Source organism: Rhodobacter calidifons (assembly GCF_011174775.1).
Taxonomy (GTDB): Bacteria; Pseudomonadota; Alphaproteobacteria; order Rhodobacterales; family Rhodobacteraceae; genus Tabrizicola; species Tabrizicola calidifons.
On the sequence record NZ_JAANHS010000004.1, the window covers coordinates 222,226 to 277,882 of the forward strand.

The 55,657-nt window shown below is 66.2% G+C and carries 60 protein-coding genes and 2 pseudogenes (2 of these 62 running past the window's edge); 32 read left to right on the plus strand and 30 right to left on the minus strand.

Annotated features, from left to right (window positions below; genetic code table 11):
- The 5 genes from addA to G8O29_RS07715 form a co-directional block, all read left to right on the plus strand.
- Positions 1-712, plus strand: partial view of a double-strand break repair helicase AddA gene (gene addA / locus G8O29_RS07695; protein ID WP_166402655.1) — the final stretch only. It extends 2,594 nt beyond the left edge of the window; only the last 712 of its 3,306 coding nucleotides appear in the window; its start codon lies beyond the left edge, outside the window; it ends in the stop codon at positions 710-712.
- A gap of 57 nt (positions 713-769) precedes the next feature.
- Complete coding sequence (gene trxA / locus G8O29_RS07700; RefSeq protein WP_166402656.1) at positions 770-1,096, plus strand: thioredoxin; 327 nt, start codon at positions 770-772, stop codon at positions 1,094-1,096.
- Positions 1,097-1,163: 67 nt separating this feature from the next.
- Complete coding sequence (locus G8O29_RS07705; RefSeq protein WP_166402657.1) at positions 1,164-2,114, plus strand: NAD(P)H-binding protein; 951 nt, start codon at positions 1,164-1,166, stop codon at positions 2,112-2,114.
- Positions 2,115-2,287: 173 nt separating this feature from the next.
- On the plus strand, positions 2,288-4,429 hold the full coding sequence (gene pnp, locus G8O29_RS07710) for a polyribonucleotide nucleotidyltransferase (protein WP_166402658.1): 2,142 nt from the start codon (positions 2,288-2,290) through the stop codon (positions 4,427-4,429).
- 100 nt (positions 4,430-4,529) lie between these two features.
- Positions 4,530-4,883, plus strand: coding sequence for a hypothetical protein (locus tag G8O29_RS07715; protein WP_166402659.1), 354 nt, complete (start codon positions 4,530-4,532; stop codon positions 4,881-4,883).
- A gap of 213 nt (positions 4,884-5,096) precedes the next feature.
- Here the strand turns inward: G8O29_RS07715 and G8O29_RS07720 are convergent, their stop codons facing one another.
- The 7 genes from G8O29_RS07720 to greA all read right to left on the minus strand — a co-directional run bounded on the left by G8O29_RS07720 (position 5,097) and on the right by greA (position 13,146).
- Entirely contained in the window at positions 5,097-6,659 is a 1,563-nt protein-coding gene (locus tag G8O29_RS07720; RefSeq protein ID WP_166402660.1) for an indolepyruvate oxidoreductase subunit beta family protein, read from the minus strand.
- Positions 6,656-8,803 (minus strand): thiamine pyrophosphate-dependent enzyme, encoded by a 2,148-nt coding sequence (locus G8O29_RS07725; protein WP_166402661.1) that lies wholly within the window; start codon positions 8,801-8,803, stop codon positions 6,656-6,658. The genes G8O29_RS07720 and G8O29_RS07725 overlap by 4 nt, the downstream gene beginning before the upstream one ends.
- 1 nt (position 8,804) lies before the next feature.
- Complete coding sequence (locus G8O29_RS07730; RefSeq protein ID WP_166402662.1) at positions 8,805-9,293, minus strand: MarR family winged helix-turn-helix transcriptional regulator; 489 nt, start codon at positions 9,291-9,293, stop codon at positions 8,805-8,807.
- Positions 9,294-9,596: 303 nt separating this feature from the next.
- Positions 9,597-10,388, minus strand: a complete 792-nt coding sequence (locus G8O29_RS07735) for a cyclase family protein (protein WP_166402663.1) — start codon at positions 10,386-10,388, stop codon at positions 9,597-9,599.
- Positions 10,389-10,825: 437 nt separating this feature from the next.
- Complete coding sequence (locus G8O29_RS07740; RefSeq protein WP_166402664.1) at positions 10,826-11,482, minus strand: peroxiredoxin; 657 nt, start codon at positions 11,480-11,482, stop codon at positions 10,826-10,828.
- A gap of 149 nt (positions 11,483-11,631) precedes the next feature.
- Positions 11,632-12,645 (minus strand): hypothetical protein, encoded by a 1,014-nt coding sequence (locus G8O29_RS07745; RefSeq protein ID WP_437440802.1) that lies wholly within the window; start codon positions 12,643-12,645, stop codon positions 11,632-11,634.
- 30 nt (positions 12,646-12,675) lie between these two features.
- Positions 12,676-13,146, minus strand: coding sequence for a transcription elongation factor GreA (greA, locus tag G8O29_RS07750; protein WP_149077898.1), 471 nt, complete (start codon positions 13,144-13,146; stop codon positions 12,676-12,678).
- A 279-nt stretch (positions 13,147-13,425) separates the two neighbouring features.
- Here greA and G8O29_RS07755 point away from each other — a divergent pair, with 279 nt between their 5' ends.
- The 3 genes from G8O29_RS07755 to G8O29_RS07765 all read left to right on the plus strand — a co-directional run bounded on the left by G8O29_RS07755 (position 13,426) and on the right by G8O29_RS07765 (position 17,769).
- Complete coding sequence (locus G8O29_RS07755) at positions 13,426-15,072, plus strand: electron transfer flavoprotein-ubiquinone oxidoreductase (protein WP_166402666.1); 1,647 nt, start codon at positions 13,426-13,428, stop codon at positions 15,070-15,072.
- Positions 15,073-15,200: 128 nt separating this feature from the next.
- Positions 15,201-16,928, plus strand: a complete 1,728-nt coding sequence (locus G8O29_RS07760; protein ID WP_166402667.1) for a tetratricopeptide repeat protein — start codon at positions 15,201-15,203, stop codon at positions 16,926-16,928.
- Positions 16,918-17,769, plus strand: coding sequence for a 4-(cytidine 5'-diphospho)-2-C-methyl-D-erythritol kinase (locus tag G8O29_RS07765; protein WP_166402668.1), 852 nt, complete (start codon positions 16,918-16,920; stop codon positions 17,767-17,769). The genes G8O29_RS07760 and G8O29_RS07765 overlap by 11 nt, the downstream gene beginning before the upstream one ends.
- A 173-nt stretch (positions 17,770-17,942) precedes the next feature.
- On the opposite strand, the gene fliP is transcribed toward G8O29_RS07765, so the two are convergent.
- From fliP to fliF, 4 genes are read right to left on the minus strand one after another with little or no spacing between them, the layout of a single operon-like run.
- Positions 17,943-18,683 carry a flagellar type III secretion system pore protein FliP gene (gene fliP / locus G8O29_RS07770; protein ID WP_166402669.1) on the minus strand — a complete coding sequence of 247 codons (741 nt, stop codon included), beginning with the start codon at positions 18,681-18,683 and terminating at the stop codon, positions 17,943-17,945.
- A complete protein-coding gene (locus G8O29_RS07775; RefSeq protein WP_166402670.1) occupies positions 18,680-18,949 on the minus strand; it encodes a FliM/FliN family flagellar motor switch protein in 270 nt (89 codons plus the stop codon). The genes fliP and G8O29_RS07775 overlap by 4 nt, the downstream gene beginning before the upstream one ends.
- 8 nt (positions 18,950-18,957) lie before the next feature.
- Positions 18,958-19,539 carry a FliH/SctL family protein gene (locus G8O29_RS07780; RefSeq protein ID WP_166402671.1) on the minus strand — a complete coding sequence of 194 codons (582 nt, stop codon included), beginning with the start codon at positions 19,537-19,539 and terminating at the stop codon, positions 18,958-18,960.
- Positions 19,539-21,149, minus strand: a complete 1,611-nt coding sequence (fliF, locus tag G8O29_RS07785; RefSeq protein WP_166402672.1) for a flagellar basal-body MS-ring/collar protein FliF — start codon at positions 21,147-21,149, stop codon at positions 19,539-19,541. Before fliF ends, G8O29_RS07780 begins: the two co-directional genes overlap by 1 nt.
- 116 nt (positions 21,150-21,265) lie before the next feature.
- Here fliF and G8O29_RS07790 point away from each other — a divergent pair, with 116 nt between their 5' ends.
- From G8O29_RS07790 to G8O29_RS07835, 10 genes are all read left to right on the plus strand, one after another.
- Positions 21,266-21,745, plus strand: a complete 480-nt coding sequence (locus G8O29_RS07790) for a flagellar basal body-associated FliL family protein (RefSeq protein ID WP_166402722.1) — start codon at positions 21,266-21,268, stop codon at positions 21,743-21,745.
- Between the two features lie 11 nt (positions 21,746-21,756).
- Positions 21,757-22,155 carry a hypothetical protein gene (locus tag G8O29_RS07795; RefSeq protein ID WP_166402673.1) on the plus strand — a complete coding sequence of 133 codons (399 nt, stop codon included), beginning with the start codon at positions 21,757-21,759 and terminating at the stop codon, positions 22,153-22,155.
- On the plus strand, positions 22,152-22,715 hold the full coding sequence (locus G8O29_RS07800) for a MotE family protein (protein ID WP_166402674.1): 564 nt from the start codon (positions 22,152-22,154) through the stop codon (positions 22,713-22,715). Before G8O29_RS07795 ends, G8O29_RS07800 begins: the two co-directional genes overlap by 4 nt.
- Before the next feature lie 68 nt (positions 22,716-22,783).
- Positions 22,784-23,653, plus strand: a complete 870-nt coding sequence (motA, locus tag G8O29_RS07805) for a flagellar motor stator protein MotA (protein WP_166402675.1) — start codon at positions 22,784-22,786, stop codon at positions 23,651-23,653.
- Positions 23,650-25,821: a hypothetical protein gene (locus G8O29_RS07810; protein WP_166402676.1), complete on the plus strand. Its 2,172-nt coding sequence runs from the start codon at positions 23,650-23,652 to the stop codon at positions 25,819-25,821. Before motA ends, G8O29_RS07810 begins: the two co-directional genes overlap by 4 nt.
- A 120-nt stretch (positions 25,822-25,941) precedes the next feature.
- A complete protein-coding gene (locus G8O29_RS07815) occupies positions 25,942-26,583 on the plus strand; it encodes a transglycosylase SLT domain-containing protein (protein ID WP_166402677.1) in 642 nt (213 codons plus the stop codon).
- Between the two features lie 7 nt (positions 26,584-26,590).
- A complete protein-coding gene (gene flhA, locus G8O29_RS07820; RefSeq protein ID WP_437440803.1) occupies positions 26,591-28,660 on the plus strand; it encodes a flagellar biosynthesis protein FlhA in 2,070 nt (689 codons plus the stop codon).
- Complete coding sequence (locus G8O29_RS07825) at positions 28,657-29,439, plus strand: flagellar biosynthetic protein FliR (protein WP_367890142.1); 783 nt, start codon at positions 28,657-28,659, stop codon at positions 29,437-29,439. The genes flhA and G8O29_RS07825 overlap by 4 nt, the downstream gene beginning before the upstream one ends.
- On the plus strand, positions 29,436-30,518 hold the full coding sequence (locus tag G8O29_RS07830; RefSeq protein ID WP_166402679.1) for an EscU/YscU/HrcU family type III secretion system export apparatus switch protein: 1,083 nt from the start codon (positions 29,436-29,438) through the stop codon (positions 30,516-30,518). Before G8O29_RS07825 ends, G8O29_RS07830 begins: the two co-directional genes overlap by 4 nt.
- On the plus strand, positions 30,515-30,847 hold the full coding sequence (locus tag G8O29_RS07835) for a hypothetical protein (RefSeq protein ID WP_166402680.1): 333 nt from the start codon (positions 30,515-30,517) through the stop codon (positions 30,845-30,847). Before G8O29_RS07830 ends, G8O29_RS07835 begins: the two co-directional genes overlap by 4 nt.
- A gap of 595 nt (positions 30,848-31,442) precedes the next feature.
- Here the strand turns inward: G8O29_RS07835 and G8O29_RS07840 are convergent.
- From G8O29_RS07840 to G8O29_RS07850, 4 genes and pseudogenes are all read right to left on the minus strand, one after another.
- Positions 31,443-32,222: pseudogene (locus G8O29_RS07840) on the minus strand (YeeE/YedE family protein).
- 15 nt (positions 32,223-32,237) lie between these two features.
- Positions 32,238-32,489, minus strand: coding sequence for a hypothetical protein (locus G8O29_RS18795; RefSeq protein WP_367890143.1), 252 nt, complete (start codon positions 32,487-32,489; stop codon positions 32,238-32,240).
- Between the two features lie 19 nt (positions 32,490-32,508).
- A complete protein-coding gene (locus G8O29_RS07845; RefSeq protein ID WP_242678970.1) occupies positions 32,509-32,865 on the minus strand; it encodes an ArsR/SmtB family transcription factor in 357 nt (118 codons plus the stop codon).
- A gap of 108 nt (positions 32,866-32,973) precedes the next feature.
- Entirely contained in the window at positions 32,974-33,333 is a 360-nt protein-coding gene (locus G8O29_RS07850) for a thioredoxin fold domain-containing protein (protein WP_166402681.1), read from the minus strand.
- 85 nt (positions 33,334-33,418) lie between these two features.
- On the opposite strand from G8O29_RS07850, the gene G8O29_RS07855 reads away from it, so the two are divergent.
- From G8O29_RS07855 to G8O29_RS07910, 12 genes and pseudogenes are all read left to right on the plus strand, one after another.
- Positions 33,419-34,156 (plus strand): cytochrome c biogenesis CcdA family protein, encoded by a 738-nt coding sequence (locus tag G8O29_RS07855; protein WP_166402682.1) that lies wholly within the window; start codon positions 33,419-33,421, stop codon positions 34,154-34,156.
- Positions 34,157-34,167: 11 nt separating this feature from the next.
- Positions 34,168-34,725: a SoxW family protein gene (locus G8O29_RS07860; protein ID WP_207623717.1), complete on the plus strand. Its 558-nt coding sequence runs from the start codon at positions 34,168-34,170 to the stop codon at positions 34,723-34,725.
- Between the two features lie 125 nt (positions 34,726-34,850).
- The gene (gene soxX / locus G8O29_RS07865; RefSeq protein WP_166402683.1) at positions 34,851-35,324 is read left to right on the plus strand and encodes a sulfur oxidation c-type cytochrome SoxX; all 474 of its coding nucleotides are present in this window, start codon (positions 34,851-34,853) and stop codon (positions 35,322-35,324) included.
- A gap of 35 nt (positions 35,325-35,359) precedes the next feature.
- The gene (soxY, locus tag G8O29_RS07870; RefSeq protein WP_367890144.1) at positions 35,360-35,779 is read left to right on the plus strand and encodes a thiosulfate oxidation carrier protein SoxY; all 420 of its coding nucleotides are present in this window, start codon (positions 35,360-35,362) and stop codon (positions 35,777-35,779) included.
- 18 nt (positions 35,780-35,797) lie between these two features.
- Entirely contained in the window at positions 35,798-36,127 is a 330-nt protein-coding gene (gene soxZ / locus G8O29_RS07875) for a thiosulfate oxidation carrier complex protein SoxZ (protein ID WP_166402685.1), read from the plus strand.
- 333 nt (positions 36,128-36,460) lie between these two features.
- Positions 36,461-38,086: pseudogene (soxB, locus tag G8O29_RS07880) on the plus strand (thiosulfohydrolase SoxB).
- A 20-nt stretch (positions 38,087-38,106) separates the two neighbouring features.
- The gene (gene soxC, locus G8O29_RS07885; protein ID WP_166402686.1) at positions 38,107-39,366 is read left to right on the plus strand and encodes a sulfite dehydrogenase; all 1,260 of its coding nucleotides are present in this window, start codon (positions 38,107-38,109) and stop codon (positions 39,364-39,366) included.
- Positions 39,350-40,723 carry a c-type cytochrome gene (locus tag G8O29_RS07890; RefSeq protein ID WP_166402687.1) on the plus strand — a complete coding sequence of 458 codons (1,374 nt, stop codon included), beginning with the start codon at positions 39,350-39,352 and terminating at the stop codon, positions 40,721-40,723. The genes soxC and G8O29_RS07890 overlap by 17 nt, the downstream gene beginning before the upstream one ends.
- Positions 40,720-41,430: a c-type cytochrome gene (locus tag G8O29_RS07895; RefSeq protein ID WP_437440799.1), complete on the plus strand. Its 711-nt coding sequence runs from the start codon at positions 40,720-40,722 to the stop codon at positions 41,428-41,430. The genes G8O29_RS07890 and G8O29_RS07895 overlap by 4 nt, the downstream gene beginning before the upstream one ends.
- Before the next feature lie 55 nt (positions 41,431-41,485).
- On the plus strand, positions 41,486-42,748 hold the full coding sequence (locus G8O29_RS07900; protein ID WP_166402688.1) for an NAD(P)/FAD-dependent oxidoreductase: 1,263 nt from the start codon (positions 41,486-41,488) through the stop codon (positions 42,746-42,748).
- Between the two features lie 62 nt (positions 42,749-42,810).
- Positions 42,811-43,722: an MBL fold metallo-hydrolase gene (locus G8O29_RS07905; protein ID WP_166402689.1), complete on the plus strand. Its 912-nt coding sequence runs from the start codon at positions 42,811-42,813 to the stop codon at positions 43,720-43,722.
- 24 nt (positions 43,723-43,746) lie between these two features.
- The gene (locus G8O29_RS07910; RefSeq protein ID WP_166402690.1) at positions 43,747-44,181 is read left to right on the plus strand and encodes a DUF302 domain-containing protein; all 435 of its coding nucleotides are present in this window, start codon (positions 43,747-43,749) and stop codon (positions 44,179-44,181) included.
- A gap of 106 nt (positions 44,182-44,287) precedes the next feature.
- On the opposite strand, the gene G8O29_RS07915 is transcribed toward G8O29_RS07910, so the two are convergent.
- The 6 genes from G8O29_RS07915 to G8O29_RS18800 form a co-directional block, all read right to left on the minus strand.
- Positions 44,288-45,355, minus strand: coding sequence for a YeeE/YedE family protein (locus G8O29_RS07915; RefSeq protein WP_166402691.1), 1,068 nt, complete (start codon positions 45,353-45,355; stop codon positions 44,288-44,290).
- A 101-nt stretch (positions 45,356-45,456) separates the two neighbouring features.
- Positions 45,457-47,175 (minus strand): SulP family inorganic anion transporter, encoded by a 1,719-nt coding sequence (locus G8O29_RS07920; protein ID WP_166402692.1) that lies wholly within the window; start codon positions 47,173-47,175, stop codon positions 45,457-45,459.
- A gap of 41 nt (positions 47,176-47,216) precedes the next feature.
- On the minus strand, positions 47,217-48,119 hold the full coding sequence (locus tag G8O29_RS07925; RefSeq protein WP_166402693.1) for an MBL fold metallo-hydrolase: 903 nt from the start codon (positions 48,117-48,119) through the stop codon (positions 47,217-47,219).
- A gap of 20 nt (positions 48,120-48,139) precedes the next feature.
- A complete protein-coding gene (locus G8O29_RS07930; RefSeq protein ID WP_166402694.1) occupies positions 48,140-48,574 on the minus strand; it encodes a DUF6691 family protein in 435 nt (144 codons plus the stop codon).
- Between the two features lie 4 nt (positions 48,575-48,578).
- Positions 48,579-49,004, minus strand: a complete 426-nt coding sequence (locus tag G8O29_RS07935) for a YeeE/YedE family protein (RefSeq protein WP_166402695.1) — start codon at positions 49,002-49,004, stop codon at positions 48,579-48,581.
- 141 nt (positions 49,005-49,145) lie between these two features.
- On the minus strand, positions 49,146-49,481 hold the full coding sequence (locus G8O29_RS18800) for a YgaP family membrane protein (protein ID WP_367890145.1): 336 nt from the start codon (positions 49,479-49,481) through the stop codon (positions 49,146-49,148).
- Here G8O29_RS18800 and G8O29_RS07945 point away from each other — a divergent pair.
- The gene (locus G8O29_RS07945; RefSeq protein WP_166402697.1) at positions 49,414-49,737 is read left to right on the plus strand and encodes an ArsR/SmtB family transcription factor; all 324 of its coding nucleotides are present in this window, start codon (positions 49,414-49,416) and stop codon (positions 49,735-49,737) included. The genes G8O29_RS18800 and G8O29_RS07945 overlap by 68 nt on opposite strands.
- Positions 49,738-50,103: 366 nt before the next feature.
- Here the strand turns inward: G8O29_RS07945 and G8O29_RS07950 are convergent, their stop codons facing one another.
- Genes G8O29_RS07950 through G8O29_RS07990 form a run of 9 tightly spaced genes read right to left on the minus strand, consistent with a single transcriptional unit; the run spans position 50,104 to position 54,624 of the window.
- Positions 50,104-50,613: a flagellar basal body-associated FliL family protein gene (locus G8O29_RS07950; protein ID WP_166402698.1), complete on the minus strand. Its 510-nt coding sequence runs from the start codon at positions 50,611-50,613 to the stop codon at positions 50,104-50,106.
- Positions 50,614-50,615: 2 nt separating this feature from the next.
- Entirely contained in the window at positions 50,616-51,338 is a 723-nt protein-coding gene (flgH, locus tag G8O29_RS07955) for a flagellar basal body L-ring protein FlgH (RefSeq protein ID WP_166402699.1), read from the minus strand.
- A gap of 4 nt (positions 51,339-51,342) precedes the next feature.
- Positions 51,343-51,762, minus strand: a complete 420-nt coding sequence (flgA, locus tag G8O29_RS07960) for a flagellar basal body P-ring formation chaperone FlgA (protein ID WP_166402700.1) — start codon at positions 51,760-51,762, stop codon at positions 51,343-51,345.
- Positions 51,762-52,547, minus strand: coding sequence for a flagellar basal-body rod protein FlgG (flgG, locus tag G8O29_RS07965; RefSeq protein WP_166402701.1), 786 nt, complete (start codon positions 52,545-52,547; stop codon positions 51,762-51,764). The genes flgA and flgG overlap by 1 nt, the downstream gene beginning before the upstream one ends.
- A 9-nt stretch (positions 52,548-52,556) precedes the next feature.
- Positions 52,557-53,267, minus strand: coding sequence for a flagellar hook-basal body complex protein (locus G8O29_RS07970; protein WP_166402702.1), 711 nt, complete (start codon positions 53,265-53,267; stop codon positions 52,557-52,559).
- 1 nt (position 53,268) lies between these two features.
- The gene (locus tag G8O29_RS07975; RefSeq protein WP_437440800.1) at positions 53,269-53,547 is read right to left on the minus strand and encodes a flagellar biosynthetic protein FliQ; all 279 of its coding nucleotides are present in this window, start codon (positions 53,545-53,547) and stop codon (positions 53,269-53,271) included.
- Positions 53,544-53,834 carry a flagellar hook-basal body complex protein FliE gene (gene fliE / locus G8O29_RS07980; protein ID WP_166402703.1) on the minus strand — a complete coding sequence of 97 codons (291 nt, stop codon included), beginning with the start codon at positions 53,832-53,834 and terminating at the stop codon, positions 53,544-53,546. Before fliE ends, G8O29_RS07975 begins: the two co-directional genes overlap by 4 nt.
- A 12-nt stretch (positions 53,835-53,846) precedes the next feature.
- Complete coding sequence (flgC, locus tag G8O29_RS07985) at positions 53,847-54,230, minus strand: flagellar basal body rod protein FlgC (RefSeq protein ID WP_166402704.1); 384 nt, start codon at positions 54,228-54,230, stop codon at positions 53,847-53,849.
- A gap of 10 nt (positions 54,231-54,240) precedes the next feature.
- Positions 54,241-54,624 carry a FlgB family protein gene (locus G8O29_RS07990; protein ID WP_166402705.1) on the minus strand — a complete coding sequence of 128 codons (384 nt, stop codon included), beginning with the start codon at positions 54,622-54,624 and terminating at the stop codon, positions 54,241-54,243.
- Positions 54,625-54,708: 84 nt separating this feature from the next.
- Between G8O29_RS07990 and G8O29_RS07995 the strand changes: the two genes are divergently transcribed.
- Positions 54,709-55,657: the 5' portion of a FliI/YscN family ATPase gene (locus G8O29_RS07995; RefSeq protein ID WP_166402706.1), read on the plus strand. Its footprint extends 362 nt past the window's final position; the window shows 949 of its 1,311 coding nt (coding positions 1-949); its start codon is at positions 54,709-54,711; the stop codon falls past the right edge of the window.

Consider the following 55,657-nt stretch of genomic DNA (forward strand, 5'->3'; position numbering starts at 1 on the left):
CGCGCTGGACCACGAGGAACTGGAGGGCGGCATCCTGCGGCACAGCCACGGTGCCTGGCCTGCCCCCTTGCGTCGCGACCCACCGCAGGTCGCCCTGCCCGCCTTGCCCGACTGGACCACCCGCCCCGCGGCCGAGCCTTTGCGGCCGGCGCCGGTGCTGTCGCCCTCGGACCTCGGCGGCCCCAAAGCGCTGCCGGCCGAGTCCGCCCGGGACGCCGAAGGGGCGAAACGTCGCGGCACCGCGCTGCACCTGCTTCTGGAGCGGCTGCCCGGCCTTGACCCCGCGACCTGGCCCGCCCATGCCGAAGCACTGATCGCCGAACCCGCCCAGTGCCAGGCGGTTCTGGACGAGGCCCGGGCCGTGCTGACCCATCCCGACCTTGTGGCCCTGTTCGGCCCCGACAGTCTGGCCGAAGTCGCGGTCGCAGCCCCCTGGCGGGGCCGTATCCTGGCGGGATCGGTCGATCGGCTGATCCTGTCCGCCGACCGGGCGCTGATCGTCGATTACAAGTCGAACGCGGTGATCCCCGACCGGGCCGAAGCCGTGCCGGAAGGCATCCTGCGTCAGCTGGGCGCCTATGCCCACATGGTCGGGCAGATCTACTCCGACCGCCGGATCGAGACGGCGATCCTCTGGACCCGGGCCCCGAGCCTGATGCGCGTCGATCCCGAAATCGTGAGGCAGGCTCTGGACCGCACCACGATCCCTTGACCTTCGCTGCCCGCGTCCATACCCTGCTTATCCGATCAATCCCGCAGGAGAACGCTCATGGGCGCCGCCACTGTCGCCGTCACCGACGCCACCTTCGATGCCGAAGTCCGCAAGTCGCCGGTTCCGGTCGTCGTGGATTTCTGGGCCGAATGGTGCGGCCCGTGCCGCCAGATCGGCCCTGCGCTGGAAGAGCTTGCCACCGAATATGCGGGCAAGGTCAAGATCGTGAAGGTCAACGTGGACGAGAACCCCGACAGCCCCGCCGCCCTTGGCGTGCGCGGCATCCCCGCGCTGTTCATGTTCAAGGATGGCCAGGTCGTGTCGAACAAGGTCGGCGCCGCGCCCAAGGCCGCGCTGGAAAACTGGATCAAGTCGGCGATCTGATCGTCCTTGCGTTACACTGCCCGACGCCCGGCCTTGCCAGAGGTCGGGCGTTCTGCATTCTGGCACAATGGCCAGTCTGAACGTCCTTCTCCTCGGCGGCACCGGCACGATCGGCCGCGCGACGGCGCGGGCCCTGCGGACCGACGGGCATCGGGTCACCGCGCTGATCCGGCCCGAGGCTGATGCCGCGCTGCTGCCCGGATGCACGATCCTGCGGGGGCAGGTCGAGCCCGCCGCGCTGGCACGCGCGATGGACGGGATGGACGCGGTAGTCTCCTGCCTCGCCTCGCGCACCGGCGCGCCGCAGGACGCCTGGGCCGTGGATCACGCCGGCAATTCCGCCGCACTGAAGGCCGCCGTCGCAGCGCGGGTCAGGCAATTTATCCTCCTCTCGGCGATCTGCGTGCAAAAGCCGCTTCTGGAATTCCAGCGCGCCAAGCTGGCCTTCGAAGCCGAACTGCAAGCCGCGCCGCTGGACTGGACCATCGTGCGCCCGACCGCCTATTTCAAATCGCTCTCTGGCCAGGTCGCGCGCGTCGCCAGGGGGCAACCCTTCCTCGTCTTCGGCGACGGTCGCCTCACCGCCTGCAAGCCGATCTCGGACGCCGACCTTGGCCGCTATCTGAGCCTCAGCCTTACCGAGCCGTCCATGCGCAACCGCATCCTGCCCATCGGGGGCCCCGGCCCGGCGATCACGCCGCTGGACCAGGCCGCGATGCTGGAACGCCTCACCGGCCAGCCCGTCCGCATCCGCCACGTCCCCGTCGCGCTGATGCATGGGATCGTCGGCCTCCTCTCCGTTCTCGGCACCCTGTCGCCGCGCCTGAAGGCCAAGGCACAGCTGGCCCGCATCGGGCGCTACTATGCCACGCAATCGATGCTGGTCTGGAACCCCGCCACACAATCCTACGACCCGGACGCCACACCCGCGTTCGGCAGGGACCGGCTGGAGGACCACTACGCCGCCATGCTGCGGGGCGAGGTGGCCGATGACCGCGGGGCGCATGCGATCTTCTGACCGACCCCCGCATCCGTTCTTTCATTCGCAACAGTTTTCCTGTATGGCCCCGCCATCTGAGACGTGAGGCCCGCCCCCGGGGCACATGCAGAGGATGCAGGGGGAGGGGCGGCAATGGGGCCGCCAGATAACGGGGATGACGGCAGGGGCCGCATCTCCAGAGGAAACGATACATGTTCAATGTGACCAAGAAATCGATCCAGTGGGGCAGCGAGACGCTCACTCTGGAAACGGGGAAAGTTGCGCGCCAGGCCGATGGATCGGTGATCGCGACGCTGGGCGAGACCCAGGTGATGGCCAACGTGACCTTTGCCAAGACGGCGAAGGAAGGGCAGGACTTCTTCCCCCTGACCGTTCACTACCAGGAAAAATACTACGCAGCCGGCAAGATCCCCGGCGGCTTCTTCAAGCGCGAGGCGCGGCCCTCGGAAAAGGAGACGCTGGTCTCCCGGCTGATCGACCGTCCGATCCGCCCGCTGTTCGTCGAAGGCTTCCGCAACGAAGTGCTGGTGATGTGCACCGTGCTGTCCTGCGACCTGGTGAATGACCCCGACATCGTGGCGATGATCGCGGCCTCGGCGGCGCTGACCGTCTCGGGCGTGCCGTTCCGCGGCCCGATCGGCGCGGCTCGGGTGGGCTTTGTCGATGGCCAGTATGTGCTGAACCCCTCGATGGACGACATGACGCAGCTGCGCATGAAGCCCGAACAGCGCCTTGACCTGGTTGTCGCGGGGACCAAGGACGCCGTTATGATGGTGGAATCCGAAGCTTACGAGCTGACCGAAGAGGAAATGCTGGGCGCGGTCGTGTTCGGCCACGAACAGATGCAGCCGGTGATCGACCTCATCATCGACTTCGCCGAACATTCGGCCAAGGACCCCTTCGACTTCACCCCGCCGGACTATTCGGCGCTTTATGCCAAGGTGAAGCAGGCCGGTGAGGCCCAGATGCGCGCCGCCTTCGCGATCCGCGACAAGCAGGAACGCACCACTGCCATCGAGGCCGCGGTCGAGGCGATCAAGGCCGCGATGACCGAGGAAGACCGGGCCGATCCGAACCTTTATCCGGCGATCAAGCAGCTGGAGTCGGCGGTCCTGCGCGGCGACGTGGTGAAACACGGGCGCCGGATCGACGGCCGCGACACGAAAACCGTCCGCCCGATCGTCTGCGAAACCGGCGTGTTGCCGCGCGCGCATGGCTCGGCCCTGTTCACCCGGGGTGAAACGCAAGCCCTGGTCGTCACCACGCTGGGCACCGGCGAGGACGAACAGATCATCGACGCCCTGAACGGCAACTACCGGTCGAACTTCCTGCTGCACTACAACTTCCCGCCCTATTCGGTCGGCGAAGTGGGTCGCGTGGGTTCGCCCGGCCGTCGTGAGATCGGCCACGGCAAGCTGGCCTGGCGGGCGCTTCAGGCGGTGCTGCCGGCGCCGACCGATTTCCCCTACACGATCCGCGTGGTGTCCGAGATCACCGAATCGAACGGCTCCTCCTCGATGGCCTCGGTCTGCGGCGGGTCGTTGTCGATGATGGACGCGGGCGTGCCGCTGAAGGCGCCGGTCGCGGGTGTGGCCATGGGTCTGGTGCTGGAAGAGGACGGCGACTGGGCGGTCCTGACCGACATCCTGGGCGACGAGGATCACCTTGGCGACATGGACTTCAAGGTCGCGGGCACCGCGAACGGCATCACGTCCTTGCAGATGGACATCAAGGTGGCCGGGATCACCCCGGAGATCATGAAGCAGGCCCTGGCCCAGGCCAAGGACGGCCGTCTGCACATCCTGGGCGAGATGGCCAAGGCCATCAGCGCGCCGCAGGGTTTCAGCGAATACGCGCCGAAGATCGAGACGATGCAGATCCCGACCGACAAGATCCGCGAAGTGATCGGCTCGGGCGGCAAGGTCATCCGCGAGATCGTCGAGGTCTCGGGCGCCAAGGTGGACATCAACGACGACGGCCAGATCAAGATCGCCTCGAACGATGCCGGTGCCATCAAGAAGGCTTACGACATGATCTGGTCGATCGTGGCCGAACCCGAAGAGGGCCAGATCTACACCGGCAAGGTGGTGAAACTGGTCGATTTCGGCGCCTTCGTGAACTTCTTCGGCAAGCGCGACGGTCTGGTGCATGTGTCCCAGATCGCCAACAAGCGCCTGAACCACCCGAACGAGCTGCTGAAGGAAGGCCAGGAGGTCAAGGTCAAGCTTCTGGGCTTTGACGACCGCGGCAAGGTGCGACTGGGCATGAAGATGGTCGATCAGGAGACCGGCGCGGAAATCACCGAGAAGAAGGAAGAAGCCGCCGAGGGCTGAGCCCTTCGACCGGAGTGCAATCGAAGGCCCCGGCGCCAGGCGCCGGGGCCTTTTGCGTTCCGGCACACGCGTCCCGTTTCACATCGCGGTCACGTCGGCAATGCCCAGGTCGAAGGTTGCGCCGGGGAGGAACTACGGCAGCCGGCTGTCGGCGCAGCGCGCGCGGGTGGCACTTTGGGCGATGATGGCGTCCGCGCCCTGCACCTCGGCCTCGAACCGGATCGTCATCGCCGGCCAGCATTCGCCGCACCCCTCGCTGGCGCCGCGCATCGTGCAGGGCATCCGCGACAGCGCGGATCAGCTTTACGTCCTCCTGCGTCCAGCAAATCTGGACGAATGTTCCGGGTTGCTGCTGTCGCGGACGGCGGATCTGGCAATCGCCCGCAAACTGCCGGAAGAGGAAACCTTCCCCGGCGAATACTGGACAGCGTCACTCTCCGGTCCGACCGGCTGATCGCCTTTCTGCGGCCGGACGGGCGCAGCTTTCAACCCGCGACAGGCCGCCGGAGCCCCTCTTGGTCGCCTGCCCGCCCGAGATCTTCTTCGGCGAGGTGATGTCCGGGCGCATCCTGCCCGGGCGGCAACCGGCGTGTCGCACCGGGATCCCGGTCCCGGATCGCAAGGCGCGCCATGCTGCTGACCGGGCACCCGATGCCGGCTCCGGCACTCAAGCAAAGCTGTCGATGGTCCGGATAGCCCCGTCCAGGGCCTTTCCCTCTTCGTCCTGAAGCGCCGCCTCGCGCAGGCGGCGGCACCAGTCGGCTGCATCCTTCCGGGCGGCTATGCGGGCCGTCGCGGCAAGCACCCGGTCGAACTTGGAATGGCCACGGGCATGGGTGTCCGAATAGCCCTTGATCAGGCGGCGGCAGCGGATCAGTTCTACCGCAAGGTCATAGTTTCGCGCTACTTCGGACAGCGCGGTCTGAAGCCAGCGGTCCAGATGCGCCTGTTCCTGCGCGTGGCGCAGCGTGCGGCGGCGCCAACCTTTCAGGCCGCCAAGGATATGGAGGGTCAGGAAGGCGGGCAGACGGTCGGTCCGCAGCCGGCGCCCCCTGTCGAACCAGCGCGTCAGGCGGGCCATCCATTTTGGGTCCGCCTCCAGCCTCGCGCCCAGGCGGGCAGGAAACAGGCCGACGATCTCGGCCGCGCGGGGATGGAAGAACTCGGTCAGGTGCAGGACGTTGGCCTTGTTCACCCCCATCTCGCTGCGGATGCGATCGAATCGGCGGGCGCAGGTCTTGAGGTCGGCAACCCGGATTATGTCGTCATAAGCCATTGCATTGGCGATGTATTTCGCAGACTCGCGGGACAGTGCCCAGCCATTCGCCGCATCATCCTGCGCCAGCACTCCGCCCAGACGGTCCAGATACTCCGCGCCATAGGCAGCATCCTGGAACTCCACCACCTTGCGCAGTCCGGGCAGCGCCAGTTCGGCCACAGGTGCAGGCAGGGCCGACGCGCGGGCCGCAAGCCTTTCCCATTCCGCGATCAGACGCGCGGGGCCCTGTGCCTTCGGCTCGGGCCTGGACTGCGCCGCAGGTGCAGCTTCAGACGCAGGGTTCGCAGCGACATCGAAGGCCTCTCCAAAGGCCCGCAGCGAGGCCTCCGCCCCCTTGCCACCGGCCTTGATCGCGGTCTCGAACGCCTCGCGCGGGAAGGGGAGCACCCCCGCCCCCGCCAGCGCGCCGAACAGCGAGGCCGAGATGACCGAGCCGCTCTGGATCGCCAGCGCGTCGAAGTCGGCGGCGATCACACGGCGCGCAGCGATCCCGGCTGCGGCCATCACCTCTTCGGACGAGGCGATGCCGTCGCCTGGCACCATCTTTTCCGACACCGCCAGCGCGCGGTGGGTCGAGGTGATGAGGGTGGTGCGGTCCGGCGTCACGAAGCCGCGGATGATCGCGCGCCCGGCCTCCATCATCTCGGCCGTGATCATGATGTCGACATCGCCCGGGGCGGGCATGAGAGAGAAGACGGGGACAGGATCGCCGGGTCTCAGCGGGGCCATCTCCACATAATAGACCGTGGCCCCGGTGCGCTGCGACACGCCCGCGACGCTGGTCGCCTGCGCGGCATAGCCCTGCGCGCGGGCCAGATCCTCGATCCAGCCGGTCAGCACGCCGCCCCCCTGCCCGCCGACCGCAAGGATCGCAAGCTTGATGATCCCCGACAGCCGCGGGTCCGTCTGCCTTGCGTCCGGTTCCAGGCCGATGGTTTCCCGAAGGGTCATGGCCTGACCTCGAACGTCAGCCGCCGCGCAGCGCGGCGGGATTGCAGCCAGCCGATCACGCGGGCACGAAAGGCAGCCATCCGCGCCTCCCATCTCGACGGGTTGTGCACCACGTCTGCGCGGTAGAACGACGGGCAGAGGACGGCGGCATCCGCCACCTCGCCACAGTTGCCGCAGCCGACGCAGCTTTGGTCGATCGACGCCACCGGGTCGTCGCGCAGGGGGTCGTCCAGTTTCTTCAACGACAGCGACGGGCAGCCCGACAGCCGGATGCAGGCATGGTCGCCGGTGCAGACATCCTCATCCACGCCAAACCGGGGGGCCTCGACCCGGCGGCCCTCCTCGATCGCCTTCTGGGCCAGAGGCTTCTCGCGCCGCTGCCTGTTCAACATGCATTCCGACGAGGCGACGATGACCTTCGGGCCGGGCGTGTCGGTGGTCAGCGCCTCTCGCAGCACGTCGCGCATCCGGCCCACATCATAGGTGCGGTCCACCTGCCGCACCCAGTCGATGCCGATACCCTTCAGCGCCTTGGCAATCGGATGTTTCGTCGCCTTGGTCGGGTTGTCCGCGCGGCTGGACATCACATCCTGCCCCCCCGTCGCGGCCGAGTAGTAGTTGTCCACGATCACCGCCACGCCGTCCGACCTGTTGAAGGCCATGTTGGTAAAGCTGGACGACAGCCCGTTGTGCCAGAACCCGCCGTCGCCGATGATCGACACCGGGCGCCGTTCCCCACCCCCGTCGAAGGCGGCGTTGGCCGCGGGGCTAAGGCCATAGCCCATCGTGGCACCCCCCACCTCGAACGGAGGCAGCGCGCCGAACAGATGGCAGCCGATGTCCGCCGAGATCTGAAGCTTCCCCGTCTCCTTCTGCACCAGCTTGATCGCGGCGAAGATCGGGCGCTCCGGGCAGCCGGTGCAGAAACCGGGCGGGCGGATCGGGACGGTCCCGGTCAGGTCGGGGATCGCCGGGCGGTCCTCGTTCGGCGCGCGGACGAGGGCAGGCAGCATCTGCGGCGCGGCGTCCTTGAGGAAGGCCGCAATCCCGTCCAGCATCACCTGCCCGGTGTATTCCCCGGCCATCGGCAAGGGACCCTTGCCGCGCAGCTTGACGCTGGAACCAGCCCGGTAAAGGAAGGTGGACAGCTGTTGTTCGATGAACTCGGGCTGGCCCTCCTCGATCACGAGGACCTGGTCCTTGCCCGCGCAGAATTCCAGAAACTCGGACGAAATCAGCGGATAGGTGACGTTCAGGACGTAAAGCGGCACCTTGGTGTTGCCCCAGAGATCCGCCAGTCCCAACCGTTGCAGTGCGCGGATCACGCCGTTGTACATGCCGCCTTGCAGGACGATGCCGACCGGGGCGGTCTTCGGGCCGAACACCTCGTTCAACTGCCGCTCGCGGATGAACCTCTCGGCATTGGGCCAGCGGTTGCTGATCTTGTCCTGCTCATGCGCATAGGACATGGGCGGCAGCACAACCCGTGCGAAATCCGACTGCGGGTTCGACAGCGCGTCCCTGACCGAAAGCTTCGGGCGTTGGTTGTCGCGGGTCTGGAAGCTGCCGGTGACATGGCAGGACCGGATGCGGACTATCAGCATGACGGGGGTATTGGACGCCTCGGACAGCTCGAACCCGTCCTTCACCGCCTTGACGATGCTGGGCAGGTTGGGGCGCGGGTCCAGCAGCCAGAACTGCGACTTCATCGCAAAGGCGTGGCTGCGTTCCTGCATGATGCTGGAACCCTCGCCGTAATCCTCGCCCACGATGATGAGCGCCCCGCCGTTCACCCCGGAAGACGCGAGGTTCGCCAGCGCATCCGATGCCACGTTCACACCCACCGAGCCCTTGAAGGTGACCGCCCCCCGGATCGGGTAGTGGACGCTGGCCGCCAGCATCGCTGCCGCCGCGGCCTCGTTCGCGTTGGCCTCGAACCGGATGCCCAGCTCGGCCATCAGGTCCTCGGCATCGGCCAGCACGTCCATCAGGTGGCTGATCGGCGCGCCCTGATAGCCGCCGACGTAGCCCACGCCGTTTTCCAGAAGCGCCTTGGTGATCGCAAGGATGCCTTCGCCGGTGAAAGTGTCCCCCTCGCCCTTGCGCAGGTGTTCGACTTCGGCCTTGAAGGAACGTTCGGCCATCTCAGCTCTCCTGCTTGCGGATGTTGGTCAGCATCTTCTGGAGCGTCCCCACGAAGGCGCGGCGTTCCTCGGCCCCGATGCCTCGGAACATGCGCTCCTGCGCTTCGGCCATGCGGGGCCAGAGCGTCTCGAAAAGCGCGCGTCCCGCGTCGGTGATATGGACCCGCGTCGCGCGGCTGTCCGCCTGATCCGTCTCGCGCCGGATCAGACCGTCGGCAGCCAACTGGTCAAGCGCACGCGACAGGGTGGACTGTTCGACCACCGAATAGACCGCCAGTTCCCGGATCAGCGGCCCCTCGATCACCGACAGCACCGCCAGCGCCCGCATCTTCGGCGTCGTCAGGCCCAGCCCTGCCATCTCGTCGCGCAGGGAGGCGTTGTAGCGCCCCATGATCCGGTTCATCAGATAGGGCGCATAATTGGTGAGCCCGATCTCTCCCAGCCGGGGCAGGGCTTCGGGTGGCTTCTCCGGGGGGGACGGATCGGTCATGCGCCCAGACCTTCCGCCGCAAGGAGGCCTGACCCGCCAACGCGATTGCCTCTGCCGCGAGTCACGCCCCGCTTGCGGCCGCCGGTGACCAAGAGCGCCCAAGCCGGCGATGCCATGCGCAAAGCCCCGGCCGGAGCCACCACGTCATGCCCGCGACCGGGAAGCGTGATCGTGTCGGTCCGGCCGCGGCCGTCGCGGACAGCCTCACGTCGCGGGGACAGACTGCGGTCACCCGGGGGTGGCTTGGCTCCGGCGACTAGCGCGTTGATCCCGCAGCCGATGATGACGCGATCCGGTCGCATCCTACCCGCGTGGAACCAGCGCCAGCGCGCGGATCGGCGAGCCGGTGCCCCGGCTGATCTTCAGAGGCGCGGCAATCAGGATCGCCCCCTTGGGCGGCAGCTTGTCCAGGTTGGCCAGTGACGCCAGACCGAAGCAGTTGTTCTTGTGCAGAAGATTGTGCGCCGGGTACGGCGGATCCATCCCGCCGGCCTGGCCCGCATCGGTCCCGATGCACTGGCTGCCCCAGCCGACGATGCCCTTCTGCAACAGATACCGGATCACCTCGGCGGTCGGCCCCGGCGTGTGCGGCCCGGTTTCGTCGGCGTTCAAGAACAGGCCCTCGTCATGCGCCCGCCTGTCCCAGTCAGACCGCAGCACCACCCATTCGTCCTTGCCGATGGCGCCGTGCTTCGCCTCCCAGTCCGTCACATGGTCGATGGTCAGCAGGAAATCCGGGTCCGCCGCGCATTCGGCGCTGAAATCCAGCACGTTGACCGGGGCCACCAGTCGCTGCACGTCCAGCGTGTCGGTATAGCCGTCCGGATAGTCTTTCCCGGTGATCCAGTGATGCGGCGCGTCGAAATGCGTGCCGGAGTGCTCCCCCAGCTCCAGCCAGTTCCACGCCCAGAACGGCCCGTCCTTGTCGTACTCGCTGATCCGATGGATCCTGATCGGCGGAGTGTCCCTGGCGAAATCCGGCGGCAGTTTCAGAAGCGGCGTCTCCGGCCCCAGCACACCCGAGCAATCCACCACCTCGATCCCGCCCGAAGCGATCATCCCCGCCAGCGCGTGCAGCACGTGTGCTGAAGTCATCTAGCTCTCCCCGTTGGCCCGGAAAACCGGCAAGAGGCGTCGGATGCTTCCGGTCGGCAGAAGTGATGCTAGGCAGTAATGGATGCATCTGCAAACAATCTGGTGCCCACTCGACTTGAAAACCTGGACCGGCCCCGCTTCGCTGCGTTTCCAGACGGCAGTTTGGCGGATGGCGCGACCGTGGACGATGAGACGCCAGGCGCTTCAGGCACGGATCCCCCGTGTCTCCTCGGTCTTACCGCACTCGGCCTTGCTTCTGTGCGTTTGCAGGTTTTTTTCGATTGTTTGCAGGCCAGCAGCCAGGTTGGCCCCGATGGTCCGGCCCCCGTCGTGCTCGCTCTGCGCCGGGATCCCCGCCCGCCAGAGCCTGAAGCCCCTTGGCCGGTACGCCGACAGGCCCGACCGCGGCAGAGGCGATCGGGCCTTCCGATGCCCGGTCAGGCCGGCGCCTTGGCAAAGCGCAGGTAGGGCAGCTTGATGTCCAACTCGCCGAACCGCTCCTTCGCCTGATCGTCAGTCAGCGCCAGCGCCACGATCACATCCTGCCCCGGCACCCAGTTGGCGGGCGTCGCCAGCGGCACGCCGTCAGTCTTCTGCACCGCATCGAGCGCCCGCAGGATCTCTGCGAAGTTGCGCCCGATCGACATGGGGTAGGTCATCGACAGGCGGATCTTCTTGTCCGGCCCCACGATGTACACCGTCCGCACGGTCGCCGAGTTCGCGGGCGTCCGCCCCTCGGTCGGCAGGTAGTAGTCGGCCGGCAGCATGTCATAGGCCTTGGCCACCGTCAGGCTGGTGTCGTCGATGATCGGGAAATCGGCGGGGGCGCCGCCGAAGGTCTCGATGTCGCGCTTCCACTTCTCGTGGTCCTGCACGCTGTCCACCGAGACGCCGATCACCTTGGTGTTGCGCTTCTTCCACTCTGCCGCCAATTGCGCCACGGCGGCGAATTCCGTGGTGCAGACCGGGGTGAAGTCGCGCGGATGGCTGAAGATGATGCCGTAGCTGTCGCCCAGCCACTCGTGGAACCGGATCGTCCCGGCGGTGGACTCGGCGGTGAAGTCGGGGGCGATGTCGTTGATGCGGACGGCCATGAGAACCTCGTTTGGCTTGGAATCCTGTCTGAAGGGCAAGATAGGCGAAACGGAACAGAGTTTCATCCCCCCGCAGGTCATGGCAAAGGAATAGGAAAAACCTTCCATGAGGGTGGCTCAGGGGATCAGGTTTGTTCTGCCACCCGACCCTAGTCGAAGGTGCCTGTCACCCGCCCGAACAGCATGAAGGCCCGCGCAGTGCGGGTATCGGCCAGTTCGGCCAGCTCGGCATCCGTCGCATTCGGCTCGAAGGCGGCCACGGTCTTGTCGAAGGCGCGCAGGAAATGGTGCGCGGCGTCGCGGAACACCGGGTCCGACTTCATCCGAGCGGCCGTCAAGGCCAGCGCCGACCGGTCGCGGATGCCCCCAAGCGCGGCGATGGACCTGCCCCGCTCGCCTGCGGCAAAGCGCCGCCAAAGCTCGGGATGGCACATGTCCGGCTTCAGGTCGTCCATATAGATGCCGTCCTGGCTGAGCAGCGTCAGAACATCCTGCGCCGCCCGGATCAGCTTGGCCGAGGTGCGGTCCTCCAGCGCCAGCCGCAGGGCGCGAAAGCCCTCCTTGTCCTCGGGCGTTTCCGGGAATTGCAGCGCCCGGATGAAATGCGCCACCGACAGTGGCGGGCGGAAATCCTCGGCCGGGGTGCCCAGCGCCAGCGTCGGCTGCTCGACCGCGGGCTCGGGCCGGGGCTGCACCAGCGCCGCCTTGCGGTCGGCCGAGGGCACCACATGCGCCGCGTCCCGGCGCGAGGTGAAGCTGGCCGGCGCCGTCTCCGCCTGCCTGGTCGGGGCGGCGATATCGTCGACTCTCCGCTCTGCCGACGGCCTCAAGCCCGGGGTCTGCGCCTGCACCTGGCTGGACCGCATGGCTTCGATCGTGGCCTGCAACCGCTTGGCCTCGGCCCGCAGCTCGCGCACCGACCGCAGCGTGATGACCACCGCCCAGATCAAGGCGATGGGCAGGACGACCATCAAGAGGGTCATGAGAACGCCCAGCGCCCGCGACTCGCTTCCCGGCGGGGTGATCAGCACATAGACCAGGATCAGGACGACCCAGACGACGCTCAGCGCGATGCCGCCGATCTCCAGCCCGCGGTTCGGGCGGTCGTTCAGATGCGCCAGCGGGCCAGAGCCAAGTCCGTTGTCACCTCTGCGCGGTTCGATCACCGGCTTCACCTCGGTGCCATCCCCGGATCAAATATAGCGGATCGACAGGATTTCGTAGGACCGGGTTCCGCCCGGGGTCTTGACCTCGACCGTATCCCCTTCTTCCTTGCCGATCAGCGCCCGCGCCAGCGGCGAGCGCATGTTCAGAAGCCCGTTCTCGATATCGGCCTCGACCTCGCCGACGATCTGGTAGGTCTTTTCCTCGTCCGTCTCTTCATCCACCAGCGTGACCGTCGCGCCGAACTTGATCGGCCCCGACATCTTTGACGGGTCGATCACATCGGCCAGTGACAGGATGCCTTCCAGCTCCTTGATCCGGCCCTCGATGAAGCCCTGCTTTTCGCGGGCGGCGTGGTATTCGGCATTTTCCGACAGGTCGCCATGTTCGCGCGCTTCGGCGATGTCCCGGATGATGGCCGGACGATCCACCGTCTTCAGCTGCTTGAGTTCCGCATCCAGCGCGTCGAAACCGCGCCGGGTCATCGGGATCTTTTCCATCGACATTCCACAGTAAAAGAAGAAGTCACGGATCGGGGCACGATCCATGACTTCGGTCCAGGCTGGCTTCACCTCACCCGATGAAGCCCTGAATTGCAAGGGGGGATGCCGCGGACAGGCGGTGTCCGGTCGGCGGGAAGACAGAAAGTTTCGCGCGGCAATGTGCCTCTGGCGTGATGTTGCGTCACGGTTGACCTCGGGTCGCGCCTGCGGCAACAGGGAAGCCGCGAAAAGCCAGCGTTTCAGGGCAGGGTGGGGCCGCCCGGGGAAGGACAAGCGATGACCGCAATTCAGCGCGAGAAGATGGACTATGACGTGGTGATCGTCGGCGCGGGGCCTGCGGGCCTGTCGGCGGCGATCCGGCTGAAACAGCTGGACCCGGAACGCTCGGTCGTCGTGCTGGAAAAGGGATCCGAGGTCGGCGCGCATATCCTGTCGGGCGCGGTGCTGGACCCCTCGGGCCTGGATGCCCTGCTGCCCGACTGGCGCAACATGGACGCGCCGATCAAGGTTCCGGTCAGGGAGGACAACTTCTATCTCCTCGGCCCCGCTGGTCAGGTCCGCATCCCGAACTGGCCGATGCCGCCGCTGATGTCGAACCACGGCAATTACATCGTCTCGATGGCGAACGTCTGCCGCTGGATGGCCGGCGTGGCCGAGGGGCTGGGCGTGGAGATCTTCCCCGGTATGGCCTGTTCGGAACTGGTGTTCGAGGATGACAAGGTCGTCGGCGTCGTCGCCGGCGAATTCGGCCGCGACCCCGAAACCCGCCAACCGGGGCCCTCCTACGAACCCGGAATGGAGCTGCGCGGCAAGTATGTCTTCCTCTCCGAAGGCGTCCGCGGCAGCCTCGCCAAGCAGGTGATCGAGAAATACGACCTGTCCAAAGGCCATTGCCCGCAGAAATTCGGCCTCGGCATGAAGGAAATCTGGGAGATCGACCCCGCGAAGCACCGCGAGGGCACCGTCACCCACACGATGGGCTGGCCCCTGGGCAAGAACGCGGGCGGCGGGTCCTTCATCTATCACCTTGAGAACAATCAGGTCTATGTCGGCTTCGTCGTCCACCTGAACTACGAAAACCCCCACCTCTACCCCTACATGGAGTTCCAGCGCTTCAAGCACCACCCGATGGTGGCGGACCTGCTCAAGGGCGGCAAACGCGTCGCCTACGGCGCCCGCGCGATCTCCGAGGGCGGCTGGCAGTCGATCCCGAAGATGGTCGCCCCCGGCGTGGCGCTTCTGGGCTGCTCGGCGGGGCTCGTGAACGTCCCCCGCATCAAGGGCAACCACAACGCCATGCTCTCGGGCAAGGCCGCGGCCGAGGCCGCGCACGCCGCCATCACCGCGGGCCGCGCGCAGGACGAATTGACCGCCTACGAGACCGAGGTCCGCACCGGCGCCATCGGGAAAGATCTGAAAAAGGTGCGCAACGTCAAACCCTTGTGGTCGCGCTTTGGCCTGACCGCCAGCCTGGTGGGCGGCGGCCTCGACATGTGGCTCAACACCATCGGCCTCACAGCCTTCGGCACGCTGCGCCATGGCAAGACCGACGCCGCCGCCACCGGCCTTGCCAAGGACCACAAGCCGATCGACTACCCCAAACCCGACGGAAAGCTCTCGTTCGACCGGCTCACGAACGTCGCCTTCTCCTTCACCAACCATGACGAGAACCAGCCCGCCCACCTCGTCCTGAAGGACCCGTCCATCCCCATCGCCGTCAACCTGCCGAAATATGCCGAACCTGCCCAGCGCTACTGCCCGGCAGGGGTCTATGAGGTGCTGGGCGAGGGCGCCGACGCCACCTTCCGGATCAACTTCCAGAACTGCGTCCACTGCAAGACCTGCGACATCAAGGACCCCTCGCAGAACATCACCTGGACCACGCCCATGGGCGGCGGCGGGCCGAACTACCCCAACATGTGACGCCGTCCGGGGCGCGTTTCACGAAAGGTTGTCCGGATCCTGCGCGCCCAATCGCAAGGTCGGGTCTCGCAACATTGCCTGGCCGCCGCGGCCGGGCTACCTTCAGCGCGACCGTCGAGGAGAGGCCCATGCGTTCCGTGATTACCCGCACCTTGTGCGCCCTTGTGCTTGCGGCGGCTCTGGGCGCACCTCTTCAAGCCGAGGACGACATCAACTCCGGCGCCTATCTCGCGGCTCGGATCGCCGAACGCGAGAACGATTTCCGCGCCGCCTTTGGCTGGTATGCCCAGGCGATGGCTTCCGATCCAGGCAATCCGGCGCTTCTTGACGGGGCCATCCTGGCCGGCATCGGCAGCGGAGACATTGTTCCGACCATCGAACTGGCGGCAATCCGGCGCGATCTCGGCAAGGACCGGGGCATCGACCGCAGCCAGCTTGCCGATCTGGTTCTCCTCGCCGACGAGGCACAGCGCGAGGACTATGCCGCGATCCAGGCAGAGGCCGCCGCGGGCCGCGATGTCGGGGACCTTGCCAACCAGCTAGTCCTCGCCTGGGCGAAAGTCGGCGACGGCAGGATGTCCGAGGCGCTCGAGGCCTTCGATACGGTCGCAAAGAGGGAAGGTTACGAGGCGTTCGGCTATTACCACAAGGCCCTGGCCCTTGCCTCGGTCGGCGATTTCGAAGGCGCGGACGAGATCCTGTCCGGCAAGGCCGCCGGCCCGATCGTGGTGATGCGGCGCGGCGTCTTTGCCCATGTGCAGATCCTCAGTCAGCTGGAACGCAACCAGGATGCGCTGGCCCTGCTTGACCGCAGCTTCGGTCCCGGGCCGGATCCGCTGGTCGATCCCATCCGCCGCCGCCTTCAGGCCGGTGAGCCGCTTCCCTTCGATACGGTCCGAAATGCGCGCGACGGCATCGCCGAGGTGTTCTTCTCGATCTCCACCGCGCTGCAAGGCGGCGCCGATCCGGTCTACACGCTGCTTCACCTCCACGTCGCCGGATATCTGCGGCCCGATCACAGCGATGCGCTTCTGATGACCGCCGACGTGCTGACGGACCTGCGTCAATACGATCTTGCCGCCGAAACCTATGCACGGTTCCGGCCCGAGGATCCGGCCTTCGTCACCGCGGAAATCGGCCGGGCAGGCGCGTTGCGGTCGCAGGGCAAGGCCGACGCGGCGATCGAGGCGCTTCGGACGCTGGCCCGGGCGCATGGCGACCTGGTCGGCGTGCAGTTCGCCTTGGGCGACATGCTGCGCGGACAGGAACGGTTTGCCGAGGCCGTGGCCGCCTATTCCTCGGCCATCGAACTTGCATCAGCGGCCGGCAAGCAGGACTGGGTGCTCTACTTCTACCGCGGCATCTGCCATGAGCAGTCGCAGAACTGGGCGCTCGCCGAGGCCGACTTCCGCCGCGCGCTGGAGCTGAACCCGACCCAGCCGCAGGTGCTGAACTACCTCGGCTACGGGCTGGTCGACCGGGGCGAGAAACTGGACGAGGCCCTTGGCATGATCGAGAAGGCCGTCGCGGGCGATCCCAAGCAGGGCTACATCATCGACAGCCTGGCCTGGGCGCTATTCAAGCTGGGCCGCTATGCCGAGGCGCTGGAACCGATGGAAAGGGCGTCGCTGCTTGAACCCGTGGATCCGATCGTCACCGACCACCTGGGCGATGTCTACTGGATGAACAACCGCAAGCTCGAGGCGCGGTTCCAGTGGCGCCGCGCCCTGTCGTTCAACCCGACCGAAAAGGACAAGGCGCGCATCCTACGCAAGCTCGAGGTCGGTCTGGACGCGGTGATGGCGGCCGAGGGCACGGCCCCGGCCCCGGTCAAGGCCGCCGAGAATGGCAATTGAGGCGGTCAGCGAAGCGGCGCCCGCCAAGCTGAACCTCTGCCTGCATGTGACCGGACGGCGGGTCGACGGCTATCACTTGCTCGACAGTCTGGTCGTCTTCGCCGATATCGCCGACCGTGTATTTGCCTCCCCCGCCCGCGGCCTCTCGCTGGTCGTGGCCGGGCCCGAGGGGGCGGGACTTCGGGCCGACGACGACAATCTGGTTCTGCGCGCCGCCCGCTGCATGGGGATCACGGATGCCGCGCTGGTGCTGGACAAGCAGCTTCCCATCGCCTCGGGGGTCGGCGGCGGCTCGGCAGATGCGGCGGCGACCCTGCGTGCGCTGGTCCGGCTGACCGGACGGCCGCTGCCGGACTTGCCGGAGGTGCTGCGGCTGGGTGCCGATGTGCCGGTCTGCCTCGCCTCCCGACCGGCCCGGATGACCGGGATAGGCGATCACCTGGCACCGCTGCCCCCCTTGCCAAGCATGGGCTGCCTTTTGGTCAACCCGCGTCTGCCGGTTCCGACCCCACAGGTGTTTGCGGCACTTGACCGGCACGGGAACGGGCCGCTGCCCGACCTGCCCGAGACCGCGCTGGCCAGTGCCGCGACCTTCGCCGACTGGCTTGCGGCAAACAGCCGCAACGACCTTGTGCGTCCGGCCCGCACTGTCGCACCTGTGCTGGCCGATGTGCAGGCGGCGCTGGACAGCACGCCCGGCTGCCTCTTTTCCCGGATGTCGGGATCGGGCGGAACGCATTTCGGTCTCTTTGCCACCCCCGAGTCTGCTGCGGCCGCCGCCACGCACATCCGTGAGGCCCATCCGTACTGGTGGACGGCCGCCGGACGCATCCTCGACTGACCCCTGTTCCGGCAGGCTGTCATGCCCCGCATGTGACGCGGCGCCGGTCACTGCCCCGGTGCCTGCCGACTGCAAGAAGACAAAGACCATGGGTGCCGGAGAAAACGGCGCGACATTGCGATGTCGGTATGGTTTCCGGGAAGCGTTCCAACCTTACCGTTTCACGGATCCCTTCAGAAATAACTTCGGACCAGGGCCCCCGAAATCAATGCCCAGCCGTCTGCCACCACGAAGAAGACCAGCTTGAACGGCAGCGAGACGACCGCAGGCGGCACCATCATCATGCCCATCGACATCAGGATTGCCGCCACAACCAGATCGATGATCAGGAAGGGCAGGTAGATCATGAAGCCGATCTCGAACGCGCGCTGGATCTCGGACAGGAGGAACGCGGGCACCAGAAGCGACAGCGGCGCCTCGGCTGGCGCGGCGACCGGCGCGCCCACCCGTAGGTCCTGGAGGGTCTGCAATGTCTCCGGATCGACCCTGAGGGCCATGAAGGCGCGGAACGGAGCAATCGCCGCTTGCAGCCCCGGACCGATCTCCATCGTTCCGTTGGTCATCGGCTCGATCCCCTTGACCCAGGCCTCGGTAAAGACCGGATCCATGACGAACCAGGTCAGGAACATGGCCAGGCTGATGATCAGCATGTTCGGCGGCGCCTGCTGCAGGCCGATGGCCTGGCGCAGGATCGACAGGACGGTGACGATGAAGGGAAAACAGGTCACCATCACCGCCAGCCCTGGCAGGATCGACAGGACCGTGATGAGCAGCAGAAGCTGGACAGACCGGAGCGACAGCGTCTCCCCCCCGGCTCCGCCAAGGTCGATCGAGATCTGTTGGGCAAGCGCCGGTCCCGCAATCAGGCCAAGACAGATGGCCAGGGCTGGAACCAGGCCGGCGGAAAGCCTCACAGCCCGCCCCGCAGATTGGCAACCTCGGTCAGACGGACTGCCAGCTGCCCGGCATGGTCGCCTTCCAGCTCGGTCAGCTCGCCCCTGGCAATAAGCCGGTCGCCCACAAAGAGCTCGACCGGATCGTCCACCCGGCGGTCGAGTTGCAGCACGGCGTCCTTCGACAGCCGCAGGAGGTCGCGCACAAGAGGTCGTGCGCGGCCGACCGAGATCGTGACTTCGATCGGGACCTGGCTGAACGGGTTCGTGTCGGCGATGTCGTCCATGGTGTTCCTCAGGTGTTGAGGGTGAAGAAGGCGCGGACCGCGGCTGCGATCTCGGCGGTGACCTGGGACAGGTCAACCTTGGTCTCGGAAGTTCCGAAGCGGATGTAGACCTGGCCCTCGGGCAGCGAGGGTTCTTCCTCGATCACCATCGGCAGGCCGGTTGCCTCGGCCACCAGATCCTCGACCTGGGAACGAACCGCCGGATTGAGCACGAGAGTCAGCGGCGTATCGGCCAGATCTGCGGCAATCGGGCTCAGCGCTTCCAGCACCGTCGGGGCCAGCGCCGCGCGAGCTACCTCCGGCAGGAGCCGGTTGATCATCTCGAGCATCAGCGGCCGGATGGATTGCAGAACATGGCTGCGGGCGTCCTGGAACGTGAAAGCCAGGCTTTGCAGGTTCCGTGCCAGATCTGCCCGCAGTCGTGCCTGGTCTCCTTGTTGCGCGGCGACAGCATCGTCCCATCCGGCGGTGTACCCCTGTTCGAACCCGGCAACCTTGGCCTCTTCCACCGCCGTCACCTCGACCAGCGGTTGCAGCGTGCCGTCGCCGGGCGAAGCGGTGTCGAACACTTCCAGTCGCAGGGCGGGCATCAGGCATGCTCCTCGTCATGTTCCATCCAGCCGCGCAGGATCTCGATCGATTCGGTCTGCCGTTGCTCGATCAGACGGCGGAGCCGTGTTGCGGGATCCTCCGCGCTGTCATCGCCGCCGAAATCGCCGAAGCTCTCGCCCCGGCTGCCGGCAAGGGCGCCGTAGTCCAGCCCGTCATCAACCTCACCCGTCAGCGCCATCCCCTCGGCCGTCGAAACCGGCGGCAGGGCAAGCGGAGGCTCGGACACCGGAAGAGCCGGGCGGTTTGCCGAGGAAAGCACCGGGCGGATCACGAAAAGCCCAAGCACAAGCGCCACAAGCGCAAGCACCGCCGTCTGGATCATCGTCATCACGTCGATCTGCCCGAATGGAGGAAGGATGCTTGCCGATGCCTCGGTTCCGGGGGGAAGCGGAAGTTCCTGGAACTCCAGCGACTTCAGCGTCAGGACATCCCCTCGCGCCTCGTCCAGTCCCACGGCCGAGGCGACCAGTTCGCGCAGGGCGGACAGTTCTTCCTCGGACCGGGGGGCCCAGCTGCGGGTACCGTCGGCCTGCGTTGTCACCACGCCATCCACCATCACCGCCACGGTCATCCGGCGGATGGCGCCCGGATTACGCAGGATCTCGCGCTGGGTTTCCGACACTTCGTAATTCACCCGTTCCCGGGTTTCGGAGCTCTGGCTCTTGCCTTGCCCCCCCGCAGTCGCATCGCCTTCCGGCAGGTTCGAGGCAACCGTCACCGCCCCGCCCGGCTCGGTGCTTGTGCCGCTCCGCTCTTCGGTTTCCAAGGATATGGCGACCCGACCCTGAGGGTCGAACTTGCGTTCGGTGATCGATTCACGGTCGGAGTTGAGCTCGATCGCGACTTCGACGATCGCCTTTCCCGGCCCGACGCGAGCCGAAAGCAGGCGTTCCACATTGCCCTTGATGACGGCGGCACGGTCGTCTGCATTTCCGGTTTCGATGCCCTGCACGTCGCCAGCGCCGATGAGACCGGCGACAGTATCGATGATCTGTACCGCGTCCGGAGTCATCCCCGCGACGGCGCTGGCCACGAGATGCCTGATCGCCCGCGCCTGCCCCTCGTCCAGACGTCCGGAAGCGGTGGTGAGTGTCACCGAGGCCGTCGGCTTGCCATCCGGACGGAAGGTGCGGGTCGGGGCACTCGCGATATGGACACGCGCTGCCCTGACCTGCGGCATGGCAAGCAGGGTGCGGGCGATCTCGCCTTCCTTGGCGCGCCAGTAGGCCGCATCGAACATCTGCGACGTGGTGCCGAAGCCGGACAGCGAGTCCAGAAGCTCATAGCCGCCACCACCGGCCGCGGGCAGCCCGTCTGCGGCGAGGGCCATGCGCAGCCCGTCGCGTTGACCGACATCCACAAGGATCGAATCGCCCCTGATCTCGTAGGCCACGCCCTGCTGGTCGAGAGCCGCCACAACCTCGCCGGCGGCCGCAGGTTCAAGCCCCGCGTAAAGCAGCCCCATCTCGGGCCGACCCGCCATGCGGCTCAGCGCCAGCACGGCCGCAAACATGGCCAGCGTCGCGCCCAGGATGATGATCCGGCGGCGCAGGTCAAGCGAGGTCCAGATGGCGATCAGGTTCTGCAAGTCGATTCTCCTGCTCCGGCGTTCTGCCGTGGCTCACGTTTGATCGGTTGGCCTTAACAATCGGTTAGTGACCTTTGATCTATCTTCGTTCGCATCCCGAAGTGGAGGTGAAGATCATGGCAACGGCAGAAGCCACACTGGAAGAGCCGCCGAAGAAGCGGTCGAAGAAGCCGCTTCTGATCGGCCTCGTACTGGCGCTCGTCCTTGGCGGTGGCGGCTTTTACGCCACGTTTTCAGGCCTGCTTCTGGGCAGCAGCGGCCACCCGCCGGCCAAGCACGGACCCGGCCCGTTAACCGGGATCGACTTCGTTCCGCTGCCGACGATCGTCATCTCGCTGGGCCCCGATTCGGGAAGCGATCACCTGCGTTTCACCGCCCAGCTCGAGGTGGTGGACCAAGCAGCGGCGGATGTCGCCAAGTTGTCACCCCGGATCCTTGACGTGATCAACAGCTATCTGCGCGCGATCGATACCGCATCGATCGAAAATCCGCAGGCGATGGCACGGCTCAGGTCGCAGATGCTGCGCCGCATCCAGGTCGTCTCCGGCGAGGGTCGGGTGCGCGACCTTCTGATCACCGAATTCGTTCTGAACTGAGGCCGGAACCCATGGACCTGATCTCGGATATCCTCCTTGTGGCCGGCTCCTTCGGGGCTGCCATCTACTGCTACGTCCTCTCGAACCGCCTGAAGCGCTTCACGACACTCGAATCCGGGATGGGCGGAGCAATTGCCGTCCTGTCCGCCGAGGTCGACGACATGACGGTCGCGCTCGAGAGGGCGCGCGGGGCGGCCAATGGCTCCGCCGAAAGCCTTGAGGCCCTGACGACCCGCGGAGAGGCGGTCGCCCGCAAGCTGGAACTTCTGGTCGCCTCCCTGCACGATCTGCCCGACGGCGACCCTGCCGCCCAACCGGCCTCTGGCGCTGACCCGTCGCCGGAGACAGAGCGCCGCCTGCGCGTGGTGCGCCGCCGCACGCCGCGCACGTCGCTTGAGGCCGCAGAATGAGCCGCCGTCTGGGACGTGGCGCGTTGTTCGTCGTGGCGATGCTGTTTGCATCGTCTGGCGCCCTGCGCCTTGGATCGGGGATCGGTTCCGCCCTCGCAAAGTCGGAACCTTCAGGCGAAATGGCTCCGATGGTTGGGGATGCCGCCCGGTGCGACATGCCCAGTGCACTTGCCCAGGCTCTTGCACTTCGCGAAGAACGCGTTGCCGCACAGGAGGCCGCACTCAAGGATCGGCTGGCCGCACTTGCACTTGCCGATGCGGCAATCACCCGGCGCCTTGAAGAGCTTCGATCCGTCGAAGAGGAGCTGAAGGCGACGCTCGCCCTGGCTGATGGCGCGGCCGAGGAGGATATCCAGAAGCTCACGGCGGTATACCAGGCGATGAAGCCGAAGGATGCGGCCGCACTGTTCGAAACCATGTCCCCCGAATTCGCCGCCGGCTTCCTTGGCCGGATGCCGCCCGAGTCCGCGGCCGCCATCCTGTCGGGAATGTCAGCCGAAGCCGCCTATGGCGTAAGCGTCATCGTGGCCGGGCGCAATGCAAGCGTCCCCAAGAACTAGCTGCCGCTCAGAGAGTGTTAACCGGGCGGACCGATACTTTCCGCTGAAACTGCGAACAGGACCTTCCCATGCTCGGCTTCGTCGGCATCGCCGTTATCCTCGTCATGGTGTTTGGCGGCTATGTGATGGCCGGCGGCAAGATGGGCATCATCCTCAAGGCCCTGCCATTCGAGATGATCATGATCGGCGGGGCCGCGATCGGGGCCTTCCTGATCTCGAATGACATGTCTGGCGTGAAGCAGACGATGAAGGACATCGGCAAGGTCTTCAAGGGCCCGAAATGGAAGCCGGAGGATTACCGCGACCTTCTGTGCCTCCTGTTCGAGCTGATCCGCCTGGCCCGTGCCAACCCGGTCGCGCTGGAGGAGCATATCGAGTCCCCGGAGACCTCGGCCATCATCGGAAAATACCCGCGCATCCAGCATGACCATGAGGCGATGGATCTCATCTGCGACACGCTGCGGGCGGCCTCGATGAACTACGACGATCCGCATCAGGTGGAAGAGGTTCTGGACAAGCGGATGGAAGCCACGCTGAGCCATGCAATGCACTCCAGCCATGCCTTGCAGACCGTGGCAGATGGCTTGCCGGCTCTCGGCATCGTTGCGGCCGTGCTTGGCGTGATCAAGACCATGGGGGCGATCGATCAGCCTCCCGAGGTCTTGGGCAAGATGATCGGCGGTGCCCTGGTCGGGACCTTCCTCGGCGTCTTTCTGGCCTACGGCCTGATGGGTCCATTCGCGGCACGGGTGAAAACGGTGGTCGAGGAGGACATCCACTTCTATCAACTGATCCGCGAGGTCCTGATTGCGAACCTGCACCGGCATCCGGCCAATATCTGCATCGAGGTCGGACGCCAGAACACGCCGCACCATGTCCGGCCCGGCTTCAGCGATCTCGAGGAGGCCATGCGGAACCTGAAGCAGGAGGCCGCATGATTCGCCCGGCGCTGATCCTGTTGAGCCTTGCCGCGCCTGCGGCGGGCGAAACGGCCCGGGTCTATTCCGGCGAACACGGAGACTTCACCCGCCTTGTGATCGAGCTTCCGAACGGGTCCGACTGGCTGCTTGGGCGCACCGAGGATGGATATGCGTTCGCCACGAAGGATGCAGCGCAGCCGGACTACGATCTTGCGGGGGTCTGGCGGCGCATCTCGCGTGCGCGCGCTTCCGCGATCCTCAAGGATCCGGGCACCGGCGCACTTCGCCTGAGCCTGGGCTGCGACTGCCACATCACTCCGTTCGAATTTCGTCCCGGTGTCGTCGTTCTGGACATCCGGCCCGGAGCGGCCCCGAAAGGATCGGAGTTCGAGGTCGCGTTTGACGGCCAGAGAAAGGGCGCGGCTGAATCGGATCAACCGCAGCCGGCTGGTGGACCCGTGCAAGACTACACCTGGCTTGACACCCGCGCCACGACGACCGTCCCCAATCACACGCCGTCACCGTTGCCACTGCCGCTTGCGACGGGTGGGGTCTCACTGGAACCTCTCCGAAATGAACTTCTCGAGCAGCTGGCGCGCGGCGCGGCGGAGGGAATTGTCGATCTGGGGCTGCCGGCCAAGGCATCGGGAAAGACGCAGGCCGCGTCAGAGGATCTGCCGTGGTCCGGCATCCGCATCGGCGAGCAGCCTGGCCTCGCCACCAGGTTGCCCAACCCCTTTGAGAATGAACGAGAATCCGACCCTGCCTGCACGCCTGAGCCCCTTCTGGACATTGCCGCCTGGGGGGAGGCGCTTTCGCCGCTGGACATCCTGGCTTCGGCAAGATCGGGATTGCATGGCGAGTTCGATATTGCCGACCCGGATGCTGTCCTGCGCTCGGTCCGTCTGCATCTTCACCTTGGCTTCGGCGCAGAGGCCATTCAGATGACAGAACTTGTCAGCGATGCGGCTGAAGCCGAGCCGTTGTCCATCTACAAGTCGATGGGTCGTATCATCGACGGCGAACCCGATCCTGCGACGCCCTTCGCGGGAATGCTGGACTGCGATGGACCGGCGGCCCTCTGGGCCGCTCTTGCCCGGGATCGGCTGCCACGAGGGCCCGGCGTAAACCGGGCGGCCATCCTGCGCGCGTTCCAGTCCCTGCCGTCGCATTTGCGCAGTCATCTCGGAAGCGGACTTGCCGACCGCTTCCTTGCGATCGACGACGCCGACGCTGCCAGGATGATCCGCGATGCGATGTCTCGGGCACCGCAGGTCGAGGCAAAGACGATTGCCCTGCTGGACGCGTCGAACAGCCTGCACCGTGGCGACATCGAAGCTGCCAGACGCCACGCCGCCGAGGCCGTGGCTCTGGACGGAAATCAGGCGACCAGCCTTGTGACGCTTGTCGAGGCGCATTTCCAGGACCAGAAACCGCTGGCCGCAGAGATACCCGAGACATTGCGCGCGCTTCGGGGTGAGATCGGGGCCTCGGAACTGGGCGCGAAGGTCGACCGCGCCATTGTCCTGTCCCTGGCCCTGTCGGGTCAGATGGACGCGGCTTTCAGCTCTGGGGAAGCAGTGGGCAAGGTGCTTGCGGATCTTTGGAATGTTGCAGCGTCGCGCGCGGACGATGATTCGTTTCTGCGCCACGCGGTTCTGCCGACAGGCAACCAGCCCCCGGCACTTCCCCAGGATCTTGCCTTGAACATCGCTGTTCGCCTGCTGGATCTCGGGTTTCCTGATGCTGCCCTTGCCTGGATCGGGCCGGTGTCAACTAGGGACACCGCGAGCCGCAGGTTAGCCGCGGCGCGCGCGCAGCTCGGACGGGGTGACGCACGCGCCGCACTTCAGCTTCTGGAAGGATTGAACGGTGCTGAAAGCGAGTCGGTCCGTGCCGCCGCTCTTTTTCAGCTGGATGACCTTCCACAGGCAGCATCCGCATTGCGGGCAGCGCGAAGACCGGACGACGCGATCCGGGTCGAACTTTGGCAGGGCAAGGATCCCGCCACCGAGTCGGACGTGTCGTCCGTCTGGAAGGACCCGGCCCTGTCACCTTCGGCCAGTGCGCCGGCTGGCGAGACCGGATTGCTTGGCCGCGCCGCAACAAGCGTGGACGCCAGCATGGCCGCGCGCGCTGCCGTCGAGACCTTGCTTCGCTCAGTGCCTCAGCCGTCGGGCAACTGACGTTGCTAACGAACCATAAACCATTGCCCGATAGGGTCTTTTCCAACTCGGGCAGGATGCCCGCACCGCCATGCGCGAAACAGGACGATGATGCCTTTCCGTCGACAGTCTGTTGTCAAGTTGTTCCTGACGCTGACCGTTCCGGTACTGATCTCCGGTCCTGGGCGATCCATGGGCAATCCCGCCGAACTCTGTCGCGAGGCGGCGCACCAGGCGGCGAAGCGGACCGGGGTGCCCTATGCGGTTCTTCTGGCCGTCACGACGCTGGAAAGCGGACGCAACAATCAACCCTGGCCCTGGGCCGTGAACTTCGGCGGGAACGGACAGTGGTTCGACAGCCCGGGTGAGGCTGCGGCAAGCGTCCGTCAAGCACTGCTTGACGGCGCAACGAATATCGACCTCGGCTGTTTCCAGCTGAACTATCGCTGGCATGCGTCAGCCTTCGCTTCACTTGAAGACATGCTGGATCCGCTTCAGAACGCCCGTTACGCGGCAGAGTTCCTTGCGCAGCATTACGCACGAACCGGAGACTGGGCGCTGGCAGCGGCGGCCTACCATTCGGCCACGCCAGAGCATGCCCGGGTCTATCAGGCAAGGTTCGAGGCGACCTATGCGCGCGTTTCACCGGACGATCCGCGGGTCGCCGTCACCGCAAAGGAACGAAAGAACAGCTTTCCGCTGCTGCTTGCAGGAACCGCGGGTCGGAACGGCTCGTTGTTTTCCTCGACCGACCGTCTCCGTCCATTGATCGGGGGCCCGTGAGATGGGCCTGGACTTCTCCCTCCAATCACTGCTCCGCCCTACGATCCTGCTGGCGATCGGACTGATGGCCGTCATTGTCATGATGATCCTTCCGGTGCCGTCATGGCTTCTGGACATCGGTCTGGCGCTTTCGTTTGCCCTGGCGATCCTGATGCTGACGGTAACCCTGTTCATCGACCGCCCGCTGGATTTCTCGGCCTTCCCGACCATCCTTCTCGCCTCCCTGCTGCTGCGGCTGGCGCTGAACGTCTCTTCCACCAAGCTCATCATCGGCCAGGGTCACACCGGAACCGATGCCGCCGGTCATGTGATCGAGGGCTTTGCCCAGTTCATCATGGGGGGCGATCTGATCCTTGGCCTGGTGATCTTCATCGTTCTTCTGATCGTGAACTTCATCGTCATCACCAAGGGCGCAGGCCGCATGGCCGAGGTGGGTGCCCGTTTCGCCCTGGACGGGATGCCGGGACGGCAGCTGGCCATCGATGCAGACATGTCGGCCGGGGCGATCGATCACGCCGAAGCAAAGCAGCGCCGGGAACAGGAGCTTGCCGAGACGACCTTCTTCGGCTCGCTCGACGGTGCATCGAAATTCGTGAAGGGCGACGCGATTGCCGGCCTGTTGATCACCACGCTCAACATCATCATGGGGCTGGTCGTCGGAATCTTCATCCATGGTGTCGACGCGAGGACTGCGATCGAAACCTACACCATCCTGACCGTCGGAGATGGCCTGGTCAGCCAGATACCGGCCGTCATCATCTCGGTCGCGGCAGCCCTTCTGCTCGCGAAGGGCAGTCAGAAAGGGGCGGCAGATGTGTCGTTCTTCGCACAACTCGGCCGGTATCCCGGGGCTTTGGGCACGGTCGCGGCCTTGATGGCGCTTTTCGCGCTGGTCCCGGGCATGCCCTTTGTGCCCTTCATGCTGGCGGCCATCGCCCTTGGTGCCGTCGCCTATTTCCGATCCCAGCCGGAACCGAGATCAGAAGCGACCGATTTGCAGACGCTCGAGGCACCCAGACCAAAATCGCTGGGCGATCTGCTGGACTTCGATGAAATCCACATCGAGTTCGCCCCGAATCTCGTGGCGATGGTTCTTGATCCGGCCACGGGGCTGGACAGCCGCATTGCCAACATGCGGAACCATGTGGCCACGTCCTTCGGCCTGATCCTTCCCGAAATCCGCCTGACCGACGATGGCTCCCTGGCGCCGGGGCACTACCGGATCCGTCTGCAAGGGGTGGAGCGGGCCTCGGACAAGCTCATTCCTGACCGCGTCCTGGTGCTGTTGAACGACGGGATCCCCGCGCCCGACGGCCTGGATACCCGTGAGCCGGTCTATGGCGCCCCGGCCCGGTGGATCCGCCCCGACCAGCAGGAGGATGCCGCCCTCTCAGGTCTGACCGTGGTCACGCCGACCGAGGTTCTTGCCACCCATATGCTCGAGGTTCTCAAGGGCAACCTGTCGCGGCTCCTGACCCTGCGCGGCTTGCGCAAGCTGCTTGACGAATTCGTGCGCCTGTCCGACCCCGTCCGCGCCGAGGCGAACCGACGGCTGCTGGATGACCTCGTGCCCGACAAGGTGCCGCTGGACCTTCTGCACGCCGTCCTGCGGCTGCTCCTTGAAGAGCGGGTTTCGATCCGCAACCTTCCCCTGATCCTCGAAGCCGTGGCCGAGGGTCGCGGCCTCGGGTCACCGGAGGCGATCTGTGAGCATGTCCGCCAGAGGCTCGGCTTCCAGATCGTGGCCGAGTTCAAGCGGCCGGATGGCTCCATTCCGCTGATCCAGCTTGCTCCCGAATGGGAAAAGACCTTTGCGACCTACCAGATCGACAGCGATCGCGGTCAGCGGGACATCGCGCTCCCGCCCGAGCTTTTTGCTCGCCTCGCCAACGGGTTGACCGAACGGTTGAACCGGGCGACCGAAGCGGGCATCTACCCCGCCCTTGTAACCTCTGTCGGCCGGAGACGGTTTCTGCGGACCGTCGTCCAGGCGAAGGGCCTGCAGATGCCGGTCCTTTCCTACGAGGAAATCAGCACCGATGCCCGCCCCTCGCTTCTGGGCCAGGTGCCAGCGTGACCGGGATCATCGAAGCGCTTTCCGGGCTGCTCGATCTCGCCCAGGGTCTGGCCTGGGCCGCGGCTCTGGTCTTCGTCCGGATCGGGGCCATGGTTGCCCTGATGCCGGGTCTGGGCGATCCTGTGGTCCCGCAAAGGATCAAGCTTGCGCTGGTGGTGGCATTGGCAATCGTGCTTGCCCCCGTGCTCGCCGAACGGCTGGCCCGTGACGCAGTCGAGCCATCCTTCGCCGCTCTCGGCGGCGAAGCAGTCTGCGGGCTGATCCTGGGTATCGGGTTGCGACTGTTGCTGATTGCCCTACAAACCGCCGCCGCGATCATTGCGCAGGCAACGACACTGTCGCAACTCTTCGCCGGTGCAGCACCGGACCCGCAGCCCGCCATCGGCAATCTGCTGACGATTGCGGGCATCGCGCTCGCCATGATGGCCGGACTTCATGTCCGGGCGGCCGAACTCGTCCTTCTGTCCTACGACATCCTTCCCGCGGGCCTTCTGCCCTCGGCATCCGAGTCCGCCGATTGGAGCTTAGGGCTGATCAGCCGCTGCTTTGGCCTCGCGTTCACGCTGAGCGCGCCCTTTGTCATCGCATCGCTGCTTTACAACCTGGCCCTTGGCGCCATCAACCGGGCCATGCCCACCCTGATGGTTGCCATGGTCGGCGCACCTGCCCTCACACTCGGCGCCATGGCCATGCTTGCCATCGCGGGACCGGTCATCCTGATGGTCTGGCTCGCGGCGCTGAACGACCATCTCCTGCTTCCCTTCGGAGCCGCGCCATGAGCGGGAAGGAAGAAGATGCCGCCGAAAAGGAACACGAGGCCTCGCAGCAGAAGCTGGACCAGGCCCGGAAGGATGGGGACATTCCAAAGTCGGTCGATCTGCAGACCGCCGCGGCGACCGGAGGGTTTCTTCTTGCCTTGTTCAGTTTCGGCGGCTGGGCCGCACACAAGGCCGGCACGACGGGGATGGTGCTGCTTGATCAGTCCGACCGCCTTTCCTCCCAGATAACGGCTGGCAGCAAGAGTATCGTCGGAGGAATGGTCCTTGGGTTCGCGCTTCCGCCCCTGGTCCTTCTCTCGCTCGCTCCGGCCCTGGTCATCGCGCTTCTCGTTGCAAGCCGGGGCCTTGTCTTCGCGCCCAAGAAACTGGCGCCGAAACTGTCGCGCATTTCGCCCGTTGCGACGGCCAGGCAGAAATTCGGCGTGGAAGGCCTGGTGGAATTCGGCAAGAGCGCGGCGAAGATGGTCCTCGTCGGGCTCATCCTCTACGCCCTGCTCGCTGGCCGGATGCGGGATATTCTGGCCAGCTTGTACCTCAGCCCGGCGATGTCCGCCGCCTTGATGGCGCGGCTGGTGCTCGAATTCCTGCTCATCCTGCTTGCGGTACAGCTGGCCATCGGTGGGATCGACTACCTCTGGCAGGTCAGCCAGCACCGACGCCGTCATCGCATGTCGCGCAAGGAGATGCTGGACGAGTTCAAGGAAAGTGAAGGTGATCCGCATCTGAAATCGGCCCGGCGGCAGCGCGCGCAGGAAGTCGCGACCAACAGGATGCTGGTCGATGTCGCGACGGCCGATGTCGTGGTCGTGAACCCGACGCATTACGCGGTTGCCCTGAGATGGGATCGCAAGAAGGGCAACGCGCCGGTCTGTGTTGCCAAGGGGGTGGACGAGATCGCCCGCAAGATCCGCGAGCGTGCTGCCGAAGCGGGTGTACCAATCCACAGCGATCCGCCAACGGCCCGGGCAATCCACGCCTCGGTCGAGGTCGGCCAGGAAATCCGGGTCGAGCATTACCGTGCGATTGCGGCAGCCATTCGCTTTGCCGATGCGATGCGGCGCAAGGCGGGAAGAAGATGAACAGGCACCGCGACATTGCCCGGCTGGCCCAGCTTGCCCAGATGGTGCTCGACCATCGGCTGCTTCACTTGCGGAGATCTGCGGCGCAGCTGGATCAAAGCCGGGCGCAGCTCTCGGCGGTCAACCAGGCCCCGCATGCCGTCGATCTGGAGCCGATCCTTTCGTCGAAGGTCGGGCTGGACTATGAACGCTGGGCGGATGTTCGTCGTTCCGAACTTAACCTTGTCATCGCGCGTCAGACGGCAGACTGGCTGGATGCCCGTGATGCCGCCCGGACCGCCTTCGGCCGCGTTCAGGCGTTGCAAGCGCTTTCCAGTCGCAAGAGATAGGAACAGATCGCGGCCCGCACGGCTCGGCTGGCCCGTTTGGGGCCATCGGGGAACTTCTTGCCTCCTGACGGGAGCGCAGCCGTCACCGCGCGGCTGGCAAGTAACCGGCACAGGCGCAGTCCGATGGTCTGCCCCAGCGCGGGAGGCCTCCATCGTTTGCCCTGACATTCCAGTCACCTGCCTTTCGGCCAAAGCGTGCCAAGCGTCCAGTCAATTCCGGTGCATCCGCAGGAAGGACCCGGAGACGATCGATGTCTGCCAGACGGCCGCCTGTGGCAGATGTCACGACCGGATCGCGCATGTCATGGACCCAGGCCCTGACGTCGCGGCGAAGGATCCGGCGGATAATGCACAAGCGTCGACCAGACACAGGCGACCAGGCGACAGGGATGCAAGAAGCCCGGCTTCCTGCCGCGCCGGACGGATAGCCGGCCATGCCCCCGCCGACTGCTGCCTGAGCGACCCGCTGCCATCGGTCTGTCGGTCCGTGGATCGGATGGCTGCATAACATTGCAACCGTGCCTGTCGGCGAAGGCTCGTCCTTCCGGGTCAGGACATCCGCAAAAGCGCACAGGGCCCAACCACCCGAAGGGCGTCATTCCGGTTGATATCCGGCGATCAGCTGGTTCAGGCCCACCACGGCCCCCGTCGCGATCGCAACGAGCGTGACCGGTCCCGACCAGGCCAGCGTCGCGAAACCCGTAACCCCCTGGCCGACCGAACAACCCATCGCCACCACGCCGCCGATCCCCATCAGCGCCGCGCCGCCAACCTGGCGGCCCAGTTCGCGCGGGTCCTCGCAGGCCTCCCAGCGGAACAGGCCGCGCAGCATCGACCCGATCAGCGAGCCCGCCATCACCCCCACGACCGAGCCGACCGAAAAGGTGATCCCCCCCGCCGTCGAGGTCATCAGGAAGATCAGCGTCCGTCCGACCGGGGCGGTGAAGGACGGACCCTCGACTCCGATCTCGCCCAGGCTTTCGGCGGCCAGCCAGCTGGTGCCCAGGAAACATCAGGCCACCGCCAGCCCCGCCGCCACGCCCCAGGCGATCTGGCGCGGGCGGGCGCGCAGACCGGGATGCGCCAGAGCCCAGACCAGGAAGCCCGCCGCGAGGGCGACGACGAAGACGGCGGGCGGCAGACCCAGCTGCCCGAGGTCATGAAGGATACCCTGCGGCCCGGTCGCATCGGGCTGCGGGAAAAGCGCCACCCGCAACGGCGCCAGGGGGCCCGACAGCGCGATGAAGCCGAAGATGCCCATCACCACCACGACCACCAGCGACCGCAGGTCCCCGCCGCCAAAGCGCACCAGGGCTCCGAAGCCGCAGTTTCCCGCCAGCGCCATGCCGTAGCCGAAGACCAGCCCGCCAAAGATCGAGGCGAAGGCATTTCACTCGATCGCATGGTAGAATGTGGCACCGAGGTCGATCAGCCCGCCAATGGCGCCGAACTGGGTCGCGAGGATCGCGGTGCCCAACACCACGCCCCAAAGCCGCATCCGGGTCTGATCGCGGCCATAAATCGCCGATTCCAGCGCGCCCAGCGTGCAGAAATCGCCCAGCCGCGCGGCAAGCCCCAGCACCAGACCGCCCGCCAGACCGACGAGCGCCGCCAGCACTCCGATCGGGACCGATTCCAGCATCTCTCCCCCCTCCGGCCGTTCAGCCGTGCTCTGTCCGGTAAAGCCGCGCCAGGACCTCGATCATCGCGGTGACCTTCGGATCCAGCAGCGAATAGTAGATCGCCTGCCCCTCGCGCCGCGCGCTGACCAGACCCTCCAGCCGCAGCCGGGCCAGTTGCTGACTGACGATAGCCTGCCGCGCCGACAGCAGGTTTTCAAGCTCGGTCACGCTTTTCGGTCCGGTCCGCAGGTGACACAGAATCGTGAGCCGCCCGTCGTGCCCCATGGCCTTTAGCAGCGTCGCCGCCTGTTCGGCCCGCGCAATCAGCCCCGACAGATCGCAGTCCTCCGAAGGACTGTCCTCTCCGTCCGTCGCATGAAGATCGCCATCCGCCAAAGCGCCGCTCCGCCTTCCCCCCGCATCGTTATTGCGTGTCGCCGGTGCAGAGGGCAACCCGCCTGATGCATGGAGCCGCGATTCCACGGCGCAGGCGGCCTGGGCGCCTCAGTCCGCCGCGGTTTCCGCGATCAGCCCGGCCAGCAGCGGCCAGAAGAAATCCGCCCCCGGATAGCCCTCGATCCGGTCGGTCTCCGCCCCGTCCTCGACCAGCACGAAGGTCGGCGTGAAGACCGCAGGAGAGACCAGCGACAGGTCCCCCGGCAGAGGATCGCGCAGTTGCAGCCGACGCAGCGGCGCGGCCCTGCCTTCGTCGGTCAGGGGATACTGCGGGGCGATCTCCTCGTTCCAGCGCGCGCAATAAATGCAGCCGGGCTGTTCGAACATCAGAAGCTGTAAGTCGCCTGCCGCAGCCGCGACCCCGGACACCGCAACAAACGCCGAAGCCAGAAGGGCCGGATACGCCACGTTGACAGACGCATAGAAAGATAGAACTATCTCTATATACCTTTGCCGCTCCGGCAAGGCAACGCTTCCCTGGGGAGGAGGGGCGATGCTGGACATTTCCTTCGGCGGCGCGGCTCTGGCGGGGCTTCTGTCCTTCCTGTCGCCCTGCATCCTTCCAATGGTGCCGTTTTACCTGTCCTACATGGCGGGACTGTCGGTGCGCGAGCTGAGCGACGGCGACACCATCGCCCCCGGCGCGCGCGGGCGGCTGGTGGTGCAGGCGCTGGCCTTCGCCATCGGCGTGACCACGATCTTCGTGCTGCTGGGCCTCGGCGCCACCGCGCTGGGCCGCAGCTTCGCCCAGTGGCGCGAGCCCCTGTCCTATGTCGCCGCCGCGGTGCTGATCGTCTTCGGGCTGCATTTCCTGGGGGTCTTCCGCATCGGCCTGCTCTACCGCGAGGCCCGCGTCGAAAGCGCCGGCAACCCCCGCACCCTGGCCGGAGCCTATCTGATGGGCCTCGCCTTCGGTTTCGGCTGGACGCCCTGCGTCGGCCCTGCGCTGGCCGCGATCCTCATGGTCGCCAGCGGCATGGGAGACCTGTGGCGCGGCGGGCTGCTGCTGCTGATCTACGGGCTTGCGATGACCCTGCCCTTCGTGCTGGCCGCGTTCTTCGCCGGGCCCTTCCTGGCCTGGGTCTCCCGTCACCGCGCGCTGATGGGCCATGTCGAAAAGGCGATGGGCGTGATGCTGATCGTCTTCGGCCTCCTCATCGCCACCAACACCGTCAACCTGATCGCCGACTGGATGATCCGCAACTTCGACTGGTCGCTGACCCTGACCTGAAAGGAGCCGCCATGCTGCGCCGCCTGACCCTCGCCGCCGCCCTTGCACTGTCCACGCCTGCCTTCGCCGTCGAACTGGGCGACGACGGGCTGCACAAGCCCGCCTGGCTGCGCGAGACCTTCAAGGATCTGCGCGACGACCTGGCCGAAGCCAATGCCGAGGGCAGGCGTCTGATGCTGATCTTCGAACAGCGCGGCTGCATCTACTGCACCGAGATGCACGAGAAGATCCTGATCGATCCCGCGATCGAGACGCCGATCCGCGACCACTATTTCGTCGTGCAGATGAACCTCTTCGGCGATGTCGAGGTGACCGACTTCGACGGCACCACACTGTCGGAAAAGCAGATGGCGCTGCGCTGGGGGGTGATGTTCACACCCACGCTGATCTTCCTGCCCGAACAGGTGCCCGAGGGCGCCACCACGCCGGACGTTGCCGTGGCGATGATGCCGGGCGGCTTCGGCAAGGAGATGACCGAGGCGCTGCTGATCTGGGTGCGCGACCACGGCTATGACACCGGCGAGAACTTCCAGAAATTCGTCGCCGAACGCATGGGCAAAGGCAACTGACCGTCGGCCAGAATCCCAGGGACAAATTATAGTGACATAGGAATATATGGTTCCTGCTATATTTTTCCTGCCCGACTCCGGATTCCTTCGCATACTGCATACGGAGGAATACTGGGAGGAACACCATGACGCGCCAGCTATGGCTGGTGGTTGCGACGGGTCTGTCTGTCGCGGCCCCGGCATCGGGTGAGGTTGCCCCGAAAGACGTGCACTACAACGAGGGAAAGGTGGAAACCTCTCTCACCGGCGTGCCGGGCGATCCGGCAAACGGCGTCAAGGTGATGACCACCAACGCCCTGGGCAACTGCGTGGCCTGCCACACGATCGCGGCCCTGCCCGACGTGCAGTTTCCCGGAAATATCGCTCCGCCGCTGGACGGAGTGGCCAGCCGCTGGAGCGAAGCGGAACTGCGCGGGATCGTCGCCAACGCCAAGATGACTTTCGACGGCAGCTTCATGCCCGCCTTCTACAAGACAGAAGGCTTCATCCGTCCGGGTGCGGCCTACACCGGCAAGGCACCCGAAGGCGACCTGCCGCCGATCCTGACCGCCCAGCAGATCGAGGATGTGGTCGCCTACCTTCTCACCCTCAAGGAATGACGGCCGCAAGGGCCCAGAACGACAGGAGATTTCCCGTGACCCTCAGCAGACGCAAAGCCCTATCGCTTGGCCTTGGCGGCATCGCATTCGCCGCGATGCCCGGACTTTCGGCCGCCGCCACCCTGGAAGAGCTGACCGCCGCCTTCACTGGCGGGGCAACCCCGGGCACCGACGGCATCACGCTGACGACCCCGGAAATCGCCGAGAACGGCAACACCGTGCCGGTCTCGGTTGACGCGCCTGGCGCGGTGGCGATTGCCCTCTTCGCTTCGGGCAACCCCGAACCGGCGGTGGCGACCTTCACCTTCGGCCCCGCCGCGGGGCGCCAGTTCGCCGCCACCCGCATCCGTCTGGCCAAGACCCAGGACGTGATCGCCATGGCCAGGATGGCCGATGGTTCGATCGTTCAGGCCCAGGCCACCGTCAAGGTCACCATCGGCGGCTGCGGCGGCTGAGAAAGCAGGAGAAAGACAATGTTCGAAGAAGTCAAACCCCGCGTCAAGACGCCGAAATCCGCCGCCGCCGGTGAGGTGGTCACCATCAAGGTGCTGATCTCGCACCCGATGGAATCGGGCCAGCGCAAGGGCGCTGACGGCAACCTGATCCCGCGCCGGATCATCAACCGCTTCACCTGCGATCTGAATGGGGTCAACGTGGTGGATGTGGCCATCGACCCGGCCGTGTCCACCAACCCTATTTCGAATTCGACGCCAAGGTCGATGCCGCGGGCGAAATTCAAGTTCACCTGGTATGACGATGACGGCTCGGTCTACGAGGACGTCAAACCGATCGCGATCGGCTGACGGTCTGGCTCAGGGGAGAAGACAGCCATGCACCGCACAGCCAGGACATATGCAAACCTCGGCCTCTCCGTAGTGGGCGCGGCACCGGCCGAGGATGGGCCGGGGGCCGAAACGCTCAAGGCCCGCTCGGACGCGTTCACTGCACTGGAGCCTTGTGTCGCCTCACCCGGCAACGGGCTGTTGGTCGAAGGCGTCGCCGTGCGCCACCAGACCTGCGGGGGCGGTCGCCGATCCTCCCCGGTGGCCGCCCGCCGACCCACAACTGCATGACCGGTCCGGTCAGACGCGCCTGCGCGAACGGGACCGGCACGACCTAAGACCAAGGAGAACGGGATGATCACCCGGCGCGAATTCCTGCAAGCCTCTCTCGCCGCCTCGGCGCTCTACGGGGCCTCCGGCTTCGGCAAGTGGTCACGCCTGGCCGCGCAGCAGGCGCTGAGCCAGGAACAGCTGTTGCAGTTCGACGATTTCGGTAACCTGACCCTGATCCATGTGACCGACGTCCACGCCCAGCTTCGGCCGATCTGGTTCCGCGAGCCGGAATGGAACCTCGGCGTGGGCGAGGCGAAGGGCCAGCCGCCGCATGTCGTGGGCAAGGCCTTCCAGCAGATGTTCGGCATCGTCCCCGGCAGCCCTGAAGCCTATGCCCTGACCTACGAGGATTTCGCCGCGCTTGGCCGCAGCTACGGCCGGATGGGCGGGATGGACCGGGTGGCGACCGTGGTCAAGGCGATCCGCGCCGCTCGGCCCGAGAGCCTTTTGCTGGACGGCGGCGACACCTGGCACGGCTCGATGACCAGCCACTGGGAATGGACTTTCGGCACCGCCCGCGTGCAGGAGATCGTGGAAAGCCTGCCCTTCCCCTTCCTCGGCGCCAACATCTTCGACGCCGAATGGGACGAACCGGCGTTCGAACCCTACCGCATCTTCGACAAGGCCGGCCTGCGCGTCGCGGTGATCGGCCAGGCCTTCCCCTACATGCCCATCGCCAACCCGCGCTGGATGTTCCCGGAATACTCCTTCGGCATCCGAGAGGACCGGATGCAGGCCGTGGTGGACGAAGTGCGCGCCGAGGGTGTCGATCTGGTCGTCTGCCTGTCGCACAACGGCTTCGACGTGGACAGGAAGATGGCCTCCCGCGTCACCGGCATCGACGTGATCCTGACCGGCCACACCCATGACGCGATCCCCGAGCCGGTGCTCGTCGGGCAGACCATCCTCATCGTCTCCGGCAGCCACGGCAAGTTCATCTCCCGTGTCGATCCGGACGTGCGGGACGGTCAGATGATGGGCTTCCGCCACAAGCTGATCCCCATCTTCTCGGACGTCATCACCCCCGACCCCGGGATGGCCGCGCTGATCGAGACCGAACGCGCACCCTTCAAGGCCAAGCTTTAGGAAGTCATCGGCCAGACCGAAAGCCTGCTCTACCGGCGCGGCAATTTCCAGGGCACCTGGGACGACCTGATCTGCGATGCCGTCCGGGCCGAACGCGACGTGCAGATCGCGCTGTCGCCCGGCGTGCGCTGGGGCGCCTCGCTGCTGCCCGGTGACCCGATCACGCGTGAGGACATCCACAACGTCACCACCATGACCTACGGCCAGGTCTATCGGACCGAGATGACCGGGGAGATGCTGAACACGATCCTCGAGGACGTGGCCGACAACATCTTCAACCCCGATCCCTATTACCAGCAGGGCGGCGACATGGTGCGCGTCGGCGGCATGGGCTTTGTCTGCGACGTGTCCCAGACCATCGGCAACCGGATCAGCGACATGGTGCTGCTGGAGACCGGCGAGCCGATCGACCCCGCGACATCCTACACCGTCGGCGGCTGGGCCAGCGTGAACGAAGGCACCGAAGGCCCCCAGATCTGGGACGTGGTGGAAGCCCATGTCCGCAAGCTCGGCACCGTCCGGCTCGACCCCAACCCCTCGGTCCGCGTGGCCGGGATCTGACCAGAAGGAACGTAAGCCAGATGACAGACGAACCCGTCACCAGCCGCCGCGCCTTCCTCGCCGGCACCGCCGCCGCCGGGGCTGGCCTTGCGGCCAGCGCCGCCGCGGCCCAGACCCCCGATCCGCTGATTACCGAAGTGCAGGAATGGGCCAGCGTGTTCGGCGACCCGGTCGATGCCACGCCCTACGGCCTGCCGATCGAATTCGAATCCCATGTCGTGCGCCGCAACGTCGAATGGCTGACCGAAAGCACGGCCTCCTCGATCAACTTCACGCCGATCCACGCGCTGGAAGGCACGATCACGCCGCAGGGCTGCGCCTTCGAACGCCACCACTCCGGCGCGATCAGCCTGTCGAAACAGGACTATCGGCTGATGATCAACGGGCTGGTGGAAAGGCCCCTGGTCTTCACCTTCGACGACCTGATGCGCTTCCCGCGCCAGATCAGCACCGCCTTCTGCGAATGTGCGGCGAACGGCGGGATGGAATGGGGCGGCGCGCAGCTGGAGGGCTGCCAGTTCACCCAGGGCATGATCCACAACATGGAATACACCGGCGTGATGCTGCGCGACCTTCTGGCCGAGGCAGGCGTCAAGCCCGAGGGCAAGTGGATCTATGTCGAAGGCGCCGATGCCTCGTCCAACGGCCGCTCGATCCCGCTGGAAAAGGCGCTGGACGACGTGATGGTCGCCTTCTTCGCCAATGGCGAGGCCTTGCGCAAGGAACATGGCTACCCCGTGCGGCTGGTGGTGCCGGGCTGGGAAGGCAACATGTGGGTCAAGTGGCTGCGCCGCATCGGGGTCTATCACCAGGCCGTGGAAAGCCGCGAGGAGACCTCGAAATACACCGACCTCATGCCCGACGGCCGGGCGCGGAAATGGACCTGGGTGATGGATGCGAAATCCGTCATCACCTCGCCCTCGCCGCAGGCTCCGATCCGCCACGGCAAGGGGCCGCTGGTCATCACCGGGCTTGCCTGGTCGGGGCATGGCAAGATCACCCGCGTCGACGTCTCGGTGGACGGCGGCAATACCTGGACCCCGGCCCGGCTGACCGGCGACGTGAAGTCCAAGGCGCTGACCCGCTTCCACCACGACATGGTCTGGGACGGGTCCGAGATGTTCATCATGTCCCGCGCCGTGGACGAGACCGGCTATGTCCAGCCCACGAAACAGGCCCTGCGCGAGATCCGCGGGCTGAACAACGTCTATCACAACAACGGCATCCAGGTCTGGTGGGTGCGCGCCGACGGAGAGGTCGAGAATGTCGAAATCGCCTGACTTCCCGACGATCCTTCTGGTCACCGGCTGGGCAACCGCCGCCACCGTGGCCGCCTTCATCTTTGCCTCGACCGGGCAGAAGGCCGCCGAGCCCGCGCCTGCGCCTGTGGTGAAACCCGCCGAGACCGCCGCAGCGCCCGCACCGGACCCCGCGCCCGCACCGGACCCCGCACCCGCGGTCGCCGAGGCCGAGCCCGCGCGCGCGGCCCCCGTGGCCGAACCGGCTGCGTCCGCGACGCCGGTCTCGCTGGCTGACATCAAGCCGCTCGGCCTGGGCCGCGCCGCCCTGCCGGAAGAGATCGAGGCCTGGGATGTCGCCGTCCTGCCCGACGGCACCGGCCTGCCGGTCGGGTCGGGTGATGTGGAAACCGGGGACGAGGTTTTCGGCGAGAGATGCGCCGCCTGCCACGGCGACTTTGCCGAGGGCATCGACAGCTGGCCGGTGCTGGCCGGCGGGGCGGGCAGCCTGACGGACCCGCGCCCGGTCAAGACCATCGGCAGCTACTGGCCCTATCTCTCCACCGTCTTCGACTACATCCACCGCTCGATGCCCTTCGGCGAGGCGCAGACCCTGTCGGTGGACGAGACCTATGCGATCACGGCCTTCCTCCTCTATTCCAACGGGATCGTCGAGGACGACTTCGTGCTGTCGAACGAGAATTTCACCTCGATCGTGATGCCGAATGCCGAGGGCTTCTATGTCGATGACCGTCCGGTGACGGAATACCCGCTGTTCTCGGCCGCGCCCTGCATGGAGAACTGCCGCAGCGCCGCGCCGCAGGTGACCAAGCGCGCGGTCGAACTGAACGTGACGCCGATGGACCCCGACGGCAAACCCGCCGGGACCCTGCCGGTCATCACCCTGGCCGCGACCGGCACGGCCTCTGACCCGGCGACAGCCGAGGCCGCCCCCGCAACCGAGACCGCGGCAGCGCCAGAGGCAATGGCCGAGCCCGCTCCGGTCGAACTGGCCGAGGCCACCCCAGCCCCGGCCGAAGCGGCTGCCGAGCCTGCCGCCGCCACGGGCGACGCTGGCGACCTGGCGCTGGTTGCCGAAGGCGAGAAGGTGTTCCGGAAATGCGCCTCCTGCCACAAGGTCGGCGACGGCGCGAAGAACGGCGTCGGCCCGGTGCTGAACGGCATCGTCGGCGCTCCGATGGCCAGGGTCGAGGGCTTCGCCTATTCCGCCACCCTGGCCGACATGGGCGCCAAGGGCGGGGTCTGGGATGCGGCGGCGCTCCAGGCCTTCCTCGAGAACCCCAAGGGCTATGTGAAGGGCACCAAGATGTCCTTCGCCGGCCTTAAGAAACCCGAGGAGCGAGATGCCGTCATCGCCTATCTCGGGACACTGAAGTGACCACCGCGCGGCGTTCCTGTATCGCGGCCGTCCTGTTCGCCCTCGGCACCCTGCCGGGGGCGTCCGAAGAGATCGGCGACGCCGCACGCGGCGCGGACCTCTTTGCCCGGCAGTGCAAGGCCTGCCACCAGATCGGCGAAGGGGCGAAGAACCGGGTCGGGCCGCAGCTGAACAGGATCTTCGGCCGCCGGGCCGGCAGCGTCGAGGGCTTCACCTATTCCAGGTCGATGGCACGCATGGGCGCGGACGGGCTGACCTGGACGCTTCAGACGCTGGACGCCTATCTCGCCAATCCCAAGGCGCTGGTCTCGGGCACCCGGATGAACTACCGCGGCATGGCCGAGCCCGAGGCGCGGGCGGCGCTTCTGGCCTATCTGCGCGACTGGTCCGACCGGCCGCAGGACATCCCCGAACCCGAACCCACCGCGCGCAAGACCGACCCCGATCTCGCGCCCGAAGTGCTGGCCCTCAGGGGCGACCCGGATTACGGCGACTATCTCGCCTCGGAATGCCAGACCTGCCACCAGGCCGACGGCTCGGATCAGGGGATCCCCTCCATCACCGGCTGGCCGGAAGAGGATTTCGTGATCGCCATGCACGCCTACAAGCAGAAGCTGCGCCCGCATCCGGTGATGCAGATGATGGCCAGCCGACTGAACGACGAGGAGATCGCAGAGCTGGCCGCCTATTTCGCCACGCTGAAATGACGACAGGCGCGGGCCAACCGCGCGGGAAGACGCAACTCAAGGGGAGGAGACCCTGATGAAGCTGAACAGACGCCATTTCCTGGGCACCGGCATCGCCGCCAGCGCCCTGCTGACTGCCCCCACCGTCTGGGGCCAGGCCAAGCCCAAGGTCGTCGTGATCGGCGGCGGCGCAGGCGGGGCCACCGCCGCGCGCTATCTCGCCAAGGACAGCGACGGCGCGATCGAGGTCACGCTGGTCGAGGCGAACCCGATCTACACCACCTGTTTCTTTTCCAACCTCTACCTCGGCGGCTTCTACGAGTTCGAAAAACTCCAGCACGGCTATGACAAGCTGACCGGCGCCGGCGTGACGGTCATCAACGACATGGCCACCGGCGTCGATCGCGCGGCAAGGACCGTGACGCTGGCCGGCGGCCAGGTCCTGCCCTTTGACCGGCTCATCCTGTCGCCCGGCATCGACTTCAGGGACGGCTCGGTCCCCGGCTGGTCGCTGGACGCGGCCGAGATCATGCCGCATGCCTACAAGGCCGGTCCCCAGACCCAGCTGCTGAAGAAGCAGGTCGAGGAAATGCCCGAAGGCGGCGTCTTCGCCATGATCGCGCCGCCGAACCCCTACCGCTGCCCGCCCGGCCCCTACGAGCGGATCAGCATGGTCGCCCATATCCTCAAGTCGAAGAACCCCACCGCCAAGATCATCATCGCCGACCCGAAGGAGAAATTCTCCAAGCAGGCGCTGTTCGAGGACGGCTGGAACCGTCATTACGCCGGCATGGTGGAATGGATCGGCCCCGACTTCGGCGGCGGCAAGGTCGAGGTGCGCCCCGAGGCGATGGAAGTGGTGATCGACGGCGAGGTGACCAAGGTCGCCTGCTGCAACGTGATCCCCGGCCAGAAGGCCGGCAAGATCGCCGAAATCGCCGGGGTCACGGATGACTCGGTCTGGGCGCCGGTGCATCCCGACAGCATGAAGTCGAAGGCCGACGAGAATGTCTGGGTGTTGGGCGACAGCTCGGCCCAAGGCGACATGCCCAAGTCGGGCTTCTCGGCCAACAGCCAGGCCAAGGTCGCCGCCATGGCGATCCGGGGGGAACTGACCGGGTCCAAGACCTTCCCGGCCAAGTATTCCAACACCTGCTGGTCGCTGATCGCCCCCGATGACGGCGTCAAGGTCGGCGCCTCCTACGAACCGACGCCCGAGAAGATCGCCAGCGTGGAAAGCTTCATCTCCGAGGTCGGCGAGGATGCCGCGCTGCGCAAGGCGACCTATGAGGAAAGCCTCGGCTGGTATGCCGGGATCACCGCCGACATGTTCGGCTGACACCTTCCCTGCAACCCGCGGGCGCGACACCCTCGCGCCCGCGCCTTTCCGGGGCCCTCGCCATGCTGAACCGCCGCAGGCTTCTGACCGCCACCGCCGCCGCCGCCACCACGGCCCTTGCGCCCCGCCGTCTCTGGGCGGCCAGCACGCTGACGCTGGGCGGGACGCGGATCGACACGCTGTCGGACGGCTCGCTGGTGCTGCCGGGCGACTTCATCCTCGGCGGGATGCCGCAGGACGAGATGCAGGCCATCGTGGCGAAATACGGACTGCCGACCGACCGGCTGACCCCGCCCTGCAACGTGACGCTTCTGCGGGACGGGACGAACACCGTCCTGTTCGACGTCGGCGCAGGCCCGGATTTCCAGCCCTCGGCCGGCAAGCTGATGGAGGCCTTCGACGCCATCGGCCTGACGGTGGAAGACATCACCCATGTCCTGTTCACCCATGCCCACCCCGATCACCTCTGGGGCCTGCTGGACGAATTCGACGAGCCCCTGTTCCCCAATGCCGAATACATGATCGGCCAGGCGGAATTCGATTACTGGACGAACCCCGATACGGTGGCCAGCATCGGCGAGGCGCGGGCGACCTTTGCGGTGGGCGCCGCACGGCGTCTGGCTGCGATCGCCGAAACCGCAAGGCTTCTGGCGGATGGCGAGGAAGCGCTGCCCGGCATCATTTCCCGGCTGACCCCCGGCCATACACCGGGCCATCTGGCCTACGAGATCGCCGGGACGACCCCCGTCATGGTGATGGGCGACTGCATCGGCAACCACCATGTCGCCTTCGAACGGCCGGAATGGGAAAGCGGCTCGGACCAGGACAAGGCACTTGCCGCAGGCACACGGACCGCGCTGCTCGACCGGCTGGCGACCGAGGGCCATGCGATCATCGGCTACCACCTGCCCGGTGGCGGCATCGGCCGGGTGGAACGCGCCGACACCGGCTATCGTTTCAGCGAGGACATCTGACATCCGCACAGAAAGGGAAATCCCATGCACAGACTGGCCAGCGCCTGCCTCACCCTGCTCGCCTTCGGCGGTTCCGCCCTCGCGCAGGGGGTCACCACCCATCCCTTCGACGGCAGTTTCGAGGACGCCACCTTCGCCGTGGAATCCGCCATCGTGGACAAGGGTCTGGTGATCGACTACCGCAGCCATGTCGGGGCGATGCTGAACCGCACCGGCGCCGATGTCGGCAGCGCAGTGACGATCTACGACAATGCCGACGTGTTCCTGTTCTGCTCGGCCGTCCTGTCGCGCAAGGTGATGGAAGCAGATCCCCTGAACATGGCCCATTGCCCCTATGGCATCTTCGTCACCGACCGCGAGGGGCAGGTTTCCATCGGCTACCGCCACTTGCCCGAAGGCGCGATGCAAGAGGTCCAGGCCCTGCTCGACACCATCGCGCGTGAGGCGTCGCGCGAGTAGGGCCGACGGTTCCGGCGTTGGAACAGGGTCAACCGAAGGTAAACGCCCACGGGCAAGCCGTTGTTTTTATTGAATCTCGAAACCTCACCGCGCGTGGTCAGCGGGTTCAGGCAGCGGCGCGGCGCGCCAGTCCGCCCTGATCGACCAGCCAGTCGGTGACCCCGGCGCCGACCCACATGCAGAACAGCGCCAGCCAGGCCGTGGCCACGAAGATCGATCCTCCCGTGACCCCCGCCCCGATGGCGCAGCCGCCCGCCAGCATCGCCCCGAACCCCATCAGGGCCGCCCCGGTCATCGACCGCCGCATCTGCCCCTCGCCCTCGAACCCCTGCAACTTCACCTCGCGCCCGGCCCAGGCCGCGACCAGCGCCCCGAGGAAGACGCCGGGGACCAGCCCGATGTCGAAATCCAGCGCCGGGTTCTCGGTCAGGAAGAACATCAGCATGTTGGCCGAAGGACCCGAGAAGGTGGCCGAGGTCACGCTCACCGGCTCGAAGGCGACCTGCGCCAGACTGAAGGTCAGCACCCAGCCCAGCGCCACGGCAAAGCCCACGCCCGAGGCAAAGACCATCGCCCGCAGCCCCAGCCCGTTGCGGCGCACCAGGTGGAAGGCCAGCGCCGCGATCGCCAGCCCCAGGAGCAGGCCCGCGCCCTCCGGCAGACCCAGGGCGTGCAGCAGGTTCACGTTCGCCCCGCCCGGCGTGACCCAGAGCCCGGCGATCCAGGCCCGCGCCGGGGCGAGCCAGCCGTGCAGCGACATCTGCGCCACCACCGCGAAGATCAGCCCCGAGACGACGGCCCGCAGGTTCCCCGTCGCCGCCAGCACCAGAAGCCGCCCCGAACAGCCGCGCGCCAGCACCATGCCCGCGCCGAACATCAGCCCGCCGATCACCGCGCCCGACCAGGACCCGGTCACCGCCATCATCCGCGCCTCCTCGCTGCGGAACAGGCCCAGAAGCACCGCCCCCTGCACCCAGATCACCGCCGTCGAGAAGGCCAGCAGCCAGACCGCTACCCGTGGCCCGAGCGCACCGCGCGCGAACTCCACCGTCGCGGCCCGCAGGCAGAAGGACGACCGCTGCGCCGCCACGCCGAACACGGCCCCGGTCACGAGCCCCATGAGAACGGCCACGAGGCCCTCGTCCATATGATCGAGAAGCGGAACCAGATCCATGCCACCCTCCGTTCGCACCAGTCTAGGCGGACAGCGCGGTCATGCCTTGATCTGGATCACGAATCTCCCCGCAAGGCAATCTCCCGAACGCCCTGTCCCGCCTATCGCGCCAGTCCGCCGAGGGTGGTGAAGGCTTCGAACTGTGACAGGAAGATCCGGCCCTTGAAATGCTGCATGAAGTCCGACCGCTTGAGAGCGTCCATCACCGGCCCCTTGACCTCGGACAGATGGAAGCCGACCCCGGCCGAATCGAGGCGGTGGGCGATCGCCTCGAGACTTTCCAGCGCGCTGGCGTCGATCAGGTTCACCGCCGGGCACATCAGCACGACATGCTTCAGCGCGGGCTGGTCGGCGATGCGGTCGTAGATCGCATCCTCCAGCGCGCGGGCATTGGCGAAATACAGGCTTTCGTCCACCCGGATCGTAAGGATCGAAGGATCGGTAAGGACCTGATGCCGCTCGACATTGCGGAAGTGCTCGGTTCCCGGCACCAGGCCGACGATGGCCATGTGCGGCCGCGAGGTCCGCCACAGGAACAGCACCAGCGACAGCAGCACGCCGGCGGTGATCCCGGCCTCCACCCCCACCAGCAGCACGGTCAGGATCGTGACGGCCATGGCGGCGAAGTCGGCCTTGGAATAGGCCCAGGTGCGCCGGATGGCGGCGATGTCCACCAGCGACAGCACCGCCACGATGATCGTCGCGGCCAGCACCGCCTGGGGCAGGAACCGGAACAGCGGGGTCAGGAAGACCGTGGCGGCCAGGATGCCGACGGCTGTGAAGGCCCCGGCCAGCGGCGTCTCGGCGCCGGCGTCGAAGTTCACCACCGACCGCGCGAAACCGCCGGTCACCGGATAGCCCCCCGACAGGGCCGAGGCGATGTTCGAGGCGCCGAGCGCGGTCAGTTCCTGGTTCGGCACGATCCGCTGCCGCCGTTTGGCCGCCAGCGTCTGCGCGACGGACACCGATTCCACGAAGCCCACCAGGCTGATCAGCACGGCGGGCAGCAGAAGCTGCTGCCAGAGCCCAAGGTCGAAGGACGGCATGGCAAAGGGCGGCAGGCCGGCGGGGATGTCGCCGACGATCTTCACGCCCTTCTCCGCCAGCCCGAAGCCGACCACGGCCAGGATCGAGACCAGGATGGCGGCCACCGGCCCGGCCTTGGCGATCAGGTCGGCCAGGCGGGGCCGAAGGCCCCTCGCGATCAGCAGCGGCTTGAGGTTCTTGCGTGTCCAGAACAGGAATGCCGTCGCCGCAACACCGATGACAAGCGTATAGGGATTGAAGCCGCCGATCCTCTCCACGAGGCCGGTCACAAGCTGCGGCAGGGTGTCGCCCTCGGCCCTGATGCCCAGGAGATGCTTCAGCTGGCTGGCCGCGATCAGGATGCCCGAGGCGGTGATGAAGCCCGAGATCACCGGATGCGACAGGAAATTGGCCAGAAACCCCAGCCGCAGCACCGACATCGCCACCAGGACGAGGCCCGACAGGAAGGCCAGCGTGATCGCGGCGGTCAGGTATTCGGCGCTTGCCGGTGCCGCGACCTGCCCCGCCGCCGCCGCCGTCATCAGCGAGACCACCGCAACCGGCCCCACCGCCAGCGCCCGGCTGGTGCCGAAGACCGTATAGGCGATCAGCGGCAGGATCGAGGCATAAAGCCCCACCTGTGGCGGCAGGCCCGCCAGCATGGCATAGGCCAGGCTCTGCGGCACCAGCATGATCGTCACGATCACGGCGGCGACCAGATCGCTCTGGGCATCGGTCCGGGAATAGGCCGGAGCCCAGCCGAGGATCGGCAGGAGGGGCTTGAGGAAGGTCACGAGGCTTGTCCTGTCCTGGGGCGTTGAACCGGGCGGATCGCCTAGAGTGTGTTGAGCGGCACCTTGAGGAACCGCTTGCCGCTTTCGTCCGGCGGCGGCAGTTCGCCCCCGCGCATGTTCACCTGCAAGGACGGGATGATGAGCTTGGGCATGGCAAGCGTCGCGTCGCGCGCCTCGCGCATCCGCACGAATTCATCCTCGGTGATTCCGTCGCGCACATGGATGTTGTGCGCCCGCTGCTCGGCCACCGTGGTTTCCCAGCGGATCTCGCGGCCGTTCGGGCCGTAGTCATGGCACATGAAGAGCCGTGTCTCGCCGGGCATCGACAACACCCGCCGGATCGAACGGTACAGCGTGCGCGCGTCGCCGCCGGGGAAATCGGCCCGGGCCGAGCCGCCGTCGGGCATGAACAGGGTGTCGCCGACAAAGGCCGCATCGCCGATCACATGCGTCATGCAGGCCGGCGTGTGGCCCGGCGTGTGCATGGCAAAGGCCGTCATGCCGCCGATCCTGTAGGTGTCGCCGTCCTTGAACAGCCGGTCGAACTGGCTGCCGTCGCGCTGGAACTCGGTCCCTTCGTTGAACACCTTGCCGAAAGTTTCCTGCACGATGGTGATGTTCTCGCCGATGCCGATCTTGCCGCCCAGCTTTTCCTGGATATAGGGCGCGCCCGAGAGGTGGTCGGCATGGACATGGGTCTCGATCAGCCATTCCAGCGTCAGGCCGTTCTTCTGGATGAAGTCGATCACCCGGTCGGCCGAGGCATAGCTGATGCGACCGGCGGCATAGTCGATGTCCATCACACTGTCGATGACCGCGCAGGAAGTGCTGGCCGGATCACGCACGACATAGGTGACGGTGTTGGTCGGTTCGTCGAAGAAGGCCGTGACTTCGGGCTTGACCGAAAGATCGACGGGATAGGGAACGGGAGCGAAGGTGGTCATGGTCTGTCCTCCTGGAGGGATCAGGCGGTCTGGCGACGGGGCAGGGCTTGCAGCCAGCGGGCAAGCAGGATGCCGGCCCCCATCGCGATCAGGAAAAGTGCGGTCGGCCAGGGCGCGAAGCCCAGCGCGGGAATGGCCCCGCCAGGGCAGAAGCCGGAGATGCCCCAGCCCAGGCCGAACAGGGCCGATCCGCCGATCAGCCGGGCGTCGATCGTGCGGGCGGTCGGCAGGTGGAATTTCGCGTCGAACAGCGGGGCCTGGCGGCGCGCGAAGATCACGCGGTAGCCGATGAATGTGGTCATGAGCGCGCCGCCCATCACGAAGGCAAGGCTGGGGTCCCAGGTGCCGAGAGGATCGAAGAAGTTCAGCACCTTGGCCGGATTGGCCATGCCCGAGACGGCAATGCCGATGCCGAAGACGAGACCCGCGACAAGGGCAGAGAGGATGCGGTTCATGGGATCAGTCTCCGAAGACGTGGCGCATCAGGGTGACGGTAAGGAAGGTCGTGGCCATGAACGTCAGCGTCGCAACCAGCGAGCGCGGCGACAGCCGGGCCAGGCCGCAGACGCCATGCCCCGAGGTGCAGCCCGACCCGTAAGTCACGCCAACGCCGACAATGACCCCGCCGATGGCCAGCAGCACGCCGGTCGTGGGTGCGGCGAAGGCGAACTCTGCCCCGATCAGGGTGGCGATCAGCGGCGCGGCGATCGCGCCAGCCAGGAAGGCCAGCCGCCAGGGGCTGTCGGGACTTTGCGGCTCCAGCACGCCGCCAAGCATGGCGGTCATGCCTGCGATGCGACCGTTCAGCGCCATCAGGATCACGGCGCCGAGGCCGATCAGGACGCCGCCGACGAACGATGCGAATGGGGTGAATTCAGTGACCATACGGTGTGGGCTCCGTTGTTTGGAGAGTGATTCCGAGAGAAGGCGCCGCGCAGGTTCGGGAGGATCCGACACCCTGCGCAGGCGCTTTCCGTCAAGTGAGCCAGGCTGCGGACCGGCACCTACCGACCGCCGGACCCTCGCTCATGCCTTGGTGCCGGGGCAGTTCCGGATACCGAAGATCATGCGGGCCGGGCAGAACCTGGGGGCCGCCCCAGGCATCACGACACCCATCGCTGCCGGCGCCCAGGCGGCAGGAAACCCGGCCGACGGCAGCACGAGGGGGGATGCCACCAGAACCGCCACTAGAATGACGCACAACGCGCGATCAGGAGATCCGACATTTGCCATTCCCTTTTCTTGCACGGCGACAGTATTGCTAAGTATATTCGAAAGTGCTAAAGTGTCAAGCATGAAAGCCGATGCCCTTGCCGCAACAATCAACCCGTTGGAGGCGAAAGCCGAAGAGGTTTCCGCCATGCTTGCGGCGATGGCGAACTCTCGGCGCCTGCTGGTTCTGTGCGCCCTTCTGTCGGGTGAGAAATCGGTCGGCGACCTTGCAGCCATCGTTCACCTCAGCCCGGCTGCCCTCTCGCAGCATCTGGGCAAGATGCGCGCGCTGCGCCTGGTGGCGACGCGCCGCGACGGCCAGACAATCTACTACCGACTGGCCAGTGCCGAGGTCGAGGCCGTGCTGGAAACGCTGTACCGGCTTTACTGCATGTCCGACTGCTAAGGTGCCAGCCGGTCGGGGTGGGTGTGCCCGACTTTGGCGCGGTGCGGTCAATTTCGATCATGACCACGATAAATCGGCAGGTCTGGTCGCCCGCTGTGACGGTTGCAGACCTTCGCCCGCGGACCATAACGCGCGCGCAGATCGCTCGGCGGCCCGCCGATCATCAAAGCGTGGAAACCGCCGCTGATCACATGCCGGTCTTCAACTCGGCAGACACCCCATGGCTTGTCAGGCAGGAGCGGCCCGATCGCAGCCCGGTCTGCATCCGTATCCGTCAGATCGCGCCCGTCCTAAGGAACCACCTCTATTCGCAGAAGTTGAATCTCGAGCCCCGGCCGATGCAACGCCTGTTCATGGGTTCACAGCTTAGACGTCCTGCCGCGCGATGTCGGTGATCAGGATGTTGGTCACCACCCCACCCAGCACAAGCACCGCGGCTTCTTTCAGCGTGTTTCGCAGCACGACCAGGTTGGAACCATCGGTGAACGAACCGGAGAAACCGCCGACATTGGCGTGATCGAACAGCACCTGGAGAAAGGCGTCGCGAAGCTTTGGTTCCCGCTGATAGACGGCTTCGGTATTTCCGGGCGCGACTTCCAGTGACAGGGATAGCACCACCATCGAGGCGACGCGCCCGTTCTTCACCACCGGAACGACGAACTGGTTGTTCATCTTGACATATTCGGCTGCCCCTTCAACCTGGCCCTCACTGTTCGCCGAATGGTCGTCGGCCTGTTCGTCCGAAACGTGATCCGCTCCCTCTCCCGTCGCGGCGTGCTCTGCGTCCTCGGAACTCGGACGCAAGAGCAATCCGGCGCCGACTCCGCCGCCCAGGCCGATCAAGGCAAGAAGAACGGGCAGGATCTTGCCGATCATGGTCAGAACGGCATGACGATGTCGGCGACCTGCTGACCGTAGGTCGGCTGCTGCATGTCGGTGATCTGGCCGCGCCCTCCGTACGAGATCCGCGCGCCGGCGATCTTGTCATAGGTGATCTCGTTCTGCCGCGAGATGTCGTTGGGACGGACATATCCGGTGACGATCAGTTCCCTCAGTTCGAAGTTCACGCGCACCTCCTGCTGACCTTCGATCCGCAGGACACCGTTGGGAAGCACATCGATGACTGTCGCCGCGATGCGCAAGGTCAGCTTCTCGGAGCGGTTGACCGAACCGGAGCCCTTGAAGGTGGACGATGATTTCGCCGCGTAGGCCTCATCCATGCTTGCCCCGTCCGGCAAGACTTCGTTGATCCGTTGCGGAATACCGAGAAGATCAGGGATGCCAGAGGACTGCTTGCCGCTGCGGCTTCGGCCGGTCGAGTTCGAAATACTGGCACTGTCATTCATCTCGATCACGACTGTCAGGATGTCACCGCGCCCGGTCGCCCGGCGATCTCCGAAGAGCGACTCGTTGCCCGCGCCCCAGAGCGACGAGGCGACCGTCTCGCCCTGCGGCTTGGCTTCCGAGGGGAAGGTTGCGGAACTCAGCGCGTAATGCTGGTTGCTTGCGGCGATGTCCGAGAACTCGGGCGCGCGACCGACCTGTTCCAGCTTGCTGCACCCTGCCAACGCAAGGATCGAGACCATCAGTATCCGCTTCATCATCCTATTCTTTCCATCCGACATAGACTGTTCCGTCCGGGCCGACCCGTCCCGTGACCGTGTTTCGCGAACCGATGTTCATGACGCGGACCGACTCGCCTTCGGCGGCGCGGCCGAGAGAGCGACCCTCGGTCGCAATCGCCAGCCCGCCCGAGAGATAGACCAGCGTCACCAGCTGGTTGCGCTCGACCATGGTGGGAGGTCCAAGATCGGCAAGCCGCACCGGTTTGCCAGCGTAGATCGTGACACGCGCCTCCAGACCGAATGCGGCCGCCGGATCCTGGATCGATCCCGGCAGTTCGGCATCGACGACAACAAGGTCGTCGGGCTGGACGATTGCCTTCGCGCGGATCGTCCGGGACGCGACCACGCTTTCGGCGAAGGCTGGCTGCGCGACAACAAGAAGCAGTATCACCCGCCACATCAGCGCACCTGTGTCGTTGCTGCCAGCATCTGATCGGCGGCGGTGATGACCTTGGCGTTCAGCTCGTAGCCGCGTTGCGCCTTGATCAGCTCGGTCACTTCGCGCACGGCATCCACCGAACTGCTCTCCAGATAGCCGTGCCGCAGGATACCCAGCCCGTCCAGCCCGGGTGTGCCCGAAAAGGCGGCTCCGGAGGCCGGGCTTTCCAGAAACAGGTTCGACCCGATGGCCTCCAGACCCTTCTCGTTCGGAAAGGAGGACAGCGTCAGTTGTCCGATCAGCTCGGGGTCAACACGATCGGCGAAGTCGGCCCAGACCTCTCCGGACGGGCTGATGGTCAGGCCGCGCGCGTCGGACGGAATGGTGATCCCCGGCACGACCGGATACCCGTCGGAGGTCACGATCAGCCCTTCGGCCGACCGCTTGAGGGCACCGTCGCGCGTGTAGCCCGTTTGCCCGGAGGGCAGCTGCACCTCGATATAGCCGTTTCCGTCGATCGCAAGGTCGAGGTCCCCGCCCGTCGCCTCCAGCGTCCCCTGGCCGATCACCACGGAGACCGCCGCCGGTCGCACTCCAAGACCGACCTGGACCCCGGTGGGCAACATGCTGCCGTCCACCGAGGACACGCTGCCGGGGCGCGCCAGTTGCTGATAGGTCAGATCGGCAAAATCCGCGCGCCGCGGGTTGTAGCCGGTGGTCGACATGTTGGCGAGGTTGTTCGACACGACATCGACCTTCATCTGCTGGGCGGTCATGCCGGTCGCGGCAATCTGAAGGGCCTTCATTCAAGCCTCCTATCGACCAAGGGTCGTGATGACGCCGCGGACACGTTCGTCTTCGGCATCAAGGAATTTCTGGCCAAGCTCGTAGGCCCGCTGAACCTCGATCATCCGGGCGATTTCGGACACGGGCTCCACGTTGCTGTTCTCGAGCATGCCTTGCAGGATCGTGGCCCCCTCCGCCGGTTCCACTTCGCCGGCCGAGAAGAGCGTGCCCGACTGGTGCCGCAGGGACAGCGGATCGGCGGGTTGCCACAACCCGATCTGGGCGACCGGCTGGCCGTCGGCAGACAGGGTGCCATCCTGCGCAACGGCCACGCCCCTGGTCTGGGGTGGCACGAAGACCGGCGCGCCGCCCGCGTCGAGCAGACGAAAGCCGTCAGGCGTCATCAGCTCTCCCTCGGGCGAGGGCACAAAGCTTCCCGCCCGGGTCAGACGTTCGCCCTGCGGGGTTTCGACAAGGAAGAATCCGTCACCCTGGATGGCAAGGTCGAACTGGCCGCCGGTCTGGCTGAGCGTCGCCTGCGTCAGATCGACGTGGCGACCGCTGGCATGGGCCATCGACAGGGAGGGCCCCTGATCCAGCGCCGCAACATATTCCGAGAAGATGACCCCCTCGCGGCGGAAGCCCGTGGTCGAAGCGTTCGCGATATTGTTGGCCACGACCCCCATTTCGCGCATCAGGCCCGACTGGCGGTTCAGCGTGGCGTATCCGGCGGCGTCCATGTCAGCTTCCTGCAATCAAGGGAACAAGCGCGTCGGTGAAGAAGGCGACAAGGGTGGTGGTCATGAAGCCCATCGAGAGCCAGAACACCGCCAGGATCGCGCCGGCCTTCGGAACGAAGGTCAGGGTCATCTCCTGGACCGAGGTCAGCGCCTGGAACAGGCCGATCACCACGCCCACCACCAGAGCCACCGTCAGGACCGGGGCAGAGATGACCACCGCAACCCACAGTCCCTGGCGCGTCAGGTCATAGATCAGCGCTTCGGTCAGCCCGCCGCTCATACCGGCATCCTCAGGATTTCCTGATAGGCCTCGACGACACGATCCCGCACGGTGGCCACGGTTTCGACGGCCAGCTGCGACGAGGCAAGCGCCTGCACCAGGGCATGCGGATCGGCATTGCCGGTCATCGCCGCGCGGGCCGTCCTTTCATGCTCTTGCAGAGCCTCGACGAAATTGCCGGCAAGGCGTGCAAAGCCCTGGTCCGCTGCCCCCGGCTTTGGCTGAGGGGCAGCGGCATGCCGGGCATTCGCGTAGGCCTGACTGACGAAAGAGCTTTTCACATCCATTCTGGATCTCCCTTACCGCCGCAGAAGGTCGAACAGGCTTTGCGTCATCTGACGTGCCTGGTCGAACATCCTGAGGTTCGCCTCGTAGCTGCGCCGCGCTTCGCGCGCGTCAGCGATTTCGATCACCAGATCGACATTCGAGCCGTCGTAGTGACCGGTTGCATCGGCCAGCGGATGGCCCGGGTCGTAAACCCGCACCAGCTCGCTCCGATCCAGTTTCACCGGGCCGGCTTCGACCAGCCCGGTATCCATCGCGCGTTCGAAACTCATCACCTTGCGGTGGTAGCCGGGCGTGTCGGCATTCGCGATGTTTTCCGATACGTGGCGCAGCCGCATGGCCTGCGCCTCCATCCCGGAGGCCGCAAAGGAAAGCGAGGAGATCAGGTCGTTACTCATGCCTCACCCCCTACCGCGGCCGGCCAAGGCTGGACCGGATCACCTCCGAGGTGGCCCGGTAGATCGCCAGCGCCATGTCATGGGACTGGCGGGCCTCGACCGATTTCACCATCTCGGCTTCAAGCGAGACGGAGTTGCCATTCGGTGCCGCGTGGCCCCTGACCCGTTCCGGAATCGGTGTTGCGGCTTGCCGGTCGGCGGTAAGGTGGCCACGACGCGTCGCGCGCATCGAAACGCCGCTGTCGTGGAAGACCTCGGCAAAGGCTGGCAGATCCCTGGCCTTGTAGCCCGGCGTATCGGCATTCGCGACATTCTCGGCAATCACTGCCATGCGCGCCCCGGAATGTGCCGCAAGTGCCTGCGCCATCCGGGTCAGATCCAGTTTCTCGAACATCGGGGCTTCTCCCTCGACCAGCTTCACCAAGGCTTAAGGGTGATTCGTTTAGAAAGGGTTGAAAGCGAACAAAGGGAGAATCCCGTGACCGGACTTTTCGATGGCCTGCTTGCGGAAATTGCCACCAGGTCGCCGGTCCGGCGCGTTGGGCGGGTGGTGGAAACACGCCGCGGACTGGCCGAGGTCAACGGTCTTGAGACGGCAGCCATCGGCGACCGCGTTCTGATTCACAGCCGGGACGGCTCGGCGGGAGGGGAGGTGTTGCGGCTGGCACCGGGACGGTGCTGGGTTCTGCCCGATGCATCGGGCGACGGGATGGCGATCGGAGACCGGGTAGAACTGCTGGGCCCGGCCGAGATTGCCCCGGATGACAGCTGGATCGGTCGGATCATCGATCCGATGGGCCAGGCGCTTGACGGCAAACCCCTTCTGCGCGGGGCACGACCGCGTTCCCTGCGTGCGCCGGCCCCGGCGGCCTCGAACCGTCGTCGTCTGGGGCCGCGCCTGGAAACCGGGGTCGCGGTTTTCGATACGCTTCTGCCGTTGGTGCGCGGGCAGCGGATTGGCCTCTTTGCCGGGTCGGGGGTCGGAAAGTCGTCGCTTCTGGCCAGGTTCGCCCGCGGGGTCGAAGCAGAGGTCGTCGTGATCGCCCTCGTCGGCGAACGCGGCCGCGAACTGCGGGAGTTCACCGAGCGCGTCCTGGGCCCGGAGGGAATGGCGCGCAGCGTTGTCGTGACCGCAACCTCCGACCAGTCGCCGCTGATGCGGCGCATGTGTGCCCTGACCGCGATGGCGGTTGCCGAGCATTTCCGCGACCAGGGCCGGCATGTTCTGCTTCTGGTCGACAGCGTGACCCGCTTTGCCGAGGCGCATCGAGAAGTCGCGCTGGCGGGCGGAGAGGGGGCTGCGCTGCGCGGCTATCCGCCTTCGCTGACCCAGGCGATCATGGGCCTGGCCGAAAGGGCAGGGCCGGGGCCGGAAGGGACCGGCGACATCACGGCGGTCTTCTCTGTCCTTGTTGCCGGGTCCGACA

Coding starts and splice junctions, on each gene's coding strand:
- trxA (WP_166402656.1), top strand. CDS start 770: ATGGGCGCCGCCACTGTCGCCGTCACCGACGCCACCTTCGATGCCGAA.
- G8O29_RS07705 (WP_166402657.1), top strand. CDS start 1,164: ATGGCCAGTCTGAACGTCCTTCTCCTCGGCGGCACCGGCACGATCGGC.
- pnp (WP_166402658.1), top strand. CDS start 2,288: ATGTTCAATGTGACCAAGAAATCGATCCAGTGGGGCAGCGAGACGCTC.
- G8O29_RS07715 (WP_166402659.1), top strand. CDS start 4,530: ATGCCCAGGTCGAAGGTTGCGCCGGGGAGGAACTACGGCAGCCGGCTG.
- G8O29_RS07720 (WP_166402660.1), bottom strand. CDS start 6,659: ATGACCCTTCGGGAAACCATCGGCCTGGAACCGGACGCAAGGCAGACG.
- G8O29_RS07725 (WP_166402661.1), bottom strand. CDS start 8,803: ATGGCCGAACGTTCCTTCAAGGCCGAAGTCGAACACCTGCGCAAGGGC.
- G8O29_RS07730 (WP_166402662.1), bottom strand. CDS start 9,293: ATGACCGATCCGTCCCCCCCGGAGAAGCCACCCGAAGCCCTGCCCCGG.
- G8O29_RS07735 (WP_166402663.1), bottom strand. CDS start 10,388: ATGACTTCAGCACACGTGCTGCACGCGCTGGCGGGGATGATCGCTTCG.
- G8O29_RS07740 (WP_166402664.1), bottom strand. CDS start 11,482: ATGGCCGTCCGCATCAACGACATCGCCCCCGACTTCACCGCCGAGTCC.
- greA (WP_149077898.1), bottom strand. CDS start 13,146: ATGGAAAAGATCCCGATGACCCGGCGCGGTTTCGACGCGCTGGATGCG.
- G8O29_RS07755 (WP_166402666.1), top strand. CDS start 13,426: ATGACCGCAATTCAGCGCGAGAAGATGGACTATGACGTGGTGATCGTC.
- G8O29_RS07760 (WP_166402667.1), top strand. CDS start 15,201: ATGCGTTCCGTGATTACCCGCACCTTGTGCGCCCTTGTGCTTGCGGCG.
- G8O29_RS07765 (WP_166402668.1), top strand. CDS start 16,918: ATGGCAATTGAGGCGGTCAGCGAAGCGGCGCCCGCCAAGCTGAACCTC.
- G8O29_RS07775 (WP_166402670.1), bottom strand. CDS start 18,949: ATGGACGACATCGCCGACACGAACCCGTTCAGCCAGGTCCCGATCGAA.
- G8O29_RS07780 (WP_166402671.1), bottom strand. CDS start 19,539: ATGCCCGCCCTGCGACTGGAAGTGTTCGACACCGCTTCGCCCGGCGAC.
- G8O29_RS07790 (WP_166402722.1), top strand. CDS start 21,266: ATGGCAACGGCAGAAGCCACACTGGAAGAGCCGCCGAAGAAGCGGTCG.
- G8O29_RS07795 (WP_166402673.1), top strand. CDS start 21,757: ATGGACCTGATCTCGGATATCCTCCTTGTGGCCGGCTCCTTCGGGGCT.
- G8O29_RS07800 (WP_166402674.1), top strand. CDS start 22,152: ATGAGCCGCCGTCTGGGACGTGGCGCGTTGTTCGTCGTGGCGATGCTG.
- motA (WP_166402675.1), top strand. CDS start 22,784: ATGCTCGGCTTCGTCGGCATCGCCGTTATCCTCGTCATGGTGTTTGGC.
- G8O29_RS07810 (WP_166402676.1), top strand. CDS start 23,650: ATGATTCGCCCGGCGCTGATCCTGTTGAGCCTTGCCGCGCCTGCGGCG.
- G8O29_RS07830 (WP_166402679.1), top strand. CDS start 29,436: ATGAGCGGGAAGGAAGAAGATGCCGCCGAAAAGGAACACGAGGCCTCG.
- G8O29_RS07835 (WP_166402680.1), top strand. CDS start 30,515: ATGAACAGGCACCGCGACATTGCCCGGCTGGCCCAGCTTGCCCAGATG.
- G8O29_RS18795 (WP_367890143.1), bottom strand. CDS start 32,489: ATGCTGGAATCGGTCCCGATCGGAGTGCTGGCGGCGCTCGTCGGTCTG.
- G8O29_RS07855 (WP_166402682.1), top strand. CDS start 33,419: ATGCTGGACATTTCCTTCGGCGGCGCGGCTCTGGCGGGGCTTCTGTCC.
- G8O29_RS07860 (WP_207623717.1), top strand. CDS start 34,168: ATGCTGCGCCGCCTGACCCTCGCCGCCGCCCTTGCACTGTCCACGCCT.
- soxX (WP_166402683.1), top strand. CDS start 34,851: ATGACGCGCCAGCTATGGCTGGTGGTTGCGACGGGTCTGTCTGTCGCG.
- soxZ (WP_166402685.1), top strand. CDS start 35,798: ATGTTCGAAGAAGTCAAACCCCGCGTCAAGACGCCGAAATCCGCCGCC.
- soxC (WP_166402686.1), top strand. CDS start 38,107: ATGACAGACGAACCCGTCACCAGCCGCCGCGCCTTCCTCGCCGGCACC.
- G8O29_RS07890 (WP_166402687.1), top strand. CDS start 39,350: ATGTCGAAATCGCCTGACTTCCCGACGATCCTTCTGGTCACCGGCTGG.
- G8O29_RS07900 (WP_166402688.1), top strand. CDS start 41,486: ATGAAGCTGAACAGACGCCATTTCCTGGGCACCGGCATCGCCGCCAGC.
- G8O29_RS07905 (WP_166402689.1), top strand. CDS start 42,811: ATGCTGAACCGCCGCAGGCTTCTGACCGCCACCGCCGCCGCCGCCACC.
- G8O29_RS07910 (WP_166402690.1), top strand. CDS start 43,747: ATGCACAGACTGGCCAGCGCCTGCCTCACCCTGCTCGCCTTCGGCGGT.
- G8O29_RS07915 (WP_166402691.1), bottom strand. CDS start 45,355: ATGGATCTGGTTCCGCTTCTCGATCATATGGACGAGGGCCTCGTGGCC.
- G8O29_RS07925 (WP_166402693.1), bottom strand. CDS start 48,119: ATGACCACCTTCGCTCCCGTTCCCTATCCCGTCGATCTTTCGGTCAAG.
- G8O29_RS07930 (WP_166402694.1), bottom strand. CDS start 48,574: ATGAACCGCATCCTCTCTGCCCTTGTCGCGGGTCTCGTCTTCGGCATC.
- G8O29_RS07935 (WP_166402695.1), bottom strand. CDS start 49,004: ATGGTCACTGAATTCACCCCATTCGCATCGTTCGTCGGCGGCGTCCTG.
- G8O29_RS07945 (WP_166402697.1), top strand. CDS start 49,414: ATGAAAGCCGATGCCCTTGCCGCAACAATCAACCCGTTGGAGGCGAAA.
- G8O29_RS18800 (WP_367890145.1), bottom strand. CDS start 49,481: ATGGCGGAAACCTCTTCGGCTTTCGCCTCCAACGGGTTGATTGTTGCG.
- G8O29_RS07950 (WP_166402698.1), bottom strand. CDS start 50,613: ATGATCGGCAAGATCCTGCCCGTTCTTCTTGCCTTGATCGGCCTGGGC.
- flgH (WP_166402699.1), bottom strand. CDS start 51,338: ATGAAGCGGATACTGATGGTCTCGATCCTTGCGTTGGCAGGGTGCAGC.
- flgA (WP_166402700.1), bottom strand. CDS start 51,762: ATGTGGCGGGTGATACTGCTTCTTGTTGTCGCGCAGCCAGCCTTCGCC.
- flgG (WP_166402701.1), bottom strand. CDS start 52,547: ATGAAGGCCCTTCAGATTGCCGCGACCGGCATGACCGCCCAGCAGATG.
- G8O29_RS07970 (WP_166402702.1), bottom strand. CDS start 53,267: ATGGACGCCGCCGGATACGCCACGCTGAACCGCCAGTCGGGCCTGATG.
- G8O29_RS07975 (WP_437440800.1), bottom strand. CDS start 53,547: ATGAGCGGCGGGCTGACCGAAGCGCTGATCTATGACCTGACGCGCCAG.
- fliE (WP_166402703.1), bottom strand. CDS start 53,834: ATGGATGTGAAAAGCTCTTTCGTCAGTCAGGCCTACGCGAATGCCCGG.
- flgC (WP_166402704.1), bottom strand. CDS start 54,230: ATGAGTAACGACCTGATCTCCTCGCTTTCCTTTGCGGCCTCCGGGATG.
- G8O29_RS07990 (WP_166402705.1), bottom strand. CDS start 54,624: ATGTTCGAGAAACTGGATCTGACCCGGATGGCGCAGGCACTTGCGGCA.